Source organism: Benzoatithermus flavus (genome assembly GCF_037908215.1).
GTDB classification, from domain to species: domain Bacteria; phylum Pseudomonadota; class Alphaproteobacteria; order Geminicoccales; family Geminicoccaceae; genus Benzoatithermus; species Benzoatithermus flavus.
The window spans coordinates 1-56,453 of record NZ_JBBLZC010000028.1 but is presented as its reverse complement, the minus strand read 5'-3'; the positions used below and the strand labels follow the sequence as shown (position 1 = coordinate 56,453).

Sequence of the window (56,453 nt, the reverse complement as noted above, 5' to 3'; positions counted from 1 at the left end):
TCCTGTTCGCATCTGGGTGTCGTTCCGGCGTTGCCCCGGTCCGGGCTTGGGCTTATCTCCCTTTTCCCGACAGCTCCCGGAGACGGTCGATGGCCGATGCGAACCCCAAGCACCTCATCCTGCCCAGCGCCCGCGAGGACGCGGCACGGGTACGCGAGGTGCCGGCCACGCCGCAGACCCTCTCGCCGAGCTACCGCCTCGCCTTCACCGACACCGAGTTCCTCCTGCGCGAGGAGCTGCGCCCGGTCCGGCTGCAGCTCGAACTCCTGAAGCCCGAGCTCGAGCTTCTGGCCCGGCGCATCGATTCGACCATCGTCATCTTCGGCAGCGCCCGCATCGCCGAGCCCGAGAAGGCGCGGGCACGTCGCGAAGCCGCGGAGGCCGCCGCCGCCGCGGCGCCCGACGATCCGAAGCTCGCCTGGGCGGCCGAGCTGGCGCGGCGGCTCGAGAAGCGCTCGCGCTCCTACGAGGAGGCACGCCGCTTCGCCCAGCTCGTCTCGACCGCGCGCCGGCCCGACGGCAAGCAGCGTTACGTCATCGTCACGGGCGGCGGCCCCGGCATCATGGAGGCGGCGAACCGTGGCGCCCACGACGTGGGCGCCATCAGCATCGGCCACAACATCGTCCTGCCGCACGAGCAGGCGCCCAATCCCTACATCACGCCGGAGCTGTGCTTCCAGTTCCACTACTTCGCGCTCCGCAAGATGCACCTCACGACCCGCGCCCGGGCGCTGGTCGTGTTCCCCGGCGGGTTCGGGACGCTCGACGAGCTGTTCGAGATCCTGTGTCTGATCCAGACCGGCAAGTCGCGGCCGATGCCGGTGCTTCTGTTCGACGAGGCCTACTGGCGGCGGGTGATCGACTTCGAGTTCCTGGCCGAGGAGGGCATGATCGACCCGCACGACCTCAACATCTTCCGCTTCGTCGAGACCGCCGAGCAGGCCTGGGAGGTGATCCGGCGCCACTACGGCGACATCGAGCCCGAGGCCGCCCCGGTGGGCTGAGCCCGGCTCGAGGAACCGGCCCCGGCGGCATCCCGTTCGCCATGCGGGACCGGAGACCTTACCGGCTCCCAGCGGGTCCAGCACCGATGCCGATCTGCCTCTCTTGCCTCGATCGCCGCCGCACCCTCCTGCTGCTCGGCAGCGCCACCTTCGCCCCGCTCGCCGGCTGCCAGCAGCTCGGCGAGGCCGGGGCCTCGCTCGTCTCGCCCGAGCAGGAGCGCGCCATGGGCCAGCAGGCCTTCGCCCGGATACGCAAGGAAATGCCGCGCTCGACCAACGCCGCCTACCAGGCCACGCTGCGGCGTGTGGGCCAGCGCATCGTCGCCGTGAGCGGCTCCGCGATCCCGCCCGCGCAGTGGGACTTCGTCGTGTTCAGGAGCGACCAGGTCAACGCCTTCGCGCTCCCCGGCGGACATGTCGGCGCGTTCGAGGGCCTGATGCGGCTCGTGAGCGGCGACGCCGAGCTCGCGGCGGTGATCGGCCACGAGGTCGGCCACGTCGTCGCCCGGCACAGCGCGCAGCGGGTGGGAGCGAGCGAGGTGTCGCAGCTCGGCGTGGGCGTGCTCGCGGCCGTGCTCGGCGCCTACGGCTATGCCGACCCCAGGACCGCCCAGGCTCTCCTCGGCGCCGGCGCCGAGTACGGCATCATCCTGCCGTTCTCGCGCAGCCAGGAGCTCGAGGCCGACAGCATCGGGCTCCGCCTGATGGCGAAAGCCGGCTACGACCCCGAAGCGGCGATCAGCTTCTGGCAGAAGATGATGCACACCGGCGGCCCGAAGCCGCCGGCGATCCTCTCCACCCATCCCGCCGACCAGGAGCGCATCGCCCGCCTCGAGGCGCTCCTGCCCGAGGCCGAGCGGACCTACCGCGGCGTCGTCGGCTGAGCCGCTGAACCGTTCGTCGCAGGGTGGACAGGGGCGAGCGGTTTATGGCAGCCATGTCCCGATTCGAGCATGGCAGGAAGCGATACGTCGGACGGCCGGGAGGAGCGATGATTCATTCTGTGCTCGAGCGTGTCGCTTCGGCGCGTCGTGGCGAAGCCGGCCTGCCTTATCTCGTGATCGAGAACGCGCTGCCTGCCGATTACTACGAGGCCCTCGCCGCCTGCTACCCGAACGTGGCGAGCTTCGCCGATCCGGATGCGATGCCGTCCAACAAGGCGTTCCGCCTTCCGGCCGTGCGGGCGCAGAACGACCCGGCCGTCCCGCCGCTCTGGCGCACCTTCATCGCGCGTCACACCTCGGCCGCGTTCTTCCACGAGCTGGTCCGGCTGTGGGCGCCCGAGATCGAGTGGTTCTATCCCGACTTCGCCGACAATTTCGGCAGGCTGCCGCAGGACTTCTCCGTGGGTCTGCGGCAGCCGGGCAAGGAGATGAGCCCGGCCAACCGGGAGCACGACGCGGTGCTGGATTGCCAGCCCAGCATCAACACCCCGGTGCGCAAGGCGAGCTCCGTGCGCGGCGTCCATCTCGACAGCCGGTTCAAGCTGTTCGCGGGCCTGCTCTATTTCCGCCGGCCCGACGATGACGATAGCGGCGGCAATCTCGAGTTCTACCGTCTCAAGCCGGGCGGCTCGCTGGCGCCGCGGACCTGGAAGATCGCACCCGAGCATGTCGAGCGCGTCGACACCATCCCCTATCGCGCCAACACGCTCGTCCTGTTCCTGAACACGCCGCAGTCGATCCACGGCGTCTCGCCGCGTGGCGTCACCCGGGTCGAGCGCCGCTACGTCAACTTCCTGGCCGAATGCTACCGTGGCCGACGCGACGACTACCTGGTTCCGCGCGAGCCCTGGCATGGCGAGGTCGTGCGGCGCGCCGGCCAGCTCTGGCGGCGGATCAAGCTCGCGGCCTGAGCCGAAGGGGGGAGGAGACCGATCCATGGCATCCGAGCTCGTGCACGAGGCGGTCGAGAGCGCTGGCCGATGGCTCACGCGCGATCTCGTGCTCCATGCGCTGTTCTTTCTGCCGCAGGATCGCAGAAATCGGCTCGAGCGCTGGCTTCGGGGCCGGGCCGAGGTGGCGCGGCTGCGCCGTGCCGATGCCGTCGTCGTCTCCTATGGCAAGAGCGGCCGCACCTGGCTCAGGGCCATGCTCTCGCGCTGGTTCATCCGGCATCACGGGCTCCCCACCAGCCGGATGATGGGGTTCGACAACCTGCACCGGCTCGATCCGAGGGTGCCGAAGATCCTGTTCACCCACGACAACTATATCCGCTCCTACACCGGCAACCTCGACAGCAAGCGCGACTTCTACGGCAAGAAGGTGGTCCTGCTCGTGCGGCATCCGGCCGATGTCGCCGTCTCGCAGTACTTCCAGTGGAAGTTCCGGATGCGGCCGCGCAAGAAGGCGCTCAACGGGTATCCCGAGCACGGCGGCGAGCTGTCGGTCGCCGACTTCCTCTTGGACCCGGACGTCGGCGTACCGGGCGTCGTCCGCTTCTTCAACGGCTGGAGCGCCGAGCGGGCGAGCCTGCCCCAGCTCCTCGTCGTCCGCTACGAGGATCTCCGCCGCGACACGGTCAAGGAGCTCGCGCGCGTGCTCCGTTTTCTGGGCGAGGCGCCGAGCGAGGCGGAGCTTGCGGACTGTGTCGCCTTCGCGAGCATCGAGAACATGCGCAAGCTCGAGGAGCGGGCCGGCGGGTCCTGGCTCGCGGGCTCGCGCATGAGACCCGGCGACAAGGCGAACCCCGACAGCTTCAAGGTCCGGCGCGGCAAGGTCGGCGGCTGGCGCGATTATGTCGACGACGCGCAGGCGGTCGTGATCGAGGCGCTGATCGAGCGCGAGCTGCGACCCGGCTTCGGCTATACCGCCGCCGAGGCGAAGCCGGCACCTGTCGGCTGAGGGCGGCCAGCCACTTTCCTTCCTGTCTCGAGCCGTCGCTCCCGCCGCTTGCCCGCGCCCGCTCGGACGGGCAAGAGGGATCATCTCGCGGGCGATGTCGATGTGGCCCCGAGCGCGCTCGAGCAGTGCTGTATGCGCCGGGACGGACGATGGCCGAGCTCCTCCATGTTCTCGATCTCGTGGGCGTGGTCGTGTTCGCGGTCAGCGGCGGGCTCGAGGCGGCGAGAAAGGAGCTCGACCCCGTCGGCTTTCTGTTCCTGGCGGCGGTCACCGGCATCGGCGGCGGGACGCTGCGGGACCTGCTCCTCGACCGCGGGCCCGTGTTCTGGGTGACGCAGCCTCAATATCTCTGGCTCACGAGCGCTGCCGGCCTCGCCGTGTTCTTCGCGGCGTCCTACGTCGAGCGCCGGCGGGCGGTGCTGCTCTGGGCCGATGCGGTGGGGCTCGCCGTCTTCTCCGTGCTGGGCGCCCGGACGGCGCTCGATGCCGGTGCCGGTGCCGGCGTCGCGATCCTGATGGGGACGATGACCGCCACCTTCGGCGGGCTGATCCGTGACGTGGTGTGCGGGGAGACGCCGCTGATCCTGAAGAAGGAGATCTACGCCACGGCCGCGGCCGCCGGTGCCGCCGTGCTCGTGCTCCTGCAGGCGATCGGCCTGCCGGGGCCGGTGGCGGCCGGCACCGGGCTCGCCGTGGCGTTCGCGATCCGCGGTACGGCGCTCGTGTTCGGGCTGTCGCTGCCGAGCTACCGCCTGCGTCGGGAAGGCTGAAGCGCCGCTGCGGCCAGGGGTCGCGGCCGGTGGCTTCGGGATGCAGCTCGTCGCAGGCTCGCCCGCCGGCTCCGCGGCACGCGGCGGATCGAGCGTCAGCCATTCTATCGGGTATCCACCGACTTTCCGATGTGATCCGGGGCGCCGGCGCAGGCGGCATCTTGTGCCCCACCTTCCCTGTGCCATGGTGCCGCAAGGCAGCTCGAACCCGCTCCGACCCGCGCATTCGTTGAGAGTGGCACGCGCCGGATCGTAAACCATGGGTTGGAATGTCGCTTTCATGACCCCGAAATTCGCGCTATAGATCGCCTCTGCCCGGCAAGAAGAGCCATCGTTCAGTCGGGGCGATATAACGTGCGGACGAAAGGCCGTCCCGTCACGCCTCAAGGAAACAACGAGCGCACACCTCATGCGCTGCGTGCGAGCTGTCGTCGTCACGAATGGATCTCGTGGTCCGTTCACTTGGGCTGACTGCCTTTCCGGCTCGTCGGTTCTGGTCCGGCATTTGCCGGATCATCGGCTGGCGTCTCAGGGTGGCGGCGAGGACGACGGCCGACCCGATGCATCTGCCGATGCCGCTCTAGCATCGGTTGCGCCGGATCGTTCCACTCCGACGATATTGCTCACCTTAAAGGTGAGGAATCTCTTCGGCGGATGGCCGTCCACCCGGCGCGCCTTCGGTGCTCGCACCGCAAAAGCCAAGAAGCTCTAGGAAGGAAACGCCATGCCCATCAATCGGACCAGCATCTGGCGCGTCAGCGTCGCCGGCGACGGCAGCGAGGGCAGCGAAGGTGCCCGCGGCGGCATCTTCTCGCCGGATGGCAGCAAGGTCGCCTTCCTGAGCTCCTCCCCGGAGCTCGTTCCGGGCGGCGGCAACGGCAACGTCGCCGTGTTCATCAAGGACCTGAGGACAGGGACGCTCACCGAGATCAGCGTCGCCGCCGACGGACAGCAGCCCAACGGCCACGTCGCCGAGCCCGTGTTCTCGCCCGACGGCTCCAAGATCGCCTTCCTGAGCTGGGCCGACAATCTCGTCCCCGGCGATACGAACGGCACGCCCGATCTGTTCGTGAAGGATCTCGTGACCGGCGCCGTCACCCGGGTGAGCACGACCGCGAGCGGCGGGGAGAGCCACGACAGCGATTCGACGCCGTTCCACGACTACGTGTTCTCGCCGGACGGCACGAAGATCGCGTTCACGAGCTACGCTTCCGATCTCGTCTCGGGCGACACCAACGGCGTGCCCGAGATCTTCATCAAGAATCTCGCGACCGGAGCGGTCACGCGGGTCGGCGTCACCGCCCAGGGTGCCGAGGCCAACGGCAGCCTCTATCATCCGATCTTCTCGCCGGACGGCACCAGGATCGCGTTCGAGAGCACGGCCACGAACCTCGTGCCCGGCGATACGGGCGGACCCGGCCTCTTCGTCAGGGATCTCGCGAGCAATACGATCACCCGCATCGGCCCTGCCGGGATCCACGATGCGACGTTCTCGGCCGACTGGAGCAAGGTCGCGTTCGTCAGCAGCCGCTCGGACCTCGTTTCCGGCGACACGAACGGGGCCGACGACGTCTTCGTTCAGGACCTGCGCACCGGCGCCATCACCCGGATCAACACGACGGCCGACGGCAGGGAGACCGTGGGCTGGGTGGTGGGCGAGCCGGTGTTCTCGCCCGACGGCACCAAGGTCGCGTTCTACAGCGATGCGCCCGGCCTCGATCCCACCGACACGGACTACGTCTCCGACGTGTTCGTCAAGGATCTCGCCACCGGCGCCATCACACGGGTGAACCTGTCCGCGAGCGGCGTGCCGGCCGATGGCGACAGCTACGAGATCAGCTTCTCGCCGGACGGCAAGGCGCTCCTGTTCACGAGCATGGCGACCACCCTCGTGCCCGGCGACACCAACTTCCTCGGCGACGTCTACGTCGTCAGCCTCGCCGCCACCGACGGCGACGACGTGCTCGAGCCCCTCGCACGGGGCGAGACCATGAACGGGCTGGGAGGCAACGACACGCTGCACGCGAGCCTCGGCGTCGACACGCTCTACGGCGGAGCCGGCAACGACCGCTTCGTCGGCACGGTAGCCGAGCTCACCGGTGACACGATCAAGGACTTCGCAGCCGGCGACGCGATCGTGGTGCAGGGTGCTTCCTTCACCATGGCCGACGTGCGGCGCCCGACCGGCAGCCAGATCGCGATCGACACCAACCACGACGGCACGGCCGACCTCACGATCAACGTCGACGGGCTCGGCACACAGGCGCTCACCACCAAGGCCGTCACCGGCGGTACCGAGATCCGCCTCGTGTCCCCGCCCGTGCTTTCGATCGCCGCCGCGAGCGCCGCCAAGGCGGAAGGCAGCGCGGGTAGCACGGCCTTCACCTTCACCGTCACCCGCGACGGCGACCCGAGCAAGGCGGTGACGGTGGACTGGCACGTCGTCGGCACCGGCAGCGCTCCTGCCGATGCGGCCGACTTCGCGGGCAACGTGCTGCCACGTGGAACGCTGAGCTTCGCCGCCGGCGAGCTCACGAAGACGATCACGGTGAGCGTGCTCGGCGATGCCGTGCACGAGGACGACGAGGGCTTTTCGGTCGTCCTCGACAATCCCACGGGCGGCGCTTCCGTTGGCACGGCTTCGGCCACGGGCACGATCCGGAACGACGACTGGGACGGCCTCAACCCGGTGCTCGGCGATGCCGGCGACAACTTCCTGAACGGCAGCAGTGGCGGCGACTGGCTGCAGGGTTGGGGCGGGAACGACCGGCTCTACGGCTGGGCGGGCAACGACCGGCTCGAGGGCGGGGACGGCAACGACGTGCTCCTGGGCCACGGCGGCAACGATACGCTCGACGGTGGTGCCGGCGACGACCAGCTCGAGGGCGGGCTCGGCAGCGACCTGCTCACGGGCGGGGCGGGCGGCGACCGGTTCGCCGGCAGCGTCGCCGAGCTTGCGGGCGACACGATCAGGGACTTCGCGCTCGGCGACGTGCTCGAGGTGCGGGGCGTCACGTTCACCGCGACCGACATCGCCTACCAGGCCGACGGCACGCTCAGGATCGACACCAACCGCGACGGCACCCCCGACCTCACGCTGACGCTTCCGAACCTGCCGACGGCCGCCTTCGCCACCACGGCCACGAGCAGCGGCACGGAGGTGCGGCTCGCGGCGTCGCCGGCGGTGCTCGGCATCGCGCCCCAGAACGCCGACCAGGTCGAGGGCCAGTCGGGATCGACGCCGTTCACGTTCCAGGTGACACGGACGGGCGATCTGACCTCGGCCGTGACGGTGCGCTACGCCGTCACCGGCAGCGGCGCCTCGGCAGCCGACTTCGCGGGTGGCGTCTTTCCGACCGGCACGCTGAGCTTCGCTGCCGGCGAGACCACGAAGACGATCACCGTCAACGTCGCGGGTGACACGGTCCTCGAGGGGGACGAGGGCTTCAGGATCACGCTGTCGAGCCCGACCGGCGGAGCCGTGCTCGACACCACGAAAACCAGCGCTGCCGGCGTGATCCGCAACGACGACGTTCCGGCCACCCTGTCCATCGCGGGACTCTCGGCCGACCACGCCGAGGGGAGCAGCGGGACGAGCGCCTTCACCTTCACCGTGACGCGCAGCGGCGACGTGAGCAACGCCGTGTCGGCCGCCTGGGCGGTGACGGGCGACGGCGCCGACCCGGCGAGCGCTACGGACTTCGCGGGCGGCGTGCTGCCCTCGGGCACGGTCAGCTTCGCCGCGGGCGAGACCACGAAGACCATCACGATCAATGCCGTCGGCGACACGCTCTACGAGCCGAGCGAGAGCTTCCGTGTGACGCTGAGTGCGCCGACCGGCGGCGCCGTCCTCGGCACGGCTTCGGCCACGGGCACGATCCGGAACGACGACTGGGACGGCCTCAACCCGGTGCTCGGCGATGCCGGCGACAACTTCCTGAACGGCAGCAGTGGCGGCGACTGGCTGCAGGGTTGGGGCGGGAACGACCGGCTCTACGGCTGGGCGGGCAACGACCGGCTCGAGGGCGGGGACGGCAACGACGTGCTCCTGGGCCACGGCGGCAACGATACGCTCGACGGTGGTGCCGGCGACGACCAGCTCGAGGGCGGGCTCGGCAGCGACCTGCTCACGGGCGGGGCGGGCGGCGACCGGTTCGCCGGCAGCGTCGCCGAGCTTGCGGGCGACACGATCAGGGACTTCGCGCTCGGCGACGTGCTCGAGGTGCGGGGCGTCACGTTCACCGCGACCGACATCGCCTACCAGGCCGACGGCACGCTCAGGATCGACACCAACCGCGACGGCACCCCCGACCTCACCCTCGTCGCGGAGGGTCTGACCGCGCCGCGCTTTACGACCACCGCCATCGCCGGCGGCACCGAGATCCGCCTCGCGCCCACGCCGCCGCCCAGCCTCTCGATCGCGGCCACCGATGCGGTCAAGGCCGAGGGCGGCGCGGGCAGCACGGCCTTCACCTTCACCGTCACCCGCGACGGCGACCTCGCCAAGGCGGTGACGGTGAACTGGCACGTCGCCGGCGACGGCACGACGCCCGCCGACCAGGCCGACTTCGCGGGTGGGGTGCTGCCCTCGGGGACGATCAGCTTCGCCGCCGGCGAGACCACGAAGACGATCACGGTCGGCGTTCTGGGCGATACCGCTGTCGAGAGCGACGAAGGGTTCAAGGTGCTTCTCGACAACCCGACGGGGGGCGCCGTGATCGGCACCGCCTCGGCCGCGGGCACGATCCAGAACGATGATGTCGCCACGCGCACCCCGACCCCGACCGTCGGCAGCGCCGACGCCGATCTCCTGAACGGCACGAACGGCGACGACTGGCTGCAGGGGCTGGCCGGCGCCGACAAGCTCTATGGCTGGGGCGGCGACGACCGGCTCGAGGGCGGGGACGGCAACGACCGGCTGCAGGGCCACGCCGGCGCCGACACGCTCGTGGGCGGGGCAGGCGCCGACCGGTTCATCTATGCCGCTGCCGGGGACAGCACCGCGACCGCCATGGACCACATCGTCGACTTCAGCCAGGCCCAGGGCGACAAGATCGACCTCGCGGCGCTCGACGCCAACCCCGGCGTCACCGGCGACCAGGCCTTCGGCTTCATCGGCACCGCCGCCTTCACCGGCGTCGGTCAGGTGCGCTACGCCACGGTCGACGGCCATACCCAGGTCGAGGTCAATCTCGACAGCGACAGGACGCCCGAGCTCGTGTTCCAGATCGACCAGGTGATCGCTCTCAAGGCCGGCGACTTCATCCTGTGATCGGCCGGCGCCGTCCGCGCCCGCCACGGTGCGGGCGGCCCTGCTCTCTCACGCCGGGATCGTCGTGCGAGAGCGGGTCAGCCGGTGGAAGCGGGCGATCATCACCAGGGCGACGGTGGCGAGCGCCATGGCGAGCCCGATCCAGATCCCGAGTCCGCTCAGAGGTGTCAGGAAGCCGAGCACGGCGCAGACCGGGAAGCCCACGAGCCAGTAGCCGAAGCCGGCGAGCCACATCGGCACGGTCGTGTCCTTGAGCCCGCGCAAGCTCGCGATGCCGATGACCTGCAGCCCGTCCACGAGCTGGAACAGGGCGGCGACGCGTAAGAAAACGACGGCGTAGGCGAGGGCCGCGGCACCCTCGGCCGTGCCGGCGTCGAGGAACAGCCCGGCGAGGGTCGCGCGGAAGTGCCAGAAGACCAGCGCCATCGTGCCCATGAAGGCCACCCCCAGCCCGCAGGCGACCCAGCCCGAGAGGCGGGCGGCCCGCCCGTCACCGGCGCCGATGGCGAGGCCCACCCGGATCGTGGCGGCGTGGCTGATGCCGAGCGGCACCATGAACGAGATGCTCGCGAGCTGGAGCGAGACCTGATGGGCCGCGAGCTGGGCGGTGCCGATCAGGCCCATGAGCAGGGTGGAGAGCGCGAACAGGCCGGTCTCCATGAGGACCGCACCGCCGATCGGCAGGCCCACGCGCAGGATCTCGCGAAAGACGGGGAGATCCGGCCGCCAGAACCGGCCGAGCACGGCATAGCGGCGGAAAGGTCGGACGCCGAGGCAGTAGGCGAGGAGCAGGAGGAACATGAGGGCGAAGGTGATCGCGACGGCGATGCCGGCACCCGCCGTGCCGAGCGCTGGCAGGCCCAGCCGGCCGAAGATCAGCCCGTAGGACAGCGGCACGTTGAGGAGCCCCGCCACGAGCGCTGCCGCGAGCACCGCCCCGGTCCGGCCGAAGGCGCTCGTGAAGCTGCGCAGCACGATGAAGCCCACGGCGAACGGCAGGCCCCAGACCGCATGGCGCATGTAGGCCTCGGTCATCGGCAGCAGCGCCGGGTCCTGCCCCATCGCGGCGAGGAGCGGGCGGACGAACCACAAGGCTGCCATGAGCGGGACCGTGAGCGCCAGCGTCACCCACAAGCCCTGGCGCACGGTGCGCCGGATCAGGCGCGGCCGGCGCGCGCCCTTCGCCTGGGCGACGAGCGGAGCCGTGGCGCTGGCGACACCGACCCCGAACATCATGGCGGCATGAAAGAGGGCAGCGGCGAGCGTTGCGGCGGCGAGCGGTGCCGCACCCAGCCGGCCCAGGAGCAGCACCTCGGTGGTGTACACCAGGACCTGGACGAGCTGGGTCAGGACGAGCGGCAGGGCGAGGCCGAGCATCGCTCTGAGCTCGCGCGCGAGCTTGACGGCGACGGTGGAGGGGGGCGCCACCGCCAGGGAGATGGTGAACGACATGACGAAGCTGCAATGGCCCGATTTTGACCGCGCAACCTAGCGCGAGCCGAGCGCCGTGGTCAAAGGGAGGTATGGCATAGGAGGTGTGCCCGAGCGTGTGAGCGTCATCGCCCTTGCGCTATGCTCGTCGTGCCATGGCCAGCGAGGAGCCCTGTCGCATGCGCGCCGTCGTGTTCGAGTTCCGCCCCTATCCCGACCAGCGCGCCGCCTATTTCGCGCTCGTCGCCGAGCTCAGGCCCCGGCTCCTCGGGATGCCGGGCTTCCTCGAGAACGAGCGGTTCCAGTCGATCCGGGACCCCGGCCGCCTGCTCTCGTTCCAGCTCTGGGAGGACGAGGCCGCGATCGCCCGCTGGCGTGCTCACCCCCGGCATCGGGTGGCGCAGGCGCTGGGCCGGAGCGAGATTTTCCAGGCCTATCGTCTCAGGGTGGGCGAGGTGATCGAGACGGACGGTCCGCCCGGCGGGGCGGACGTGGTGAGGCTCGCCTTCGGCAGCGGGCTCATGGCACGAGCGGGCGTCGAAGCGTTCGCGAGCATCACCGACGCGCGCCGGATCCTCCTCGTCGGCAGCGGTGACAGCCCGTGGGATGCCCGAGCCGAGCGGCGGCTCGTGGTGCGGGTGATCCGCGACTACGGGCGCGGCACGCTCGCCTGAGATCGCTCAGCGCTCGTAGGTGCCGACCAGCTCGGCCACCCCGAGCACGTGCTTCTGCGCGGCCCGCCAGATCTCCTCGACGCACGCCTTGGGTGCCTGGGTCAGCTCCTCGACGTCGAGTGCTGCGAGATAGAAGTGGTAGTGGTGGCGGCCGTGGCCCTTGGGCGGGGCCGGGCCGTCGTAGCGGGAATGGCCGAAGTCGTTGACGCCCATGCCCAGGCTCTCGGTCTTGGCGCCGTGGCCGACCCCTTCGGGCAGCTCGGTGCGCGAGCCGGCGATGTTGTAGAGACCCCAGTGCCGGAACGTGCCCGAGGGTGCGTCCGGGTCCTCCATCTTCAGGACGAAGCTCCTGGTTCCCGGCGGTGCTCCCGACCAGCGCAGGGGCGGGGAGACGTTCTCGCCGTCCGCGGTGTACTTCGCCGGGATGGGATGGCCGTCTCGGAAGGCCGGGCTGTCGAGAAGGAACGGCATGGTGCGGTTCTCCCGATGCTCTCACACCTCGAGGAGCGCGTAAGGCTTGCCGGTGGGCTTCGCGATCTGGGCCGCGACGTTGAACACCGGGATGCCCTTGCGCGTGCGGCCCTCGTAGGTGCCATGGTGGGCATGACCGTGGAACACGGCCTTGATTCCGTCGAACCGGTCGATGGTCTCGGCGAGACGCGAGCAGCCGAGGAAGGGAAAGATCGCCTCGGGCTCGCCCTTCACGGTAGCCTCGACGGGCGCATAGTGCAGGACGACCACGGTCCGCTCGGTCTCGAGCGATTTCAGGGCATGCTCGAGGCGGAGCGCCTCGTCGAGCACCTCCTGCACGAAGCTCTTGATGGCGGCCTCGCCGAAGGCATCCAGCATCCTGCCGTCGAAGCCGCCGCAGAAGCCCTTGACCCCGGCGAAGCCCACCCCGTCCACCTCGTGGACCTCGTCCTCGAGGAACTTGACTCCGGCGTCGCACAGGACGCGCGAGACCTCCTCGGGCCTGCCGCAGTGGTGGTCGTGGTTGCCGAGGACGGCCAGGACCGGGACGGCGCAGGCGCGCAGGTCCTCTGCCAGCGCCTCGGCCTCCTGCGCCGTGCCGTGGCTGGTGAGATCCCCGCACAGGCACAGCACGTCGGCGGCGTGCGAGATCTCCGTCAGCATGTCGCGCCAGCGGCCACGCGCCGTGGGCGAGGCGTGGACGTCGCCGATCGCGGCGACGCGGAGCCTGCGGTGCGTGATCGCCGGGGCGGCATCGGGGGCGACTTCCGTCCTCTCGGCCATGGGCTCAGCTTTTCCCCTGTACGGTATTGGGCCCCGCCGGGCCGACCACGTCGGCGAAGCCCCACTCCATGACGTCGACGCGGTAGTCGTCGGGCGAGAACAGGCGGCCGCGGCACACCTTGGTCTGCGGGACGGGCAGGTCGGCGTGCTGCCGCGCGCGCAGGAGCAGCTCGTCGTGGAGCCAGCGCGGGATTTTGTCGCGCTCGGACGGGTAGATGAAGCGGAAGTTGAGCACGTGGATCAGGAGCACTTCCCAATATTGCTCCATGTGCGTGAGTAGCCGCTTCCAGTCGATGCGCTCGCTCTGGCGCAGGATCAGGTGGGCGATATCGGCCCCGTCGTAGCGGTGGCGGTTCTGGAGGAGCGCCTTCGACCAGATCAGCTCGGTCGGCGGAGTGAGCTGGACCGGCACACCGTAGAGCTCGACCGGATGGCTCTCCTGGAACCAGAGGTCGGTGACGGTGATGACGGCCGTGGCCGAGGCGAAGATCACGTCGAAGAAGCACCGGCCGCGCCTGACCTTGGCGAGCCAGCGCTCGTCCTCGATCTCGATCTCGAAGCCCTGGTCCTTGAAATGCAGCAGGATGCGGGGGAAGTCGCCCGCCTTGCAGAAGATGTCGAGGTCCTTGGTGGCGCGATTGATGCCGGTATAGCAGTTGACGGCGAAGGTCCCGGCCACGAGGCAGGGGATCTCGCTGTCGTGCAGGATGTGCAGCGATTCCGCGTAGAACGCATCGGCCTCCGGCGGAGCGAGGTCCGAAGCGGGCGGCGGCGAGCCGGTCAGAGGCGCGTAGGTGCCTCCCGAGCCCGCTTCCGGCGCCGGGCGCGCGGACGCTTCGCGATCGAATGCGCTCAAGGTTGCCGTCCTCGATCCTGGTCACCGTCACGGAACGGCAACCTCGCCCGCCAGTTCCAAGACGGGTGTTACTTGCCGGCGGTCGTCGGGTCCTGCGACGGCTCGAGCGGGGGCAGCGGCCCGGGTTGCGGCGTGCCCTCCTTGGCCGCCTCCTTTCTGGCCGCCTCGAGCTGATGCTCGACCTTCGGGGTCTCCCCGGGCTCGTCGATCGCCTCCTCGACCTGGCGCTTCGTGGCCTCGATCTCGACGTCGGCGACACCTTTCTCGGTGATGCCGAGCCGTTTTGCGGCCGCCTTGGAAAGATCGATGTCGCGGCCGCCGACGTGCGGGCCGCGATCGTTGATCTCGACTTTCACCTCCTTGCCCGTGTCGGGGTTCTTCACCGTGGCCTCGCTGCCCAAAGGCAGCTCGGGATGGGCCGCGGTCAGGTCCTTCTGGTCGAAGCGCTCGCCGCTCGCGGTTTTCTTGCCCTGGAACTCGTCGCCGTAGTAGGACGCCTTGCCCTCCTCGCGGAAGACGACGGGGTCCTTGGCATCCTGCGCCGATGCCGGCCCCGTTACCAGCACGGCAGCGCCCGCTGCGGCCAGTGCGAGGAACCGGCTCTTCCGTTTGCTCGCCATGGTTCCGTTCCTCTGCCCGGCCGGCGCCGGCCGGGCGATTGCGAATCAGAGAGCCGAACCGGGTGGCACCGGGTGTGGTTCCGGCCGTCGGCAGCTTGCGGCACCCGCACCGGTCGGACCGATGCACGCTGGTCGCACCGCGGGGCTTGCGCTAGCTTTCGGCCCATGAACGACGCTGCCGCTCCCGAAAAGCGCCTCGTCCTGATCGACGGGTCGGGGTACATCTTCCGCGCCTTCTTCGCGCTGCCGCCGATGACCCGGCCGGACGGCACGCCGGTGAACGCCGTGTTCGGCTTCACCAACATGCTGTTCAAGCTGATGCAGGAGCGGCCGCAGGACGACCTCGTGGTCGTGTTCGACCACGGGCGGACGAGCTTCAGGAACGATCTCTACGACCAGTACAAGGCGAACCGCGAGGAGCCGCCGGAAGAACTGCGCCCCCAGTTCAAGCTCGTGCGCGACGCGGCGCGAGCGCTCGGCCTGCCGGTGATCGAGCTCGAGGGCTACGAGGCCGACGATCTCATCGCGTCCTATGTCAAGAAGGCCAGGGAAGCGGGCGAGCCGGTGGTCATCGTCTCCTCCGACAAGGACCTGATGCAGCTCGTGGGCGATGGGGTCGAGATGTGGGACCCCATGAAGCAGAAGCCCATCGGCCGGGCGGAGGTGATCGAGAAGTTCGGCGTGGGGCCCGAACTCGTGCGCGATGCGCTGGCGTTGATCGGCGATGCTTCGGACAACGTGCCGGGCGTGCCGGGGATCGGACCCAAGAACGCCTGCCAGCTTCTCACCGAGTTCGGCTCGCTCGAGGGCCTGCTTGCCAATCTCGACAAGATCAAGCAGCCCAAGCGGCGCGAGACGCTGCGGGAGAACGCCGAGCGGGCGCGGCTGTCCTACCGGCTCGTCTGCCTGAACGACGAAGCACCTCTGCCGCAGGGGCTCGACGAGCTGCGACGGCGGCCGTTCGATCCGAAGCAGCTCCTGGCCTTCCTGCAGGAGAACGGGTTCAAGTCGCTCGCGGGCCGGATCGAGCAGCTGGCACCTGCCGCCGAAGCCGCCCGTGCCGAGCGCCGGGAGCAGGGCGAGAAGCGCTTCTCGACCCTGACCTCGCTTTCCGAGCTCGACGCGGTGTTGGCGCGCGCTCGCGATCTCGGCCGGCTCGCGCTCGACACCGAGACCACCTCGCTCGACGTCAGCCGTGCGCGGCTCGTCGGCGTGTGCCTCGCGGTCGAGCCCGGCGAGGGCTTCTACGTGCCTTTGGCCCACATCGACGAGTTCGGCCAGAAGCGGCCGGGGCAGCTCGATCTCTCCGAGGTCGTGCAGCGACTCGCACCCGTGCTGGCCGATCCCTCGGTCCTCAAGATCGGCCACAACATCAAGTACGACATGGGTGTCCTCGCCCATTACGGGCTCGAGATCGCGCCGATCGACGACACCATGCTCATGTCCTACGTGCTGCACGGTGCCAGCCACGGGCACGGCATGGACGAGCTCGCCAAGCGCTATCTCGATTACGACACGATCCCCTACGAGGCCGTCTGTGGCAAGGGCGCTGCCAGGATCGGTTTCGCCGAGGCCGCGATCGACCGTGCGACGGCTTATGCCGCCGAGGATGCGGAAGTGACCTTGCGCTTATGGCAGGCGTTCCGGCCGCGGCTTCTGGAAGAGCGGATGCTCGCCGTCTACGAGACTCTGGAGCGGCCGATCGTTCCGGTGATCGCCGACATGGAGCGCTGGGGCGTGCGGGTCGACGCCGAGCGCCTGCGAAGGCTCTCGGCCGACTTCACGCAGCGCATGGCCGAGCGCGAGGCCGAGGCCTACAGGCTCGCCGGAAGGAGCTTCAACCTGGGCTCGCCCAAGCAGCTCGGCGAGGTGCTGTTCGACGAGCTGGGCCTGGGTGGTGCGGGCAAGCGGACCAAGACCGGCGCGCACGCCACCGGGGCCGACGTGCTGGAAGAGCTGGCGGCACAGGGCCACGAGCTGCCGCGCGTGATCCTGGAGTGGCGTCAGCTCCAGAAGCTGACCCGCACCTACACGGACGCGCTGGTCGAGCAGATCGATCCCGATACGGGCCGGGTCCACACCTGCTTCAGCCTCGCCGCCACCTCGACCGGGAGGCTGTCGTCGACCGAGCCCAACCTCCAGAACATCCCGATCCGGACCGAGGAGGGGCGGAAGATCCGCGAGGCCTTCGTCCCGGCCGAGGGCTTCGTCTTGGTCTCGGCCGACTACTCGCAGATCGAGCTTCGCATCCTCGCCCACATGGCCGACATCAAGCCGCTCAAGGAGGCGTTCGCGAGCAACGTCGACATCCACGCCGTGACCGCGTCGCAGATGTTCGGCGTGCCGGTCGAGAAGGTGGGGGCCGATCTGCGCCGCTCGGCCAAGACCATCAACTACGGCATCGTTTACGGCATCGGCGCCTTCGGCCTCGCCCAGCGCTTGGGGATCCCCCAGGCCAAGGCCAAGGAGTACATCGAGAGCTACTTCCGGCAGTATCCCGGCATCAAGGACTACATGGACCGGACCAAGGCCGAGGCGCGCGAGAAGGGCTTCGTGCGCACGCTCGACGGCCGGCGCTGCTACATCCCGGAGATCAACGCCAAGATCCCCTCGCGCCGGGCCTATGCCGAGCGCGCCGCCATCAACGCGCCCGTGCAGGGGACGGCGGCCGACATCATGAAGCGCGCCATGGCGAGGGTCTGGCGCGCGCTTCGCCGCGAGCTGCCCGAGGTGCGGATGCTGCTCCAGGTCCACGACGAGCTCGTGTTCGAGGTGCCGATGGAGCAGGTCGCGGCTGCGGAAGCCGTGATCAAGCCCGTCATGGAGGGTGCGGCCAGCCTCTCCGTGCCGCTCGTGGTCGAGATCGGCAGCGGCATGAACTGGGACGAGGCACACTGACGGTCGAGGGTCAGACCGTGCTCGGCAGATCAGCTCGATGGTGGGTCCGGTGGCACGCCACGCCCCGCGTCAGGAGGCGATAACCTTTCCCTGCGCGTGTGCGCCGATACAGAAGTCGGACAAGGGGGACAAGGGGAGGTGCGGGCGTCGCCGCGGCGGTACTCGAAGGACGCCAGTACCCGGAAGCAGGCCCGCCTTCTCGCGCACCTCGGCCGGGATGGTGACCTGCCCCTTGCCCGTGATCCGCATGAACGCGCGCTCCATTCCTGATCGCTGACGTAAGAACGGAGCGCGCCGCGGTCAATCCAGGATCTGGAAGTGGGCGTCCTTGACCACGAGGTCCTTGCCGTTGATCGGCAGCTTGTCCTGCGGGCAGGCGGAGAACGCGATCACGAGGTCCATCTCGGCGCGGAACGACACGTGCATGCCGGGCCGCGGGTCCGGGTGCGGCTCGAAGGAGAGGCGGCCGTCTTCGCGCCAGGGAATGTTCATGAACAGGTTCAAGGGCGAGGGTGTCTCCGGCACGACCAGGCCCAAAGCGCGCATGGCTTCGGCGAGGTTGTCCGTGCAGTTGCGGTGATAGTGCTTCTCGCCCAAGAGCTGGTAGCGATAGCGGTCGCAGGCCGCGATCAGCGTGTCGTGGATGCCACCCGACGTGTCCTCGACGAGGGTGAGGATCGGGCGGCGCAGGTTGGTGAGGAGCGCATCGCCGACCTCGGGCCGCAGGCGCAAGGTGTGGGCGCGGCTGTGCTCCATCGACATGAACTCGGCTAGCTCCTCGGCGTCGAACGCCCAGGTGTCCACGACCTGCGTGCCGTGGGTGTTGATCACCTTGATCGTCTGGCCTTGGCGCACGCGCGCGGCGACACCCTGGCCTGCGGGGATGAGCTGAAGCTCCGACATGTGGGGGCGACCTCGCCTGCGTCGTTGATGCTCTCGGGGCCAGAGATAGCCGAGGTCGCGGGCCGGTGCAGCCGTTGCCGACGCCGCGGCGCATGGATGCCGGCCGCGGGGTCAGCGCCCGCGATGTCCTTCGCGATCAGGGTCTCGAACGCCCGAGCGAGCTCGTAGCAGAGGACGATCTGCCGGTCCTCCGGGCTCCAGAAGGCGTTCTCCTCGCCGCAGCTCTTGAAGACGATCCCGAGGTCGTGAGGGAGCGCTATGTTCTGTGCGAGGTCTTCGGCCGCGGCCTCGATGACGCCGCTGTCCTCGAGAAACCGGATCTCATCCTCGAAGGCCGGATCGCGCTCGTAGCTGACGATGATCCTGCCGGCTTTCCGCTTCTGCTTGCGGCCGCCTTCGCCTTTGAGGTGCGGCGCCAGAAGTTTGCCCCAGCTCGCCGCCGTCTGGGCGTAGGTGGCCTTGCAGCTCTCCACCCGCTCCTCGGGCAGGCCGGTCTGGGCTGCGTATTCGGCGAAGCCCTCCGGATCGCTGCCGGCCATCAGGCAGACCGCCGCGTAATGGCGCTGCTCGTCGAGGCCGTGCTCGTCCCAGTAGACGGGCTCGTCGTCGCCGCGTTGATCCGCTGCCATCGCCCAGCCATCGGCGGCGGCGATGATGAGCTCATCGCGGAAACGGTCCGGCTCGTCCGGAATCATCAGAACGGCAGCGAGGCCGTCGACCGCGTCCTCCTCGCGGCCGAGCACCGGCAGGTCGAGCTCGCTGACCAGCGCGTGACCGGCCTCGTGATAGAAGGTGAACAGCATGTTCCCGAGGACGAACAGCGCCGTCTCCTCCTGCTCGGGGGTGAGGCCGGGCAGGATCGGCGCGTTCTCGTCCGCATCGCCTCGCGCGAAGGCCGTCGTCGCGGCGCAGAAGCCGATGGCGACGGCGAGCAGCCGGCCGTGGAGCCGGGACGTTCGCATGCATCCTCCCGAGGCAATCTCGCGTGTAGGTTGCAGGCTGCAAAAGCACGCTTCAGGCGAACGAGGCAAGCCCCTGCGCGAAAAGGCGTCGGCCGAGACCGTGCAGCAGGACGGCGGCGCGGGCGATCTCGGCCGCCGAGCGCGCCAGGGCGAAGGCCGGAAGGGCGCCGGCCGTCGCAGCGGCCCCCAGCGCCGGTGCGAGGGTCAGGAGCAGCACGAGGTTGCCGCGCAGGACCAGGCGCTCCGCGCCCAAGGCGGTGAGCGCCGCCTGCATCAGGGTCGTCGCGTGCTGCAGGAGCAGCCAGGGCAGGAGCCAGAGCAGCGCGTTCGCCGCGCCTGCATGCTCCGTGCCGAGGAGCGGCGGGAGTAGGGCGGGGCCGAGCAGGCCGAGCCCGAGCGCCATCGGCGTCGCGACGAGGGCGAGGCGGCGCGCCTCGCCGCGGAGCGTGCGCACGAACCGCTCCGGGTCGTGCCCGCGGGCAGGCAGGCGGGCGAGCGCGAGCTGGCTGGCCGCGTTCGCGAACAGAAGGGCCGCGACCGCGATCTGGCTCGCGAGCCAGTAGTCGCCGGCGGCACTCGCACCGAGCGACCAGCCGGCCACGAGGAGATCGGCGCTGAGCTGGGCCTGATTCGTGAGCGTCACCAGCATCAAGGGGGCTCCGCGCACGAGGAGCCGCCGCGGGCTCGGCGGACGACCGGCAGCCGCGGCGGGCCACGGCCGACGGAGCGCCGGCCAGGAGAGGCAGGCGGCGAGCCACCAGGAAGCGAGATAGCAGCCGGCGACGACGAAAATTCCTCCATCGCCCGGCCAGCCCAGGAGCAGGAGGAGGAAGCCCAGGGGCCGTACCACGAGCGGGCATGCGGCCACGAACGGGCGATCGTCGACGAGGGCCAGCCAGTCGAGCTGAAGGGCGATCGGCAGGATGGCGAGTGTCGCGAGGAGCACGAGCGGTGCCGCTTCCGGCCGGAGCCAGAAAGCTCCTACCGCGACCGTGGCCAGGACGAGCCCTGCGAGCAGGAGCCGCAGGCCCAGATAGCGGCGCAAGAGGTCGGGAAGCGCCTCGGGGGCGGCTGCAGCCGCTGCCGTCGCCACGCTGCGCAGGCCGAATTCCGCGACGTGGAGCGCATGGCCCTGGATGGCCAGCGCCAGCGACCAGTGGCCGAGCTCCTCGCTGCCGAGACGGCGCGCCACCAGGAAGACGCCCGAAAAGCCCAGGAGCGAGGCGAGCCCGCGCGCAGCGCCCAGGAGCAGGAGCCGCTGCGTCGCCCTCATCGCGTGGCGAGGCGGCGGTAGAGCCCGATCACCTCGCTCATGAGCCGCCCCTCGTCGAGCCGGTCCAGGTGCGTGGTCGGCCGATAGCGTCCCTCCTCGATCAGACGGGCGGCGCGACGGGCACCTTCGGCCAGGGCTTCCGGCTCGGGCGCACATAGAAAGCCGGTCCGGTCGTGCTCGAGCCAGTCGGCGACGTCGCCCACGTCGGTGCTCACCACGGGCCGCATGGCGCGCAAGGCCTCCTTCACCACGGTGGGCGAGGCCTCGTAGCGGCTGGTGAGAAGGAGAATCCCGTGCTCGGCGAGGAGTGCCGGGACGTCGTCGTGCGGGACGGCGCCGATCCAGCGGATCCGGGCCGAGGCAGGGCTGCGGGCCACGAGCCGGATCAGCTCTTTGCTGCCTTCACCGCGGCCGGCGATGGTGAGCGTCCAGTCCTCGCCGGCGGCGGCGAGCACCTCCAGGGTCCGGACGGCGAGAGGCACGTTCTTCTGGTGGCTGATCCGGCCCAGGATCAGGAGCCGCCGGGCGAGCTCGGGTCCGGGCGGTTGGCAGGACGTGCGCTCGAACAGGGCCTCGTCGTAGGCCGCGGGCACGACCTGCGCTCGCGAGAACGGTCCGGCGGCAACGGTGTGCGCCAGCTCGCGCCGGTCGCGGCTGCTGACACAGATGATGGCATCGGCGAGATTCGCCACGCGCCGTTCGAGCACCAGCATCAGGCGGCGTATCGGCACGGCGAGGCGGCCGAGCCGGCCCTCGAGCACGCGCCCGCTCATGTTGTGGTAGCTGACGACGACCGAGCCGCGGGAAGGGCACAAGAGGAGCTTCGGCCAGGCGGCGTAGTTGCGGTGGAAGTGGAACACGTCGCCGTCGTCGAATGTCCGGCGCCGCTGCCAGAACCAGCGCCAGAGCGCCAGATAGAAGCGCAGGAAATTGGAGCCGCGCGCGATGTAGAGGACCTCCGGCGCGCTGGCCCCGTCCTGGAGCCGGCTCGCGACCAGCCGGAAGGGCAGCCCGGAGCCGAGCAGGGCGCGGTGGAGGCAGCGGAAGTGCTCGGCACCGCCGCCGAGATCCTGGGCGAGGGGGTCGTTGTTGTAGAACACGTAGATCATGGTGCTGCACCCGGCTGCAACGGGGCGAGGGCGAGCTGCTCCAGCCGGTCCAGAACCGCATCGGGCGGTCCCTCGTTCTCGAGGACGGCCAGGCCGAGCTCGCGGGCGAGGCGCTGGTAGAGGGCGCGGCGGCGCGCGAAGTTGCGATCCAGGAGCACGTCCGGACGGCTTTCCCGGATCTCGGCTACGGGCCGCACGAGGACGACGACGAGTGCCGGACCGGGCAGGAGGCTCACGAGCCGGCGCCCGAGCCGGCCGAAGATCACCTCGTCGAGCCCGGTGTCGACGGCGAGATCGACCAGCGTGTCGTAGAGGCAGCGGTCGGCGAGGACGAGCCTGCGATCGGACCGGCACCGGTAGCGCCACCAGAGGTCAAGGAGATTGTCCAGAACCTGCAGGCACAGGAACGGCCAGGCGAGCCAGGGCCGGCCGGCGAAGTCGTGGTAGCCGATCCGCACCCCGGCCTGCTCCTCCTTGCGGTTGTGGCCGGAGAGGCGGGCGAGTGCCAGAAACGGCTTCGAGAGATAGTTCCGGAACCGGCTCCAGACATGACGGTGCGGGATGCCGGCCGCGGCGAGGCGGGCGGACAGGCGCTGCAGGAGGAAGGTCTTGCCGCTGCCGTCCACGCCGGTGAGCGCTACCAGCCGGTAGCGGGCGAGCCCGGTCGCGGGCTCGAGCAGCGGGGCGGCGGCCCGGCGCCAGTCGGTCCAGACGGCGGGATCGCGCGGGCTCGCGTGCGGACGGGAAGTCGCCTCGAGCAAAGCCCCGGCCAGCTCGTCGGGTGTGCGCACCACCGTGCCGCCCAGCGCGCGCGCGATCTCGCCGACACCGGGCGTGTCCAGCACGATCGTGGGCCGTCCGGAGAGGCAGGCCTCGATCACGGCCAAGGGCACCTCCGAGACGGTGACCCGGAACGGCAGGAGGAAGACGTGGCAGCGGGCGAGCTCCTGCCGCAGCAGGTCCGCGGGCAGCATCTCGAGCCGGCGCCCGATCCGGTGGCGCTGCGGGCTGTCCGCGATCCGCTGCAGGAGATGCCGGAGCGCCGCGTGTCCGCCGTCGGGACGCAGCAGCAGCAAGAGCCGCGCATCGAGGCCGCGGGCGACCGCCGCCTCGAAGGCCACGAGCACGAGATCGGCGCCCCGGAGCGAAAGCGCCGGTCCGAAATAGCCGATCGTGACGGGATCATCGCGCTGCGGCGCCGGTGGGGGAATGGCGGCGGGATCGGCCTGCGGCAGGAGGAGCTTTCCCGGTGGCAGGCCCAGGGCCGTGAACCGCTCGCGAGCGCTCGGGCTGAGATAGACGATCTCCCTCGCCCCGGAGCGGGCGAAGCCTGCCCGCAAAGCCGCGCCGGGGAGGAGCGCGTTCAGGAGCGGCAGTGCCAGAAGATGGCGCTCGCGCCAGAGCATCGCGAGCGTGAGGCGCCCCAGGAACTCCCGCAGATGGAGCCGTGGGCTCGCCATGACGAGCGCGACGGGGGCACCCAGCTCGAGCCGGCGCAGACGGGTCAGCTGGAAGGCGCCGGTGACGAGAAACACCTGCTCCACCCCCGCCACTGCCGAGCGAAGCTCGGGGCTCGCAGCACCGCTCCTCGTGATCAGACGGCCCAAGCGCTCGACCCGGTAGGGGGCGGACGGCGGCGGGCCTGCCATGTCGGTGAGGAGGCGGACCTCGTGGCCGAGGCCGGCGAGCCCCGCCGCGATGCCGTCGGCGACGTGCCAGGGCTGACGCCGCCGCCGCTCGGCCGAGAAGCCGGGGCAGACCACCGCCAGGCACCGGGCCGGCGCCGGCCGGGGCCGCGGCAGCGTCATGCGGCGCGCTCCGCGCGGCGCACGCCGTAGACGGCCTCGAGCCGGTCCACCACCTGCTCCCAGCCATAGCGGGCGACCACGAGCGCGCGGGCGGCCCTGGCCCGCGCCGCGGCGGCCTCGGGCTCGGCCAGGGTCCCGGCGATGGCCTCGGCCAGAGCCTCGGGCTCGGCGGCGCTCAAGACGGCGGGCGCGCCCTGGCCCATCTCGGCGGCGAGGCCCGTGGGCGTGGTCACGACGGGCGTGCCGCAGGCCATGGCCTCGAGGAGGGTCAAAGGCCCGGATTCGTAGTCGGCCGGGCTGACGAGGCAGGCGGCCGCCTGCAGCTCCCGGCGTACCCCGGCCCGGTCGAGAAAGCCCGCGAAGCGCACCAAAGGTGCGATGCCGAGCGCCGCCGCCCGCCGGCGCAGCGCCTGCTCGAGCGGACCTTCGCCGACGAGCGCGAGCTCGAGGCCGAGCCGGCGCGGCAGGCGGGCGAAGGCTTCGAGCAGGCGGAACAGCCCCTTCCGGTAGCCGAGCCGGCCGACATAGAGGATGGTGGGTGTGCGGCCCTCGCTCGGGGCGAAGCCGAAGAAGCCCGTGTCGACCCCGTTCGGGATCACGATCGGCCGGCCGCGCAGGCGGTAGCCCGTGGCGAGCTCGTCCGCCACGGCCTGCGAGACCGCGACGATGCTCGCCGCGTGGTCGAGATACCACTGCTCGTAACGGCGGCTGAACAGTCGGGCATTGGCCTTGATCAGTGCCGGCCACAGGCCCGGCTCGGTGATGGCAGCCGTATCCTGCAGCATCGGGCTGTGGACCGTGACGACGAGCGGTCGGTCGGTCAGGAGCGGCGGCAGGAGCGGCAGGTGGACGTGGACGAGATCCGCACCGTCCGCACCCTCGCGCAGCCAGCGGGCGAGCTCGTGCTGTGCCAAGGCGTGATGGAACGGCCGCAGCGGGTAGTGCGGGAAGTGCCGCACCCGCAAGCCCGCCGCCACCGTCTCGGCCCAGGGCGCGAAGGCGTTGCCGCGGGCGAGCACCGTCACCTCGTGGCCACGCGCTCGAAGACGAGACGCCACCTCGAGAATGTGCCGGCCGATGCCTTCGCGCGGCGGGAAGCGGTTGTTGGTGAGAAAGGCGAGACGCATGACGGCCTTCTCCCCCCTGCTCACGCCACGGCCAGGCCGCGAGCGCCGTTCCGGGCCGGCTCGGAGGTCCAGTAATAGTCCTGGCCGCTCAGCCTTCTCGCCACCGCCTGCGGCAAGCGCGGTCCGGCCATGCCGATGCGGTAGCCGAGCCAAGAGACGGCGAGATGCGCCACGACCCGAGGCAGTTCCGCGACGGCGGCTTTGCGGAGCGCCATCGTAGCGAACTGGCGTCCGCGCACCTCGTCGCGCTCGCGAGCCAGCAGAAGATCGGCGTGGAGCCGCCGCGTGTAGCCGATGTCGAACTGGCGGCGGAACGCGTCCTCGAGGCTCTGGGCGTGCGAGTGTACGACCACGGCCTCGGCGACGTAGGCGATCTTGTGCCCTCGGGCGAGAAGCTCGGCTGCGGCGATCGTCTCCTCCGAGACGAGCGTGGCCTTGAAGCCGCCGATCGCGTCCAGGGCTGCGTTCGACCAGGCGGCGCAGGCGTTCGAGCAGAAATGGGTGTAGCCGCCGTGCTGCGGCCAGTCGGTGAGGCTGCGGACATGGCTCGTCGCCGGATAGTTGAAGATCCGGCCCAGCCGCTCGACGGGAGCGGCGTCTTCGCGCGGGATCTGCCGGCCGTAAGCCACGGCGGCGTGTCCATCCCGCACGGGTGCCGTCAGCCGCTCGAGGAAGTCGTCGCGTACGGGATAGGCGTCGGGGGTGAGCATCGCCACCACGGCCGTGCCGAGGCGACGCCGGGCGAGCTCGCGGGTGAGACCGTGGTTGAAGCTCGCGCGCGGCACCACGAAGGTCTCGGCACCCATGGCCTCGGCCAGCTCCACCGTCCCGTCGCCCGAGGACGAGTTCACCACGAGCACGCGCGGCCGGAGCGGCGAGCGCAGCAGCGGCGGCAGGCAGCGCTCGAGATGCCGTCTTGCCGCGTGGGTGACGACGACGACCCCGATGGAAGGGCCATCCGTGCTGCCCGGCTGCCTCGTCATGATCCCTGCTCCCTCGCTGCCGCGCATCTTCTTCGGCGTCGGCTTCAGGGCACCATGATTGAGCAACTTTCAGTTGATTTCAATCGGATTGATTCCCGCTTTCGAGCAGGGCACGGGCGTAGCCGTCCCAGGCTGCCTCCGGATCGAGATCGGACACGAGCTCCCGTAGCGGATCGAGCCCGAGGCGCACCAGCGGCTCGTCGGCCGCTTCCGGCGGTGCGGCGCAGCGGAAGCGGCAGGGCAGGCCGAGACGCGGCGAGAGGCTGTCCGCGAGCCTTGCCGCGAACCGGTCCAGAGGCTCCGCGAACTGGCTCGGCGTCAGCCGGTGGCACCCGTCCGAGCGCTCCGGAAGGTCGTGCGCGAAGCGGGCATAGGCCGCGGCCAGCAGCTGAACCTGGAGATGGTCGCGCACGAGCTGCGGCCGGCACAAGGTCGGGACCTCGCGCCCGAGCCAGGCCGTCACGAGCTGGCGGACGAGGCCCGGCTTCTCGCACGGACCGAACGGGCTCGCGATCACGAACTTGCCGAGCGTGAGGCCGGAGCGGTCGGCATGGTAGCGGAAGACGTGCCAGGTGAGCGTCTTCGCGAGCCCGTAAGCCCCTACGGCCGCAAGCGGCCCGTCGCTCCGGCCCTCGTCGGCCTCGAACACCGTTCCGGTGAGGAGCAGCGTGCGGCAGCCCGCATCGGCGAGCGCTTCCAGCACGCGCTCGATGGCGCGCGTGTGCGCGACCGTCGCGGCCAGCGGGTCGAGGGCGGGGTCGCGATGATCGCCCGCCTTGGCGCCGTGGTGGCAGAGGATGTCGAGCGGCCGGGAGGCCCGGATCAGCGCCAGGAAGCACTCGCTGCCGAACGGGCAGGCCTCGATCAGCCGGCAGGCGCCGGCGATCCGGGCGAGGCGGGAGCGCCGGTCGGCGTCGCCCGCGTCCAGCCGGCTGCGCAGCGGTGCGATCACCTCGCAGCCTCGCCCGGCGAGGGCTTTGGCGAACCAGGCGCCGGTGAAGGAGCTGGCGCCGGTGAGGAGAACCCGCATCATGCCGCCGGGGCGAAATCCGGCAGGGCGGCGTCGCGTGGCGAGATCACGCGCGGCGGGAACGGCCAGGGAAGGGCGAAGGCCGGATCGTCCCAGCGCACGCCGCGCTCACGGGCGGGATCGTAGGCGGCGCTCACGAGATAGAGGACGAGGGTTCGATCCGCGAGCGTGAGGAAGCCGTGCGCGCAGCCCTCGGGGACCACGACGATCCGCCGGTTCGCGGCCGAAAGCTCGACCGGGGCATGACGGCCGTAGGTGGGCGAGTCCGGCCTCAGGTCCAAGACGATGTCGTGGAGCGCACCGGCGAGGCAGGTCACGATCTTGACCTCGGCACCGGGCTTTTCCTGCCAGTGCAGCCCGCGCAGCGTGCCCCTTTGCTCGGAGAAGGAGAGGTTCGCCTGCGCCACCTCGGCCCCGATACCCAGCGCCTGCAGCGTCTCGCGGCAGAAGCAGCGGGCGAACGAGCCGCGCTCGTCCCGATGGGGCAGGGTCTCCAGCACGGCCATGCCGGGGAGCGGACGGTCGAGCAGGCGCAAAGGTGCCCGAGCCCCCGTCATTTCCAGGGTGCTGCCCCGCTTTCCCACAAAGCCAGCACCTCCTCGCGGTCGCGCAGCGTGTCGACGCACGACCAGTAGCCCTGATGCCGGAACACGCGAAGCTGCCCCTCCCGCGACAGCCGGGCGAGCGGCTCCGCCTCGAGCGTGCAGCTATCCGTGGGCGAGAGATAGTCGAGGAAGGGGCGGCGGAAGAAGAAGAAGCCGCCGCTCGCCGTCTGGCCCGTCTGCCGCGGCTTCTCGACGAAGCTCGCCGTCCCGTCCTCGTGCAGCGTGAGCTGGCCGAAAGGCGAGGGCGGATCGATGCCGAGCACGGTACCGATCCGGTCGTGGGCGAGATGGAAGCGCAGCTCCGCGCCGAGATCGGCATCGGTGAGGCCGTCGCCGTAGGTGACGCCGAAATGCCCGGCATCGCCGAGATAGCGGGCCGCGGCACGGGCGAGACGGCCGCCGGTCATGACGCCGGTGCCGGTAAAGGCCACCGTCACCTCCCAGTCCGGCAGGCGCTCGCGCTGGTGATAGCTGATGGTGTTCCGGGCGAGATCGACCGTGTAGTCGCTGTTGAGCGCGGCGTAGTTCGCGAAGTAGCTGCCGATGACCTCGCTGCGGTGGCCGGTGCAGAGCACGAAACGGCGAAAGCCGAAGCGGCCGTAGCAGGACATGATGTGGAGCAGCATCGGCTTCTCGCCGATGTCGAGCATGGGCTTGGGCCGCATCGCCGCGATCTCGCCGAGCCGCGAGCCCTGCCCGCCGCACAAGACGAAGATCGGCACGTCGGCCGGCTCAGGCGAAAGCATGGCGGGGCTCGATGTGCAGGAGGTAATGGTCGGCCGGCAGCGCCATCGCCTCGTAGGCGCGGATCTGGTCGATCAGCCAGCCGGTGCTCCGCCCCCTCAGGAGGGCGCGATAGCCGTCCACGGCCCAGGCCACGGCCTCCTCGGTCGAGAGCCGCGGCCGCCAGCCCAGCCGGTGGCGCGCCCGCTCGCTGCACAGGAGGAGGGTCGGCACCTCGGGGGCGAGATCGCTCGCTGCCCGGCGCCAGCCGCCGCCGCCGAACCGCTCGGCGGCCACGGCCGCGATCCTGGCCGCGGTCCAGCTCGGGTCCTGGTCCGGCCCGAAGTTCCAGGCGGTGGCGTGCGCGGCGGGATCGGCCGCTAGGCGCTCGGCGAGCAGGAGATAGCCCGAGAGCGCATCCAGCACGTGCTGCCAGGGCCGCACGCCGGCCGGGTGACGCAAGTAGGCCGTCTCGCCCGCCGCGAAGGAGCGCATCAGGTCCGGCAGGAGCCGGCCCGGCGAAAAATCGCCGCCACCGATGACGTTGCCCGCGCGCGCCGTGGCGAGGCCGATGCCGGCGCTCGGCGGATAGAAGCAGGCGCGGTAGGCCTCGGCCACGATCTCGGCGCAGGCTTTGCTGGCGCTGTAGGGATCGTGGCCGCCGAGCGGGTCGCCCTCGCGGCAGGGGCGCTCGGGCCGGGCGTAGCACTTGTCGCTCGTGACCACGACGACGGCACGCAAGGAGGGCAGGCACCGTGCCGCATCGAGCAGGTTGGCGACACCCATGACGTTGCTCTGGAACGTCGCCAAGGGATCCTGCAGGCTCCTGGTCACGAGCGGCTGGGCGGCCAGATGGAGCACGATCTCCGGATCGGCGTCGCGCAAGGCGGCGGCGAGGCGGCCGCGGGCGCGGACGTCGACGATCCGGCTGTCGATCCGGTGGGCGAGGCCCGTCGCCTCGAACAGCGAGGGCTCGGTCGCGGGCGGGAGTCCGATGCCGGTCACTTCCGCACCCAGCTCGTACAGCCAGTGGCAGAGCCAGGTGCCCTTGAAACCCGTATGGCCGGTGACGGTCACCCGTCGCCTCGACCAGAAGCGCTCGTGCGTCGTCATCGCCCACCCTCGCTCGTCGGTCCGCCTTTATCAACCATAAGGCGATTGTTGGTTGCATAATATCGTTCGAAGGGAAAAGCAAGCTTCGTTCTTGCCCGAGGCGGGCGCACGCATGGTTGCCGTGCGTTCGGGACCGGGTTAGCTGCTCGTGGGCTCGAGGAGGCTCCGCACCCGATGCGCGCACCGGTCGTCCATCATCCCGCCTATGTCACCCCGCTGCCGGCGCAGCATCGCTTTCCGATGCCGAAGTTCGGCCGGCTGCTCGTCTGCCTGCGCGAGACCGGCCTCGTGCGGCCGACGCAGGAGTTCGTGCCGGAGCCCGCGCCGCGCGCCTGGCTCGAGCTCGCCCACGAGCCCGGCTACGTCGCCGGCATCCTCGGGCAGCGCCTGGACGAGGCCGCCATCCGCCGTCTGGGCCTGCCGCTCTCTCCCGTCCTGGCGCTGCGCGGCCGCTGTGCCGTGGCCGGCACGATCCTCACGGCCCGCCTCGCCCTCGAGCACGGCATCGCCTGCAACACTGCGGGCGGCAGCCATCACGCCTTCGCCGGTTTCGGTGCCGGCTTCTGCGTCTTCAACGACGTAGCGGTAGCCGCCCGCCTGCTGCTCGCCGAGGGTCTGATCGGCAAGGCCCTCGTGATCGACCTCGACGTGCACCAGGGCGACGGCACGGCCGCGATCTTCGCGGACGACCCGCGCGTCGTGACCTTCTCGGTCCATTGCCGCGTCAACTTCCCGGCGAGAAAGCAGCAGAGCGACGTCGACGTGGCGCTGGACGCGGGCGTGGGCGACGAGGACTACCTCGCCGTGCTGGAGGCGATCCTGCCTGCCGTGCTCGACCGGGTACGGCCGGACCTCGTGTTCTACAACGCCGGGGTCGATCCCCATGCCCTCGACCGGCTGGGGCGCCTTTCGCTCAGCGATGCCGGGCTCGCCGAGCGCGAGCGCTACGTGCTTTCGGTGGTTCGTGCGCGCGGCCTGCCGCTCGCCTGCGTGGTGGGCGGCGGCTATGCCCATGATCTCGACGTGCTGGCTCGCCGCCACGCCATCCTGCACGAGGCGATCGCGGCCCTCCCGGACTGGTAGCCGGTCCGCTCAGACCCGGACGACCTTGCCCGGGTTGAGGATGTTCAGAGGATCGAGCGTGCGCTTGATCGCTGCCATCACCTCGATCGCTTCCCCCGCCTCCTCGGCGAGGCTGTCCATCTTGCCCATGCCGACCCCGTGCTCGCCGGTGCAGGTGCCGCCCATGGCGATGGCGCGCCGCACGAGCCGCTTGTTGAGGGCCGCGGCCTTCGCCATCTCCTCCGGGCTCGCGGGATCGACCAGCATCTGGAGGTGGAAGTTGCCGTCGCCGACATGGCCCACGATCGGGGCGAGCAGCCCGGCCTGCGCCACGTCCTCGCGCGTCGCATGGATGCATTCGGCGAGCGCCGAGATCGGCACGCACACGTCGGTCACCCAGCTCTTGGCACCGGGCCGAAGCGAGAGCCCTGCATAATAAGCGTCGTGGCGCGCCTGCCACAGCCGGTTCCGGTCCTCGGGCCGGGTCGCCCACTGGAAGCCCTCCGCACCGCAGTCCTCGGCGATCGCCATCGCCTGCTCGGCCTGCTCCTTCACCCCGGCCTCGCTGCCGTGGAACTCGTAGAACAGGGTGGGGGCCGCGGGATAGCCTTCGAGCTTGGAGTACTGGATACAGCCCTGCATCTGCAGCTCGTCGAGAAGCTCGATCCGCGCGACCGGGATGCCGGCCTGGATGGTCTGGATCACGGCCCGGACCGCATCGTCGACGCTTCCGAAGCTGCAGACCGCCGCGGAGATCGCTTCCGGGATGCCGTAGAGCTTGAGGGTGATCTCGGTGATGACGCCGAGCGTCCCTTCCGAGCCCACGAACAGGCGGGTGAGGTCGTAGCCCGCGGCCGACTTCCGCGCCCGCCCGCCGGTGCGGATGATCCGGCCATCGGCCAGCACCACGGTCAGGCCCAGGACGTTCTCCCGCATCGTGCCGTAGCGCACGGCGTTGGTGCCCGACGCGCGGGTCGCGGCCATGCCGCCGATGGTGGCGTCCGCCCCGGGGTCGATCGGGAAGAACAGGCCGGTATCGCGCAGGTGCGCGTTGAGCTGCTTGCGTGTGACGCCGGCCTCGACCGTGACGTCGAGATCCTCGGCATGGACCGCGAGCACCCGGCTCATGTGGCCGAGATCGAGCGAGATGCCGCCGCGTACGGCCGCCACGTGGCCCTCGAGCGAGGTGCCCACCCCGAACGGCACCACCGGGATCGCGTGCTCGGCGCAGATCCGGACGATCCGGCTCACCTCCTCGGTCGATTCGGCGAACGCCACCGCATCGGGCAGATGCGGCGCATGGTAGGCCTCGCCGCGCCCGTGCTGCTCGCGCAGCGCTTCGGCGGTCGTGAACCGGTCGCCCAGGAGCTGGCACAAGGCGGCGAAGGCGCGGGTCTGGTCGGGTTGGTTCCGGGTGGCGGTCTCGGCCATGGCGGATCATCCGGGAAGCGGACTCGAGAAGGCGTTGTAGGACGGCTCGTCCGGCATGGCCAGAGAATGCTCCCCGTGACCACGGCGGAAGATCGGCTCGTCCATCTCGTGGCGCACGGCGTGATCGGGCCTGCCGGCCGGCTCGCAGCGCGGATCCTCGGCCGCGTCGGCGTGTCGCAACGGCTCGTGAACGCGGCAGGCGGGCCGGATGCGGTAGTCCTGCCCGAATGTCGTCTCTGTCGGGAGCAAGCCCATGAACGCTGCCTTGGATCGGGTCGAGACCTTGGTGCTCCTCATGCTGGAGAATCGGTCGTTCGATCACATGCTGGGCTATCTCGGCCTGAGCGGTCCCGGCCGGCTGCCGGTGGACGGCCTCTCGGTCGATCCGGCTTGGCTGCAGCAGCACGCCAATATGTGGCGCGGGACGGCCTATCCACCGTTCCAGCTCGGCGCCCAGAGAATCCCGGACCCGCCGCACGAGCGCGACGACATGGCGCTCCAGATCGGCACGCCACCGGCACCGGATCGGCCGCCGCCGCTGGACGGCTTCGTCGCGAGCTTCATGCGCCAGAAGAACCCGCCCGGCGATCCGTCGCTCGTCATGGGCTACTACACGGCCGCGGCCGTGCCGGTGTTCGATTTTCTCGCCAGGAGCTTCACCGTCTGCGACCACTGGTTCTCCGCCATCCCGACCGGGACGCAGCCCAACCGCCTGATGGCGATGAGCGGCGCGACCTCGCTCGCGGACAACACGCCCTACCTCCTGCCCGATCAGGAGCTGGTCTACGACTGGCTCACCGCCCGCGGGGTCTCCTGGTGCTCCTACCAGAGCGGCCCGTATCTGCCTTTCTTCAGCCTGATGCCGCGCTGGCAGGAGGTGATCCTGGCCTCGCTGGCGCTCGACGAGCTGGGCGGGCACGGGCGCTTCCGGCGCCTGAAGCGCTTTCGCGACGACTGGACCTCGCGCTCGGCCATGCCGCAGGTGATCTTCATCGAGCCCGAGTACACGGACGGCCCCCGCACCGCGCCCAACGACGATCATCCGCCCACACCCGTGGCCCCCGGCCAGCAGCTCGTGGCCGCGGTCCACGACACGCTGATCGCCAACCCGGAACGCTGGTCGCGGACCGTGCTGATCGTGACCTACGACGAGCATGGCGGGTTCTACGACCACGTGCCGCCGCTGCCGATTCCGACCGAGGTGCCGCGGCTCGGCCCCGCCGCCCGCTTCGGGAGCACGGGCCTGCGCGTGCCCGGCCTGATCGTCTCGCCCTTGGTCGAGCCCGGCAGCGTCTATTCCGGCCCGCTCGACCACACCTCGATCCTGCAGCTCCTGGCCGAGCGCTTCGACCCCGGCCGGACCTACTCGGCCGCCGTCAGCAGCCGGCAGCCGCTGCTCTCCCCCTTGTCCGCGGTCCTGACGCGGACCGAGCCGCGCCGGGAGTTCCAGCCGGCCCCACCCGTCGTCGCAGCCCCAGCACTCGTGGCGGAGGCCGGCATGCCGGCCGAGGCGTCCGCTGTCGACGTGAACGCGCGAGCGCTCTACCATGCCGGCGCCATGATGGTCCGCAGCCAGCCGCAGCTCGTGGCCGAGCTGATGCCGCAGCTCGCTGCCTACCTCGAGGGGCCTCCCGCGCCGGCGTGACCTGCCGGCAGATCGCTACGTCACATGCCGACGGGCGCGAGCAGGTGGCGCATCATGGCGCGGAGCTGCGCCGGCCGCACCGGCTTGTTGAGGAGCGGCAGCCCCAGGGCCCGGATCTCGCGCTGGGCCTCCGGCATCCGGTCGGCGGTGATGATCAGGCCCGGTAGCTGGTCGCCGTAGGTCGCGCGCAGGCGGCGCACGGCGTTCGTGCCGAGCTCGCCCTCGTCGAGATGGAAGTCGGCGATGACGAGATCGGGCCGGCGGGCGCAGGCGCACAAGGCGGAGATGGCGCTCTCGGCCGAGGCTTCGGCGATCACCTCGAACCCCCAGCCCTGCAGCAGCGCCTGCATGCCTTCCTGGATGGCGCGCTCGTTCTCGATGACGAGGACCAGCGCGTTGCGCAGGGCGGCAGGCGAGCCGTCCACCGCCGGCCGGGGCGCCGCGAGCGGACGGCCCGCACGGCCGGCCGGAACGTAGACCAGGAAGCGGGAGCCTCGCCCCGGCGCCGAGCGCACCTCCACGCGGTGGCCGAGGAGCCGGGCGATCCGCTCGACGATGGCGAGCCCGAGGCCGAAGCCGCGGTCGCGGGTGTCGGGAGCGTTGCCGAGCCGCCTGAACTCCTCGAAAATCTCCCGCTGCTTGTCGGGCGGGATGCCCACGCCCGTGTCGCCGACCTCGACGACGAAGCCGCCGCCGGAGCGGCGCACGCCGACGATCACGCGGCCGGCGAGCGTGTAGCGGATGGCGTTGCTCAAAAGGTTGCGCAGGATCCGCGAGAGGAGGTGCGGGTCGGTACGCACCACCGCACTCGACGGCACGAACCTGAGGGTCAGGCCCTTCTTCTCCGCGAGCGGCGCGAACTCGGCGACGAGCGGCTTCAGGACGGCCGCAAGCGGCACGTCGCCGATCTCGGCCGTGGTCACACCGGCGTCGAGCTTCGAGATGTCGAGCAGCGAGCCCAGGAGGCGCTCGATCGATTCGAACGCGATCTCGATGTTCTCGATGAGCTGCCGGCTCTTCGGCGTCTGGTCGGTCTCGCCCAGGGCCGAGAGAAAGAGGCGTGCCGCGTTCAGGGGCTGCAGAAGGTCGTGGCTGACCGCAGCGAGGAAGCGGGTCTTGCTCTGGTTCGCCTGCTCGGCCTCGGCCTTGGTCTCGGCGAGCGCCCGGTTCGAGGCCTGCAGATCGCGCAAGGCCTGCTCGAGCGCCGCCGTGCGCTCGCGCACCTTGCCCTCGAGCAGGATCGCGGTCTCGAACAGCGCGAAGTCGTTGCCTTGCATGTCCATGCTGCGCTCGACGCGGCGCATCAGCACCTCGTTGATCTTGCGCAGCTTGGCGTTCTCCTTGAGGAGCTGCTCGTGAGAGTCGCCGGTGCTCAAGCGTCCGGCTCCTCGGCACGCCCGATCGCGACACCGGTGAAGGTCTGGTTCACGTGCATCGAGCGGAACTGCTCGCCGAAGGTCGAGAACCCGATCACCCGGTTCGCCTGCAGGAGGCGTGCCACCTTGTGCTTGGTCTGATTGCGCTCGCACTCGAGCTTCCGGAGCACGCAGTCGAAGCCGATGACCGCGGCGGGCTCGCCGATCTCGCTCCGGATCTCGGCGAACAGGTCCTCGAGCCGGCTGTAGAGGTCGCGCCCCTCGGCCAGCGTGAGGACGAGACCCTCGTCGATGGCGCAGTAGAAGGTGAGGCTGCCGTCCGGGTTGGCCTTCTGGATCGAGCGGACATATTCGGCGCCGCCCAAGCGGACGACGAGCGGATGGGTCGCGAACACCATGGGTGTCAGAGCGTCCACCTCATAGCCGATGACGCGCGCATACTCGGCCACCGCAGGCTCGGCGTTGATCTCGGTCACCACCCGGCGCGCGGGATCGGCCCCGGTCACCACCATGCGCTTCCCGGAGCTCACGAAATGCTGGTTGCGGAACGGGCGCACCGGCACGTCGCTGCCGACCAGCAGGAGCACGCCGCTGTCGGTGTGGAAGGCGCCATCCACGAACACGCTGGTATGCTCGAAGGTGAGGCCGTCACCGGCCGAGGCGCCGAAGACCGGGATGTCGCTCAACACGCCGCCGAGGCACGACATGACGAGCTCCTCGCGCTGCGACAGGCCGTCGAGGAGCACCATGGCGAACTCGTGCCGGGGTGGATGGCCGAGGCGGGCGCGCAGCGTGGCGCGCAGAGCTTCCGCGACGTCGCCGCAGCGGGTCAGCTCGAAGTCCTTGAGAGGGCCGAGGCGCACGGCCGCCGCCTCGAAGGTCGGCCTTGCGAAGCTGATGCCGGTGACGGCGTTGTCGAGATAGCCATCGGGCGTGATCTCGCCGGCGCTGGTGCAGCCCACGACCAGAGCCGGGCCGAACAGCTCGTTCAGCGTCCGCGCGAAGCCCGACGTCTCGTATTCCGGTGCACAGAAGAACAGGACGAGGCTGGCGTCGTCCTGAACGAGCTGAGCATGGAGCTCGCGCGCGGCCTGAACCGGGTTCGTGGCCGTCGACACGCCCTGTCGGATCGGCGGGAACGGCTCGCTGCGGGATGGGGTTGCTGCCATACGTCTCGCTACGGCTTGCCTCGGGTCCGGAATGTCCGTCCACGACGGCCAGGATCGGTCAGCGGCCAGTGCCGGGGCAAGTCCTACCTTAGGGTCGATGGACAGTCGCGAGCCGGGTCGATCGTCGCAGCCGGGGATCGTCGACAAAAAGGGGGAGGCCGCGGCCTCCCCCTCGCCGTTTCGAGCCGCCTCGAAGCTGCCGCTCAGAGGCTCTTGCGGTTCTCGATCAGCTCGTCGACCACGGCAGGATCGGCCAGCGTCGAGGTGTCGCCCAGATTGTCGAACTCGTTGGCCGCGATCTTGCGCAGGATCCGGCGCATGATCTTGCCCGAGCGGGTCTTGGGCAGGCCCGGCGCCCACTGGATCACGTCGGGGCTCGCGATCGGGCCGATCTCCTTCCTGACCCAGGCGACGAGCTCTTTCCTGAGATCCTCGCTGGGCTCGATGTCGGCCTGCAGCGTCACGTAGCAGAAGATGCCCTGGCCTTTGATGTCGTGCGGGTAGCCGACCACGGCCGCCTCGGCCACGGCCGGGTGTGCCACGAGAGCGCTCTCGACCTCGGCCGTGCCCAGACGGTGGCCGGAGACGTTGATCACGTCGTCGACACGGCCGGTGATCCAGTAGTAGCCGTCCTCGTCGCGCCGCGCGCCGTCACCGGTGAAGTAATAGCCCTTGAAGGTGCTGAAGTAGGTCTGGACGAAGCGCTCGTGGTCGCCGTAGACGGTCCGCATCTGGCCGGGCCAGCTGTCGACCATGACGAGGTTGCCCTCGGCAGGCCCCTCGAGAATCTTCCCGTCGTTGTCGACCAGCGCCGGCTGCACGCCGAAGAAGGGCAGCGTCGCCGAGCCGGGCTTCAGATCGATGGCCCCAGGGAGCGCGCTGATCAGGATGCCGCCGGTCTCGGTCTGCCACCACGTGTCCACGATCGGGCAGCGGCTGTCGCCGACCACGCGGTGGTACCACTTCCAGACCTCGGGGTTGATCGGCTCGCCGACCGAGCCCAGAAGCCGCAGCGACTTGCGCGAGCTCTTCTTCACGGGCTCGTCGCCCTTCTGCATGAGCGAGCGGATCGCCGTCGGCGCCGTGTAGAAGATCGTCACCTTGTGCTTGTCGATCACGTCCCAGAAGCGCGTGATGCTGGGATAGGTCGGAATGCCCTCGAACATCAGCGTCGTGGCGCCGTTCGCGAGCGGCCCGTAAAGGATGTAGCTGTGTCCGGTGACCCAGCCCACGTCGGCCGTGCACCAGTAGATGTCGCCGTCCTTGTAGTCGAAGACGTACTCGTGGGTCAGCGCCGCGTAGACGAGATAGCCGCCCGAGGTGTGCAGCACTCCCTTGGGCTTGCCGGTCGAGCCCGAGGTGTAGAGGATGAACAAGGGATCCTCGGCGTTCATGCGCTCCGGCGGGCAGTCGGCCGAGGCCTCCTTCATCAGCGGCCCGGCGTCGATGTCGCGGCCCTTTTTCATCGGCACGTCCAGGCCGGTGTGCCGGAACATCAGGATCTTGACGTCGGCCGGGCACTTCTCGAGCGCCTTGTCGGCGTTCTCCTTGAGCGGTACCGCCCGGCCGCCGCGCACGCCGCCGTCGCAGGTGATGACGAGCTTCGACTGCGCGTCGTTGATCCGGTCGGCGAGGCTGTCGGGCGAGAAGCCGCCGAACACCACCGAGTGGATGGCGCCGATCCGGGCGCAGGCCAGCATGGCATAGGCCGCCTCGGGGATCATCGGCAGGTAGATCGTGACCCGATCACCCTTCTTGACGCCCTGCGCCTTCAGCACGTTCGCGAGCTTGCACACCTTCTCGTGCAGCTCGCGGTAGGTGATCTTCCGGTCGATGTTCGGGTCGTCGGCCTCCCAGATGATCGCGACCTGATCACCGCGCTTCTCGAGATGGCGGTCGACGCAGTTGTAGCAGACGTTGAGCTCGCCGTCCTCGTACCAGCGGATACGAACGTCACCCTCGAACGAGGTGTTCTTGATCCGCGTGGGCTTCCTCATCCAGTCCAGGCGCTCCGCCATCTCGGCCCAGAACCCGTCCGGGTCCTTCACCGAGCGCTCGTACATCGCGCGGTACTTCGCCTTGTCGCAGCGGCTCGTCTCCGCCCACTGCTCGCTGACTGGAAAAACGTCCGACATTAGCCCCCTCCGTCGCGAGTGCACCGAAGCGAAGGTTGATCCTACCCTCGCCGTCCTGCAAGCTTAACTCCCATGTCTGCGGCCGGCCCCACAATGCGGTGGGGACCTTTTGCCGCAACGGCACGAGAGCGCCGCCCGGACGGATGCAGCACGGATCGCCGGCCTTCGTCTCGTCCTGCGATCGCGAACAGCTTGCCCACAGCCTTGTCCACAAGGGTATGGATTATCCCCGGAATTCTCAACAGGTTGTGGGTAAGTCGCCGGATGGGTGGCCGGGATCACCGTCGTGGTGCGACATGTCGTACGGCACCACGGTGAATCGTTCTTCTTGCGGCTGGATCGTGTGCCGCAGTCCAACGCTGCCGCGGCGATGAAGATGTCGTCTCATTTACCTTGGAGAAAGGATTCGATCATCGGCACGATTCGTGCGACGATCACATCCACGCCGCGCCCGTTGGGATGGATGCCGTCCGGCTGCATCAGATCTCGTTGCAGCACGACACCGTCCAGGAAGAACGGGTAAAGCGGAACATGATGGCGGCGGGCGAGCTCGAGATAAACCGCCTCGAACGCCTTGCCGTAGTCGCTGCCGAGATTGGGCGGGGCGAGCATCCCGGCCAGCATGACCTGCACACCATGCTCCTTTGCTGTGCGGACGATGCGATCGAGATTGGCCTCGAGCGCGGCTGGCGGCAGTGCCCGGAGCGCGTCGTTGCCGCCGAGCTCGACCAGGAGATGGGTCGGCCGGTCGGCGAGCACCCAGTCGATCCGTGCCGCACCCCCGGCCGAGGTGTCGCCCGAGACACCGGCATCGAGCACCGCGCAAGTGATGCCGCGCGCCCGGAGCGCCTGCTCGAGGCGGGCCGGGAACGCCTCTTCCCGCACGAGACCGAAGCCGGCCGTCAGCGAATCGCCCAGGATCGCGAGCTTGCAGGCCAAGGCAGGTCCGTTCGCGAGCCAGCCCAGCAGAACCGCCACGAGCGGCAGGGCGGCCTTGCGGCCACGGCGGCGGCGGTCCATTTCCACCCGCGCGGATCCCTTGCTCCGCCGAGCGCAAGAGGAGGCGGGCCGTCGCCCATGATCGAGCTGCGTGACGTTCATCTCACCCTTCCCAGCGCCGCGGGCCCGGTCGCGATCCTGCGCGGCGTGGATCTTTCGGTCGAGCCCGGTGCAAGCGTGAGCGTGGTGGGACCGTCCGGCTCCGGCAAGTCCAGCCTGATGGCGATCGTGGGCGGGATCGAGCGGCCCACCTCCGGCACGGTGCGGATCGACGGCACCGACCTCGCCGGCCTCGACGAGGACGGCCTCGCCTCGTTCCGGCTGGAGCGGGTCGGCATCCTGTTCCAGTCCTTCCACCTGATCCCGACCATGACGGCGCTCGAGAACGTGGCGCTACCGCTCGAGCTCGCCGGCAGGCAGGGCGCCTTCGCGGTGGCCCGGTCACTTCTCGGCGAGGTGGGCCTGAGCGAGCGCGCGGCCCATTATCCGGGCCAGCTCTCCGGCGGCGAGCAGCAGCGCGTGGCGCTCGCACGGGCGCTGGTCAACCGCCCCCGCCTTCTGCTCGCCGACGAGCCCACCGGCAATCTCGACGGCGATACCGGGCGTGCCGTGATCGACCTCGTCTTCGCGGCCGCCGCCGCCCGCGGCACGACCCTGCTCCTGATCACGCACGACCCGGCGCTTGCCGCCCGCTGCGGGCGGCGCATGGTGATGGAGCGGGGCCGCCTGCACGAGGCCGCGGCTGTCGCCCGGCCGCTCGAGCTGACGGCACGATGAGCAGGCTTTCCGCCTGGAGCCTGGCACTGCGCCTCGCCGCCCGCGACCTGCGCGGCACAGGTTCCAGCTTCATCGTTCTGCTCGCGGCGCTGACGCTGGGGGTTGCGATCATCGCCGCCGTCGGCATCCTGAATCGGGGCGTAGGCACGGCGCTGAGCCGCGACGCGCGCGTGCTCTTGGGCGGCGACGTCGAGCTCGAGCAGGCGAACGCGCCCATCGCCGAAGCGGATCTCGCCCGGATCGTGCCGCCCGGCGCTGAGCTCGGCCGCGTGGTCGAGACCAGCACGCTCGCAACGAGCGCTTCCGAGCGCAGCCTCGCCGTCAGCCTCAAGGCCGTGGACGGGCTCTACCCGCTCGTGGGTGCCGTCCGGCTCGATCCGCCGCTGCCGCTGGCCGAGGCGCTCCGCGATCGTGGCGCCGTGGTCGAGCCGGCGCTTCTGGCCCGTCTCGGCATGGCGGTGGGCGATCGCGTGCGCGTCGGGGAGGTCATGGTCCGGATCGCGGCCACGCTCGTGCGCGAACCGGACCGGGTCGGCGGACTGTTCAGCCTCGGTCCCAGGATGATCGTCGCCGACGCCACGCTCGAGGCGGCCCGGATTCTCCAGCCCGGAGCGCTCGCGCGCTACGAGTACCGCCTCGCCCTGCCCGAGGGCATCGACGCCCCCGGCTTCGTCGCGGAGCTGGCGCAGCGCTTTCCCGATGCGGGCTGGCGCGCGCGCAGCCCGCGCGACGTCCAGCCCCAGGTCACCCGGTTCACCGACCGGCTCGCCACCTTCCTGACACTCGCCGGCCTCACCGCCCTGCTCACGGGCGGGCTCGGCATAGCGCTCACGATCGAGACCCATCTCGCCAGGCGGACGGCCACGATCGCCACCCTCAAGTGTCTCGGCGCCAGCGGGGCGCAGGTGTTCCGGATCTATCTCGGCCAGGTGCTGCTCCTCGCTGCGGCCGGCACCGCGCTGGGTTTGGTGCTCGGCCTGCTCCTGCCGCTCCTGACCCGGCTCCTGCCCGAAGGTACCCTGCCGGTCGCGCCCGATCCCGGCCTCTATCCGATGCCGCTCCTGCTCGCGGCCGCAGCGGGCCTCGTCACCACCTTCGTCTTCGCCCTCTGGCCGCTCGCGATCGCACGCGAGATCTCGCCGGCGGGCCTGTTCCGGGCGCTCGTCGCCCCGCCCCGCCGCTGGCCGCGGCGATCCTGCCTCGCCCTTCTCGCCGTCGCCGTCCTGATCCTGGCCGGGATCGCGATCATAAGCGTGCCGCAGCCCGGCATCGGCGCCTGGTTCGTGCTCACGGTGGCGGCAGCAGCGCTGCTTCTCTGGGGTCTCACCCGGCTGATCCTGCTCGGCGCGCGCCGCTTCGGCCATAAAGGCGGCTTCGCGCTGCGTCTGGCGCTCGCCAATCTGCACCGGCCGGGCTCGTCCTCGCCGCGCGTGATCGTGGGGCTGGGGGCAGGGGTGACGCTCCTCGTCGCGGTCGCGGCGCTCGCGGCCAATCTCCGCCGCGAGATCGCGGACAGCCTGCCGACCCGCGCACCGGCCCTCTATCTCATCGACATCCAGGCCCCGCAGCGGGACACGCTCGCCGCCATCCTGGCGGAGGTGCCGGGAGCGAGGCTCGAGCAGCTTCTGCCGAGCCTGCGCGCCCGCGTCGTCCGCATCAAGGGCCGGCCCGTGGAGCAGGTGCCGATCGGCTCGGAGGTCGCCTGGACCGTGCGTCGCGACCGCGGACTCACCTATGCCGCCACCATGCCCGAGGGCAGCGAGCTCGTGGCCGGCGCCTGGTGGCCTGCGGACTATGCGGGACCGCCCCTGGTCTCGATCGACGAGGAGATCGCGCGCGGCTACGGTGTGGGCATCGGCGACAGCCTCGGCTTCAACGTACTGGGCCGCCTGATCGAGGCCCGCATCGCCAATATCCGCCGGGAGGTCGACTGGAGCGGCGGCCGGCTCGATTTCCTGTTCATCCTCGATCCGGCCACGTTGCAAGGAGCGCCGCACAGCTTCGTGGCCTCCGCCGGTCTCCCGGCCACCGAGGAGCCGGGGCTTCTCGATCTCCTGGCACGGCGCCTGCCCAACGTGACGCCGATTTCCTTACGCGAGATCGTGGCGCGCGCGACCGAGCTTCTGGCCCGTATCGAGCTCGCGGTCATGGCGGTGGCCGGAGTCACGCTCTCGGGCGGCGTCCTGGCGCTCGCGGGCGGGATCCTCGCGGCCCGGCAGCGCCAGCGCTACGAGACCGTGGTGCTCAAGGTGCTGGGCGCGCGCCGCGCCGTGCTGCTGCGGGCCTTTCTGGTCGAGTATCTCGTGATCGGCGCCGCGGCGGCGGCCGTTGGCGGGCTCCTGGGCTCGCTCGCCGCCTGGGTCGTGGTCGACCGGGTGATGCACCTGCCGTTCTCGCCCGCACCCTTCCCGCTCGCCGGCGTCCTGCTGCTGACCGTGGCCGCCGTGCTCGCCGTGGGTGCGGTGAGCCTGTGGCGTCTGATCGGCCTTCCGGCCGCTCCGGTGCTGCGCGAGGCCTGAGCCTGCGTCCGAAGGATCACGTCCGCGCGAAAGCTCGCATCCTGCGCGCCGAATTTTGCTAAGGACGGCCGCGGCCGCACCTTATGGAATCCCTCGATGCTCGCGACCACCGGCTCGATCGGCTTTCTCACGGCGTTCATCGCCGGCGTCGTCTCGTTCCTCTCGCCCTGCGTCCTGCCGCTGGTGCCGGGCTATCTCTCCTATGTCGCCGGCACCTCGCTCGAGGTCCTGCGCGATCGCCGCACCGCACGGCTGCAGTCCCTCGCCTACGCCTTCTGCTTCGTGCTCGGGTTCTCGGTCGTGTTCATCGCCTTCGGTGCCAGCGCCACGGCACTCGGCCGGCTGCTCCTGAGCTGGCGCTACGAGCTCGGCATCGTGGCCGGCATCGTCGTCCTTCTGTTCGGCCTCCACCTCGCCGGGCTGCTGCCGATCCATCTCCTCGAGCGCGAGGCGCGCTTCCATGCCGAGGTCAAGGGCGGGCGGGTCGTGGGTGCCTTCCTTCTGGGCCTCGCCTTCGCCTTCGGCTGGACGCCCTGCATCGGGCCCGTGCTCGGCGTGATCCTGACGATGAGCGCGTCCGCGGCCGATCTCGGCACCGGCACGGCACTGCTCGCCGTCTATTCCCTGGGGCTCGGCCTGCCGTTCCTCGTCGCGGCGCTTTTCACCGACGTGCTCCTCGAGCGGCTCCGGCAGCTCTCGCGGGCGGGGCGGCAGATCCAGCGCGCGGCCGGGCTGCTGCTCGCCGTGGTCGGCGTGCTGATGATCACGGGCCGGCTCGAGGCGATCGCCTACTGGCTACTGGAGACGTTCCCGGCGTTGGCACGGATCGGCTGATTCAGCTACTTTCGAGCTGCTCACGGTTTCTTCGCGAATCTTCACCATTCCTTGATCTGTTCTGCCGTAACATCGGCGCTAGCGCCGGATCGGGGCACCGTTTCCGCTTGAAGGCTCCCTCGGCACCCCCATATCATGCGCGTCGTATCGAGCGATGCATCAGACGCGAAGGGCGTTGACGATGGCTTACCGTACGGATCCTCGCTTCGCGCAGGCCCGCGTTGCCGTTGGGGCGATCGACGAGGGTCTGCGCAGCTTCATGCTGGGCGTCTACAACTATATGGGCCTGGGCCTCGCCATCACGGGTCTCGTGGCGTTCGTCGTGGCCTCGACTCCGGCGATCTACATGCCGATCTTCACGACCCCGCTGAAGTGGGTGGCCATGCTCGCCCCGCTCGGGTTCGTGATGTTCCTGGGCGCTCGCATCCATGCGCTCAGCGTGAGCGCCGCCCAGATCACCTTCTGGCTGTTCGCGGCCGTGATGGGCGTCTCGCTCGCGAGCGTCTTCCTCGTCTTCACCGGCGAGAGCATCGCGCGCGTGTTCTTCATCACCGCCGCCACCTACGGCGCGGTCAGCCTCTACGGCTACACCACGAAGCGTGATCTGTCCGGCTTCGGCTCGTTCCTGTTCATGGGCCTGATCGGCATCATCATCGCGAGCCTGGTCAACATCTTCCTGATGAGCTCGGCCCTGCAGTTCGCGGTCAGCGTGATCGGCGTGATCGTCTTCACCGGCCTCACCGCCTGGGACACGCAGCGGCTGAAGGAGGAGTATCTCGGCAGCTTCCAGTATGCTGGGGGCGACCTCGCGGCCAAGGGTGCGATCATGGGGGCGCTGAGCCTCTACCTGAACTTCATCAATCTGTTCATGATGCTGCTGCAGCTCTTCGGGACGCAGCGCGACTGAGCCGATCGCTTCCCGTTTGCCTTACCGGCAACGCAGCGGCCCGCCCCGCCTGGGGTGGGCCGTTTCCGTCTGACGCCCGGACCCGCTGCCGCCGCGATGAAGAAGCCATTCCGCCTCGCCTGCCTCGTCTTCCTCCTGCCGGCCGCGGCCGCGTGCGCGCCCCGGCCGTTGGCAGCGGGACCCGGCCTGATCCGGGCCGAGCCTCTGGGCTCGGCGCAAGCGCCTCTGCCCGAGCGGCTCGGCCGGCTCGAGCTCGACGGTGCCTGGGTGCTGAGCGGGTCCGAGGCCAGCTTCGGCGGCATCTCGGCCGCGCGCTGGGACGGGGACCGGCTCTTGCTCCTCAGCGACCGCAGCCGTCTGTTCGTCCTGGGCTGGCCGGCTCACGCACGAGCCCGGCCCTTCACCGCTCCGGTGCTGGAGGAGCGAGCCCTCGCCGACCGGCACGGCCGGCCGCTCGACGCCGAGGCCCTGGTGCTGCTGCCGGGCGACACCCGCCTCGTCGCCGACGAGGGGCAGGAGCGGCTCTGGCGCTTCGCACCGGGGCGGGAGAAGCCGGAAGGAGCAGGGCGGCCGCTCCCTGAGCTTGCTCTTTCGGATGCATCCGGGAACGAGGGCGTCGAGGCGTTGGCCCGGCTGCCCGGCGGCGATCTGCTCGCGATCCGGGAGGCGACGAGCGACGACGGCCTGCATCCGGCCGTGCGCCTCGAGGAGCGGACTGCGCAGCGCCTGCGCTACCGCGCCGCCGAAGGCTTCCGGCCCACCGACGCCGATGCGGCGGGCAGCCATCTCTTCGTGCTCGAGCGGCGCGTTTCTCTTCTGAGCGGCTGGCAGGCGCGGATCGTGGCGGTGCCACTCGCGACCCTGCCGCATGACCCGGCCGGGATCGTCACGGGGCAGGAGCTCGCGGTTCTGTCCGGCCCGCAGCTCGGCGAGAACTACGAAGCGCTCGCCGTCAGGAAGGAGGGGGACGCTTACCGCCTGCTCGTGGCGGCGGACGACAACTTCAACCCGCTTCAGCGCACCTTGCTCCTCGAGCTGCGCTGGCGTCCCGACCGGGGCGAGACGGAGCCTCCGGACCCATCCGTCCGTTGATCGCAACGGACCGGCCCTTGCCGGGCGGCCGGCAGGCCCGATCTAGAAAGGAGAGGTTCGGCGGATCCGCCGGCCTCACGGAGACGTGTCATGCGTCAACTGCTCATCGCGGGTCTCGCGGCCGTCCTCCTGCTCGGCTGTGGAGCGCCGTTCGCCACGGCGGGAGCGGATCAGCAGCCGGTCCTGGTCCGACCCAGCGTTCAGCCGCCGCTCGGTAGCCTCGGACCGAGCCCGCTGCCGCAGACGACCACGCCGATGCCGCGGTCCGTCCCGCTGCCTTCGCGTCCCGCCATCGCTTGCGACCAGTTCGGCCGCTGCTGGCAGCAGAGTCCGAACTTCGGCTTTTCACCTGGCAGCGGGGTGAGACCGCCCGGCTGGGCCGACGATCTGCCGCGGCGGGCGCGCGATCCGGACCGCTTCATCCGTCCGCGCTCGGGCGTGGTCTGCGATGCCGCGAGCAGCATCTGCTACAAGCAGGGACGGATCGACAAGAGCGAGACCAGGGCCATGTTCGGCGACCGCGCCGCGGACCGGGCCGACGATCTCCGCGACGAGCGCGGTACCGGCCGGCTATTCGTGCCCGAGCGTGGCGTCACCTGCGACACGGCACGCCGCACCTGCTACGACGGCAACGTGCCCGATTTCAGCCTGACGCGACGCTATTTCGGACAGCGCGCGGCCGACGCGCTGCGGTGAGCCCGGGCGAAGCGGCCCGCTCGGGCCGCCCGACCGGCGGGGATCAGGCGGTCTTCTTGGCCTGGCTCTCGGCGATGCGGCGGCGGAGCAGCACGAGCTCGCGCGGCAGCTCGGCCTCCTTCGCCTCGAGGAGGTAGCCGTCGAGCCCGCCACGCTTCTCGATGGTGCGCAGCGTGCTGGCCGCGATCTTGAGCCGCACCGTCTCGCCCAGCGTCTCGCTGAACAGGCGCCGGCTCTGAATGTTCGGCAGGAAGCGCCGCCGCGTCTTGTTGTTGGCGTGGCTCACGTTGTTGCCGGTGAGCACACCTTTGCGCGTCAGTGTGCAGCGTCGCGCCATCGGAGGATCCTCGGAATCTGGCCAAAGCAAAGGGACGCGGGCAACCGCCCGCGTGAGCGAAGCCGCTTGTTACGGCGGCGGCTTGCGCGCGTCAAGCCGGCAGCGCCGTGTTCCCAGGGCGATCCGAAGGGGGGCAGCGCGACCGGCGAGAGCCGCGCAAGGCCACGGCCCGCGGGCGGTGACGGCATCTCATCGCCTGCGACCTTCGGCTTGTGCGCGAGCGCTCGCCGAGATAATGTTTCGGATCGACCTGGGCCGGACATTTCCGAGAATCGCGCGGCTTCGCTCATGAAAATTGCGCGAACGATTCGGGAAGCCCAGTAATTGCAAGGATCAAGCTGTCGAGCGCCGGCTGGCGTTCAGCCGGTCCGTACGCTTTCTGCCAGCTTCGTGGCAATGGCCATCGGGCGAGGAGTGCGGCGCAGCGTGGCCCCATGCACCGGATGGCTCCAGGTCGCCGTCGAACGTTTCAACGTTGCATCACCAGGCAAGCATGCGTACACGAGTAGGCTTGCCATGGCAAAGCAAACGAGGGAAGGCAACATGGCGGCGAGAGCAGAGACCAGCATCGATCGCGATCAACGAGGGGTGAACCTGGATTCGATCCTTGCCGCGCAGCGGCGCTATCTCGAAGGCTGGGCCGGCGCCAGCCGAATCATGGCGGATGCCATGCGGACCGTGGTTCGGCGTCAGGTCGAGTTCGCCGAGAGCGAGATGCGGGCATTCTGGTCGGAGCGCGATGCGGCGCTGCGCGAGGGCCCGTCCCGTTCGGGGGAGCCGATCGAGCGCCTGTGCTCGTTCTACGAGCGTGCGTTCGCGAGCTTCCAGGAGATGAGCGATATCGTGCTGAAGGCTCAGTCCGAGGCCATGCAGGTCTTCAGCGACTGCGCCGTCGCGAGCCTCGAGGACATGAAGAAGGCGGCCTGAGGTCGGCCACGGCGTCCGGCTGGCCGGCGACTGCGCCGGCCCCGGCGCCTCATCGCCGATCGGCTGCGCTCAGTGCAGTCGCCACAAGCCTACGGCGTTCCGGTAGCGAGGCGGGCCGATCAGCCTGCGGCGCGCCACCGTGACGCTGTGCAGCTTGCCGTCGATGTTCCTGGTCCAGAAATCGAGGAACTTGCGCAGCTCGGGATAGTGCGGCTCGAGATCGTAATGCTGCCAGATGAAGGTCTGCAGGAGCCCCGGATGATCGGGCATATGGTAGACGATCTCGGCGGTGGCCAGGCGATAGCCTTTGAGCTGCAGCTCCAGGGGAACGCGGTCGCTTCGGTGCATGCAGAACACTCCGCACTCTCTCGCTGGGAGAATTCTGCCCCACCCCCGATCGGCGTCAAGAGCGCCGCGGCATATTCCTTTGTGTTATCAAGAGGTTAGCAGCAAAGAGCGAGGAGTGCTGACAAAAGTGGACCTGCCCCCTTGAACGCTCCGAGCGCAGCGCCTAACTAGCGGGCCGAGGTTGGCACTCGTCGAGGGAGAGTGCTAACGACCGTGTCAAACGAGACTCGGAGGCTCTGCGCCATGAAGTTCAAGCCGCTGCACGATCGCGTCGTCGTCAAGCGCATCGAGGAAGAGAACAAGACCAAGGGCGGGATCATCATCCCCGACACCGCCAAGGAGAAGCCCATGCAGGGTGAGGTCCTGGCCGTCGGTCCCGGTGCCCGCAACGACCGTGGCGAGCTCGTCCCGATGGGGGTGAAGGTGGGCGACCGTGTGCTGTTCGGCAAGTGGTCCGGCACCGAGGTCAAGATCGACGGCGAGGAGCTGTTGATCATGAAGGAGTCGGACATCATGGGCGTGCTCGAGGAGAGCGGCGCCGCCGCCAAGGCCGCCTGATCCATACTGCCCTGTAAGCTTTTCCCTGGAGACAGCGAGAGATGGCTGCCAAGGAAGTCAAGTTTTCGACCGACGCCCGCACCAAGATGCTCAAGGGCGTCCAGATCCTCGCCGATGCGGTGAAGGTGACGCTCGGTCCCAAGGGCCGCAACGTCGTCATCGAGAAGAGCTTCGGGGCGCCCCGGATCACCAAGGACGGTGTGACGGTCGCCAAGGAGATCGAGCTCGCCGACAAGTTCGAGAACATGGGCGCGCAGATGGTGCGCGAGGTGGCGTCGAAGACCAACGACGTCGCCGGTGACGGCACCACGACGGCCACCGTGCTCGCCGCCGCGATCGTGCGCGAGGGTGCCAAGGCCGTCGCCGCCGGCATGAACCCGATGGACCTCAAGCGCGGCATCGACCTCGCCGTCGAGGCCGTCGTCAACGACCTCAAGAACCGGGCGAAGAAGGTCACGACCTCCGAGGAGATCGCCCAGGTCGGCACGATCTCGGCCAACGGTGACAAGGAGATCGGCCGGATGCTGGCTGAGGCCATGCAGAAGGTCGGCAACGAGGGCGTGATCACGGTCGAGGAGGCGAAGAGCCTCGAGACCGAGCTCGACGTGGTCGAGGGCATGCAGTTCGACCGCGGCTACATCTCGCCCTACTTCATCACCGACTCCGAGAAGATGCGCTGCGTCCTCGAGGAGCCCTACATCCTCATCCACGAGAAGAAGCTCTCGAACCTGCAGAGCCTCCTGCCGGTGCTGGAAGCGGTCGTCCAGAGCGGCAAGCCGCTTCTGATCGTGGCCGAGGACGTCGAGGGCGAGGCCCTTGCCACCCTCGTGGTCAACAAGCTCCGTGGCGGGCTGAAGGTCGCGGCGGTGAAGGCGCCGGGCTTCGGTGACCGCAGGAAGGCCATGCTCGAGGACATCGCGATCCTGACCGCCGGTCAGGTCATCAGCGAGGACCTCGGCATCAAGCTCGAGAACGTCACCCTCGACATGCTCGGCCGCGCCAAGCGCGTCGTGATCAACAAGGAGGACACGACGATCGTCGACGGCGCCGGCTCGAAGGAGGAGATCCAGGGCCGCTGCAACCAGATCCGGGCGCAGATCGAGGAGACCACCTCGGACTACGACCGTGAGAAGCTGCAGGAGCGCCTGGCGAAGCTCGCGGGCGGTGTCGCCGTCATCCGCGTGGGTGGCGCCACCGAGGTCGAGGTGAAGGAGCGCAAGGACCGCGTCGACGACGCGATGAACGCGACCCGTGCCGCGGTCGAGGAGGGCATCGTTCCGGGCGGCGGCGTGGCGCTCTTGCACGCGATCAAGGCGCTCGACAGCGTGAAGCCCGAGAACGACGACCAGCGCGTCGGTGTCGAGATCGTCCGCAAGGCGATCCAGGCCCCGGCCCGGCAGATCGCCGAGAACGCCGGTGTCGACGGTGCGGTCGTGGTCGGCAAGCTGCTCGAGGCCACCGACAGCAACTGGGGCTTCGACGCGCAGGCCAACGAGTACGCCGATCTCGTCGCCCGCGGCATCATCGACCCGGCGAAGGTGGTCCGCACCGCGCTGCAGGATGCGGCTTCGGTCGCCGGCCTCCTGATCACCACCGAGGCGATGGTCGCCGAGAAGCCCAAGAAGGAGACCCCGACTCCGGCGGCTCCGGGCGGCGGCATGGGTGACATGGACTTCTGATCCGTCCCGGATCGGAGATCGCAGGGAAGGGCCGCGGACGACCGCGGCCCTTTCTCTTTGCAGCCCGGTCCGTGGCAAGACGGACCTGCCACTGGCAGCGGGGATCGGTCGATGGCGGGGTTGGCCCCGAAGCCGATGACGGTTCGCGAGCTCCTCGCCTGGGACGACGGGACCGGCGCGCGCTCCGAGTTGGTCGATGGCCGGCCCGTCGCCATGAACCCGCCGGCCGAGCCGCACGTCGGATCACGGCCAACATCTTTCGTGCGCTCGACCGCAGGCTGCCGGCCACCTGCCGGGCCTACTTCGGTGGAGGTGTCTGGCTGTCCGAAGAGGACGACACGTGGCGCGAGCCGGACGTGTTCGTCTCCCGCCTGACCGGCGAAGGCTTCAGTCGCGGCCCCGCTTGGTGGTCGAGCTGCTCTCGCCTTCAGACCGAACGGGAAGATCGCACGACCAAGCTCGACTTCTATCGCCGCTTTCCCAGCCTCGAGGCCGTGCTGCTCGTGTGGCAGGACACGTGGCGCATCGAGCTGCACGATGCGCGCTGGCAAGGCTTGGCTCGTGCGCGACGTGATCGGCAGCGGCATGATCACCTTGCGCGAGCTCGGGGTCGAGCTCTCGCTCGAGGAGATCTATGCCTGAGGGCGTAGTGCTGTCGCCTCGGCGGCCAGCTTCTCGATCCGCTTCCAGTCGCAGGCCTCGACCGCGTCCTTGGGCGCCACCCAGGAGCCGCCGACACAGACGACATTCTTCAGCGCCAGGTAGGCCGGCGCCCTGGCGAGGTCGATGCCGCCCGTGGGGCAGAAGCCGATCTGCGGCAACGGTTCGGCCAGGCTCTTCAGGAGCGCCATGCCGCCTGCGGCCTCGGCCGGGAACAGCTTCTGGCGCAGATAGCCGCGCTCGGCCAGGACCATGGCCTCGGATGCGCTGGCCGCCCCCGGCAGGAACGGCATTCCCACCGCCTCGGCGGCAGCGAGCAGCGCCGGCGTGGCGCCGGGGCTCACGGCGAAGCGGCAGCCGTGATCGGCCGCCTGCTGCATCTGCTGCCGGTTCAGGACCGTGCCGGCGCCCAGCGTCACCTCGGGCAGGGTCCGGGCGATCGCCTCGATCGCAGCGAACGCCGCCTCGGTGCGCAGCGTGATCTCGAGCACGGTGAGCCCGCCCTTGGCGAGGGCCTCGGCCAAGGGCACCGCCTGCGCCGGGTTGTGGACGACCAAGACCGGGATCACGACCGCGGCATCGATCACCTCGGCGACCCGACGGGAAAGCGGGCTCGGTGTGTAGCTCGTCATCGTTCCTCTCCTCAGGCCGCGAGATCACCCAGAAGCGAAGCACCGTTCTCGGCCTCGCCGATGCCGCGGCGCAGATGGGCGAACAGCTCGCGGCCGATGCCGTGATCGTTCCCGCTCAGATCCGCCACGGCAGGCGTGCGGGCGGCCCATGCGGCGCTGTCGACCAGAACCTCGAGCGTGCCGGCCTCGGCATCGAGCCGGATCATGTCGCCGTCCTCGACCTTCGCGAGCGGCCCGCCGGCCGCGGCCTCGGGCGTCACGTGGATCGCTGCCGGCACCTTGCCGGAAGCCCCCGACATCCGTCCGTCGGTGACCAGGGCCACCTTGAAGCCGCGGTCCTGGAGCACGCCCAAGGACGGCGTCAGCTTGTGCAGCTCCGGCATGCCGTTGGCCTTCGGCCCCTGGAAGCGGACCACGGCGACGTGGTCGCGATCGAGCCTGCCGGCCTTGAAGGCGGCGAGCAGCTCTTCCTGGCTCTCGAACACGACCGCCGGCGCCTCGACGAAGCGGTGCTGCGGCTTCACGGCCGAGATCTTGATGACCCCGCGGCCGAGATTGCCGTCGAGCAGCTTGAGGCCGCCTTCGGCGGCGAAGGGTTCGGCTACGGGCCGCACGATCAGGGGATCGCCGCTCCCGGCAGGGCCCGGCTTCCAGACGAGGCGCTCGCCCTCGAGCCGAGGCCGCTCGCGGTAGCGGTGGAGCCCGCCTTCGCCCGCGACGGTCAGCACGTCGTCGTGGACGAGGCCCGCATCCAGGAGCTGGCCGATGATGAACGCCATGCCGCCCGCGGCCTCGAACTGGTTCACGTCGGCGAGGCCGTTCGGGTAGACGCGGGCGAGGAGCGGGGTGACGTCCGAAATCGCGGCGAAGTCGTCCCAGGTGAGGCGAATGCCGGCTGCGCGCGCCATGGCGACGAGATGGAGCGTGTGGTTGGTGGAGCCGCCGGTCGCCATCAGCCCGACGATGCCGTTCACGAACGCCCGCTCGTCGAGCACGCGGCCGATGGGCGTGTAGGCGTTGCCCTGCGCCGTGATCTGCAGCGCCCGCTCGGCGGCGGCACGGGTGAGCGCGTCCCGCAGCGGCGTGCCGGGGTTCACGAACGCCGCTCCCGGCAGGTGCAGGCCCATGATCTCCATCAGCATCTGGTTGGAGTTGGCCGTGCCGTAGAAGGTGCAGGTGCCGGGCGCGTGGTAGGACTTCATCTCGGCCTCGAGCAGCGCGTCCTTGCCGAGCTTGCCCTCGGCGTAGAGCTGACGCACACGGCTCTTCTCGGCGTTGGGCAGGCCCGAGGGCATCGGCCCCGCCGGGACGAGGACGGTTGGCAGGTGGCCGAAGGCAAGAGCGCCGATCACGAGCCCGGGCACGATCTTGTCGCAGATGCCAAGCAGCAGAGCGGCATCGAACGTGTCGTGGCTGAGCGCCACCGCGGTCGCCATCGCGATCACGTCGCGGCTCATCAGGGACAGCTCCATGCCGACCTGGCCTTGCGTGACCCCGTCGCACATGGCCGGCACCCCGCCCGCGACCTGCGCCGTGCCGCCCGCGGCGCGCGCGGCGGCGCGCAGGATCTTCGGGTAATCCTCGTAGGGCTGGTGCGCCGAGAGCATGTCGTTGTAGGCGGTGACGATGCCGATATTGGGCGCGTCGCCGCGGCTGAGCCGTGCCTTGTCCTCGTCGCCGCAGGCGGCGAATGCATGGGCGAGGTTGCCGCAGGCGAGCGCCGCCCGCCTCGGCCCGCGGGTCGCCATGGCCTCGAGCCGGCCGAGATAGGCGCTGCGGCTGTCCTCGCTGCGGCGGCGGATGCGGGAGGTAACGTCGGCGATGACGGGGTGCAGGGGCATTCCTTGCTCTCCCTCTGCTGACTGGTCGGTCAGTACTGGCTGTCCTCGAACCAGGTGCGGCCGTCGCGCTCGATGAGGGCGATGGCCGCAGTCGGGCCCCAGCTTCCGGCGATGTAGGGCTTGGGCGGCTCGTCGCTCTGCCGCCACGCCTCCAGGATCGGCTCGATCCAGCGCCAGGCGGCCTCGACCTCGTCGCGGCGCATGAAGAGCGTGGCGTTGCCGCGCACGACGTCCATGAGCAGCCGCTCGTAGGCGTCGGGATAGCGGACCTTGAACGCGTCGGCGAAGCGGATGTCGAGCGGGGCGAGGCGCAGGCGCATGCCGCCGGGGCCGGGGTCTTTCGCCATGAGGGCAAGCTGGATGCCGTCGTCGGGCTGGAGGCGGATGATCAGCCGATTTGGCTCGATCGGGCCGGCGGTGCGCGGGAAGATCGAGTGCGGCACCTTGTGGAACTGGATGACGATCTCGGATACCCGTGTGGGCAGCCGCTTGCCGGTGCGAAGATAGAAAGGGGTGCCGGCCCAGCGCCAGTTCTCGACCTCGGCCTTGAGCGCCACGAAGGTCTCGGTGCGGCTGGGGTGGCCGAGCTCCTCGAGGTAGCCCGGCACGGTGCGGCCGGCCACGGCACCCGCCCGGTACTGGCCGCGCACGATCTTTTGCACGGCTTCGCCGTCGCGGATCACCCGGAGCGAGCGCAGGACCTTGAGCTTCTCGTCGCGCACGGAATCGGCGTCCATGCTGGTCGGCGGCTCCATGGCGACGAGGCACAGGAGCTGCAGGAGATGGTTCTGCACCATGTCGCGCAGAGCACCCGAGCGGTCGTAGTAGGCCGCCCTGTCCTCGACACCCACGGTCTCCGCCACGGTGATCTGGACGTGGTCGATGTGGGCGCGATCCCAGACCGCCTCGAACAGCGAATTGGCGAAGCGCAGCGCCAGAAGGTTCTGGACCGACTCCTTGCCGAGATAGTGATCGATCCGGTAGATCTGCGATTCCTCGAAGACCGCGCCGACCTCGTCGTTGATGCGGATCGCCGAGGCGAGATCCCTGCCGATCGGCTTCTCGAGCACGACGCGGGATTTCTCGGTCACGATGCCGGCAGCACCGGCGCCGCGGCAGATCGGGCCGAACAGATCGGGCGAGGTCGCGAGATAGAACAAGCGCGCCCGGTCCTCGCCGCCGGCCAGCGCCGCCTTGAGGGCGCTCCAGTCGGCATCGCGCGACACGTCGAGCGGGACATAGGTGATGCGCTCGGCGAGCCGGGCGAAAACGTCTTCCTGGAAGCTGTCGGCAGGGACGTGCTCGCGGCAGGCGGCCTCGATCTGGGCGATGTACTCGGCCGTCGAGAACCGGGTGCGGGCCACGGCGATGATCCGGCTGCCGGATGGCATCTGCTGGTCGCGCTCGCGCCAGTAGAGGGCCGGAAGCAGCTTTCTGTGGCTGAGATCGCCGGTGGCGCCGAAGACGACGAGGTCGAAGACGGGAACGGGAATGATCTGGGCGGTCATGGTCGGGATCTATCCGCCTGATGGAGAGGGGGGGAGAGCAGGGTCGCCCTGAGCCGCGAGCAGCGCCTCGACCGAAGCCCGGGTCGGCAGGGCCGGGATGGCGCCGCGCTCGGTGGTGGTGAGCGCGCCCACGATGTTGGCGAACCGGCACAGCCGGTCCAGCCGGGCGGGGTCCGCCAGCGCATCGGGCTCGCGCAGCAGGCCTGCCAGAAGCCCCGCCATGAAGCCGTCGCCGGCCCCGGTGGTGTCGACGGCGGTGACACCCACGCTCGGTACGTCGCCCTGGGCCGTCGGCGTGAGCCAGGTCGAGCCGGCAGCCCCCCTGGTCACGGCCACGAGACGGAGCCGCTCGTGCCAGAGCGTGCTGCGGACTGCCGCTGGCTCGCGGCTGCCGGTGAGGAACTCCAGCTCGTCGTCGCTGAGCTTGACGACGTGCGCCTTTCTCAGGCCCTCGCGGATACCGGCGGCTGCCGTGGCGGCATCGGACCAGAGCGGCAGGCGCAGGTTCACGTCATAGGAGACCATGCGGCCGGCGGCAAGCGCCCGGTCGGCAGCGAACAGGCATGCCGCGCGCGGGTTCTCGCTGGCAAGGCTGATCGAGTCGAAATGCAGGACGGAGGCGGCCTCGACCGCTGCCGTGTCGACGTCCGCCGGACCGAACAGCATGTCGGCGCTGGGATGGCGGTAGAACAGGAACTCGCGCTCGCCGTCGGCGCGCAAGGAAACGAAAGCCAGCGCCGTGCGCGCCTGCGCGGTGAAGCGGAGCGGGCTCGTGTCGACGCCCTCGGCGCGCAGCGTGTCGGCGAGCAGATGGCCGAACGGATCGTCGCCCACCATGCCCATAAAGGCGCTCCTCACCCCCAGCCGGGCGAGGCCGACGGCGACGTTGGCGGCGGCACCGCCCGGTGCTTTCCGAAAGGCCGCCGCGTCGATCAGGCCCGTGCCGGTGACGGTCGGCACGAAGTCGATCAAGAGATCACCGACACAGAGCACCTCGGCCATGACTGCGGTTCCTTCTTGAGGGGGGGCGGCCCGGAGCCGCGGCTCCGGGCCGGGTAGACGGCGCCGCCTGCGGGGGGCACGGCGACGCCGAACAAAGGCCGGTCAGCGGGGGGACGACCAGCCCTTGTATTGGGCGACGTTCTCGCGGGTGATAAGCTGCGGCTCGAGCAGGATCATGGGCTCGGCCGGCTTCTTGCCGTTCAGAATGTCGTAGCCGATCTCGAGCGCCTTCTGCGCCATGAAGTAGGGGTCCTGGCTGGCCGAGGCCTGGATCAGGGTGTTGTTCTTGAGCGCGGCCTCGATGTCGGGGGCACCGTCCACCGAGGTGATGATGAACTCGCTACGGCCGAGCTGCTTGGCGGCGAGATCCGCACCGATCGCCGTCGGGTCGTTGATCGCGAACACGCCGTCGATGTGCTGGAAGCGGGTCAGAAGGCCCTGCATCACGCCGAGCCCGCCTTCGCGGCTGCCCTTGGCATCCTGGTCCGAGGACAGGATCTTCATCTGCGTCTTGCCGATGACCTCCTTGCAGCCGTTGACCCGGTCGACCACCGAGGAGACCTGCGGGCCGTTGATGATGACGACGTCGCCCTTGCCGCCGAGCTTGTCGACCAGGTACTGGCAGGCGATCTGACCGGCCTTGACGTTGTTGGTCTGCACCGTCGCATCCGCGCCCGCGGCCGCGACGTCGACCGCGACCACGACGATGCCGGCGGCCTGGGCGCGCTTGACCGCCGGGGCGATCGCCTTGGGGTCGGCGGCGTTGAGCAGGATGACGTCCACACCCGAGGCGATGAAGTTGTCGATCTGGGTGAACTGCTTGTTCAGGTCGTAATCGGCCGAGACCGCGATGATCTTGGCGTTCGGGTTGATCTCCTTCGCCTTGGCCTCGACACCCTTGGTCATGGCGACGAAGAACGGATTGCCGAGCGAGCCCAGCGTGACGCCGATCGACTTCAGCTCCTTGGCCGAGGCGGTGCCCATGGCGAGCGCCAAGGCCGCGCCCGCGAGCAGCAGGTTTTTCCACATCCGAGTTGTCTCCCTGGCCCCTCCCCGGGCTC

General features: G+C 70.0%; 49 protein-coding genes. 19 read left to right on the top strand and 30 right to left on the bottom strand.

Annotated features, from left to right (window positions below; genetic code table 11):
• Positions 1–89: 89 nt before the first annotated feature.
• The 6 genes from U1T56_RS20485 (at position 90) to U1T56_RS20460 (ending at position 9,889) form a co-directional block, all read left to right on the top strand.
• On the top strand, positions 90–1,004 hold the full coding sequence (locus tag U1T56_RS20485; RefSeq protein WP_418161363.1) for an LOG family protein: 915 nt from the start codon (positions 90–92) through the stop codon (positions 1,002–1,004).
• Between the two features lie 86 nt (positions 1,005–1,090).
• Positions 1,091–1,888 carry a M48 family metallopeptidase gene (locus U1T56_RS20480; RefSeq protein ID WP_418161362.1) on the top strand — a complete coding sequence of 266 codons (798 nt, stop codon included), beginning with the start codon at positions 1,091–1,093 and terminating at the stop codon, positions 1,886–1,888.
• Positions 1,889–1,995: 107 nt separating this feature from the next.
• Positions 1,996–2,859, top strand: coding sequence for a 2OG-Fe(II) oxygenase (locus U1T56_RS20475; RefSeq protein WP_418161361.1), 864 nt, complete (start codon positions 1,996–1,998; stop codon positions 2,857–2,859).
• Between the two features lie 25 nt (positions 2,860–2,884).
• On the top strand, positions 2,885–3,847 hold the full coding sequence (locus U1T56_RS20470; RefSeq protein WP_418161360.1) for a sulfotransferase domain-containing protein: 963 nt from the start codon (positions 2,885–2,887) through the stop codon (positions 3,845–3,847).
• A gap of 149 nt (positions 3,848–3,996) precedes the next feature.
• Positions 3,997–4,617, top strand: a complete 621-nt coding sequence (locus U1T56_RS20465) for a trimeric intracellular cation channel family protein (protein ID WP_418161359.1) — start codon at positions 3,997–3,999, stop codon at positions 4,615–4,617.
• Positions 4,618–5,341: 724 nt separating this feature from the next.
• Positions 5,342–9,889, top strand: a complete 4,548-nt coding sequence (locus tag U1T56_RS20460) for a Calx-beta domain-containing protein (protein WP_418161358.1) — start codon at positions 5,342–5,344, stop codon at positions 9,887–9,889.
• 48 nt (positions 9,890–9,937) lie between these two features.
• Here the strand turns inward: U1T56_RS20460 and U1T56_RS20455 are convergent, their stop codons facing one another.
• Positions 9,938–11,341, bottom strand: a complete 1,404-nt coding sequence (locus tag U1T56_RS20455; RefSeq protein WP_418161357.1) for an MATE family efflux transporter — start codon at positions 11,339–11,341, stop codon at positions 9,938–9,940.
• Positions 11,342–11,499: 158 nt separating this feature from the next.
• On the opposite strand from U1T56_RS20455, the gene U1T56_RS20450 reads away from it, so the two are divergent.
• On the top strand, positions 11,500–11,994 hold the full coding sequence (locus tag U1T56_RS20450) for an antibiotic biosynthesis monooxygenase family protein (RefSeq protein ID WP_418161356.1): 495 nt from the start codon (positions 11,500–11,502) through the stop codon (positions 11,992–11,994).
• Between the two features lie 6 nt (positions 11,995–12,000).
• On the opposite strand, the gene U1T56_RS20445 is transcribed toward U1T56_RS20450, so the two are convergent.
• From U1T56_RS20445 to U1T56_RS20430, 4 genes are all read right to left on the bottom strand, one after another.
• Positions 12,001–12,465, bottom strand: coding sequence for a YbhB/YbcL family Raf kinase inhibitor-like protein (locus tag U1T56_RS20445; RefSeq protein ID WP_418161355.1), 465 nt, complete (start codon positions 12,463–12,465; stop codon positions 12,001–12,003).
• A gap of 21 nt (positions 12,466–12,486) precedes the next feature.
• Positions 12,487–13,248: a metallophosphoesterase family protein gene (locus U1T56_RS20440; RefSeq protein ID WP_418161354.1), complete on the bottom strand. Its 762-nt coding sequence runs from the start codon at positions 13,246–13,248 to the stop codon at positions 12,487–12,489.
• A 4-nt stretch (positions 13,249–13,252) separates the two neighbouring features.
• Complete coding sequence (locus U1T56_RS20435; protein WP_418161368.1) at positions 13,253–14,032, bottom strand: nucleotidyltransferase family protein; 780 nt, start codon at positions 14,030–14,032, stop codon at positions 13,253–13,255.
• A gap of 140 nt (positions 14,033–14,172) precedes the next feature.
• The gene (locus U1T56_RS20430; protein ID WP_418161353.1) at positions 14,173–14,724 is read right to left on the bottom strand and encodes a septal ring lytic transglycosylase RlpA family protein; all 552 of its coding nucleotides are present in this window, start codon (positions 14,722–14,724) and stop codon (positions 14,173–14,175) included.
• A 165-nt stretch (positions 14,725–14,889) separates the two neighbouring features.
• Between U1T56_RS20430 and polA the strand changes: the two genes are divergently transcribed.
• Positions 14,890–17,622, top strand: a complete 2,733-nt coding sequence (gene polA, locus U1T56_RS20425) for a DNA polymerase I (RefSeq protein ID WP_418161352.1) — start codon at positions 14,890–14,892, stop codon at positions 17,620–17,622.
• A gap of 69 nt (positions 17,623–17,691) precedes the next feature.
• On the opposite strand, the gene U1T56_RS20420 is transcribed toward polA, so the two are convergent.
• The 12 genes from U1T56_RS20420 to rfbG all read right to left on the bottom strand — a co-directional run bounded on the left by U1T56_RS20420 (position 17,692) and on the right by rfbG (position 29,258).
• On the bottom strand, positions 17,692–17,871 hold the full coding sequence (locus U1T56_RS20420) for an AbrB/MazE/SpoVT family DNA-binding domain-containing protein (protein ID WP_418161351.1): 180 nt from the start codon (positions 17,869–17,871) through the stop codon (positions 17,692–17,694).
• Positions 17,872–17,922: 51 nt separating this feature from the next.
• On the bottom strand, positions 17,923–18,525 hold the full coding sequence (locus tag U1T56_RS20415; RefSeq protein ID WP_418161350.1) for a DUF1989 domain-containing protein: 603 nt from the start codon (positions 18,523–18,525) through the stop codon (positions 17,923–17,925).
• Entirely contained in the window at positions 18,450–19,487 is a 1,038-nt protein-coding gene (locus tag U1T56_RS20410) for a DUF4344 domain-containing metallopeptidase (protein WP_418161349.1), read from the bottom strand. The genes U1T56_RS20415 and U1T56_RS20410 overlap by 76 nt, the downstream gene beginning before the upstream one ends.
• A 52-nt stretch (positions 19,488–19,539) precedes the next feature.
• The gene (locus U1T56_RS20405) at positions 19,540–20,760 is read right to left on the bottom strand and encodes an oligosaccharide flippase family protein (RefSeq protein ID WP_418161348.1); all 1,221 of its coding nucleotides are present in this window, start codon (positions 20,758–20,760) and stop codon (positions 19,540–19,542) included.
• Positions 20,757–21,869, bottom strand: a complete 1,113-nt coding sequence (locus tag U1T56_RS20400) for a glycosyltransferase family 4 protein (protein ID WP_418161347.1) — start codon at positions 21,867–21,869, stop codon at positions 20,757–20,759. The genes U1T56_RS20405 and U1T56_RS20400 overlap by 4 nt, the downstream gene beginning before the upstream one ends.
• Positions 21,866–23,677 (bottom strand): glycosyltransferase, encoded by a 1,812-nt coding sequence (locus tag U1T56_RS20395; protein WP_418161346.1) that lies wholly within the window; start codon positions 23,675–23,677, stop codon positions 21,866–21,868. Before U1T56_RS20395 ends, U1T56_RS20400 begins: the two co-directional genes overlap by 4 nt.
• Complete coding sequence (locus tag U1T56_RS20390) at positions 23,674–24,804, bottom strand: glycosyltransferase family 4 protein (RefSeq protein ID WP_418161345.1); 1,131 nt, start codon at positions 24,802–24,804, stop codon at positions 23,674–23,676. The genes U1T56_RS20395 and U1T56_RS20390 overlap by 4 nt, the downstream gene beginning before the upstream one ends.
• Positions 24,805–24,824: 20 nt before the next feature.
• Positions 24,825–25,787, bottom strand: coding sequence for a glycosyltransferase family 2 protein (locus U1T56_RS20385; RefSeq protein WP_418161344.1), 963 nt, complete (start codon positions 25,785–25,787; stop codon positions 24,825–24,827).
• A gap of 79 nt (positions 25,788–25,866) precedes the next feature.
• The gene (locus U1T56_RS20380) at positions 25,867–26,820 is read right to left on the bottom strand and encodes an NAD-dependent epimerase/dehydratase family protein (RefSeq protein WP_418161343.1); all 954 of its coding nucleotides are present in this window, start codon (positions 26,818–26,820) and stop codon (positions 25,867–25,869) included.
• Positions 26,817–27,374 carry a dTDP-4-dehydrorhamnose 3,5-epimerase family protein gene (locus U1T56_RS20375; RefSeq protein WP_418161342.1) on the bottom strand — a complete coding sequence of 186 codons (558 nt, stop codon included), beginning with the start codon at positions 27,372–27,374 and terminating at the stop codon, positions 26,817–26,819. Before U1T56_RS20375 ends, U1T56_RS20380 begins: the two co-directional genes overlap by 4 nt.
• A complete protein-coding gene (locus tag U1T56_RS20370; protein ID WP_418161341.1) occupies positions 27,371–28,168 on the bottom strand; it encodes a sugar phosphate nucleotidyltransferase in 798 nt (265 codons plus the stop codon). Before U1T56_RS20370 ends, U1T56_RS20375 begins: the two co-directional genes overlap by 4 nt.
• The gene (gene rfbG, locus U1T56_RS20365; protein WP_418161340.1) at positions 28,155–29,258 is read right to left on the bottom strand and encodes a CDP-glucose 4,6-dehydratase; all 1,104 of its coding nucleotides are present in this window, start codon (positions 29,256–29,258) and stop codon (positions 28,155–28,157) included. Before rfbG ends, U1T56_RS20370 begins: the two co-directional genes overlap by 14 nt.
• Before the next feature lie 174 nt (positions 29,259–29,432).
• On the opposite strand from rfbG, the gene U1T56_RS20360 reads away from it, so the two are divergent.
• Positions 29,433–30,341: a histone deacetylase family protein gene (locus tag U1T56_RS20360; RefSeq protein ID WP_418161339.1), complete on the top strand. Its 909-nt coding sequence runs from the start codon at positions 29,433–29,435 to the stop codon at positions 30,339–30,341.
• A gap of 9 nt (positions 30,342–30,350) precedes the next feature.
• Here the strand turns inward: U1T56_RS20360 and U1T56_RS20355 are convergent, their stop codons facing one another.
• On the bottom strand, positions 30,351–31,751 hold the full coding sequence (locus U1T56_RS20355) for an FAD-binding oxidoreductase (RefSeq protein ID WP_418161338.1): 1,401 nt from the start codon (positions 31,749–31,751) through the stop codon (positions 30,351–30,353).
• A 6-nt stretch (positions 31,752–31,757) separates the two neighbouring features.
• Positions 31,758–31,931 (bottom strand): hypothetical protein, encoded by a 174-nt coding sequence (locus U1T56_RS20350; RefSeq protein ID WP_418161337.1) that lies wholly within the window; start codon positions 31,929–31,931, stop codon positions 31,758–31,760.
• Positions 31,932–32,004: 73 nt separating this feature from the next.
• Here U1T56_RS20350 and U1T56_RS20345 point away from each other — a divergent pair, with 73 nt between their 5' ends.
• Positions 32,005–33,396 carry a phospholipase C gene (locus U1T56_RS20345; RefSeq protein ID WP_418161336.1) on the top strand — a complete coding sequence of 464 codons (1,392 nt, stop codon included), beginning with the start codon at positions 32,005–32,007 and terminating at the stop codon, positions 33,394–33,396.
• Between the two features lie 20 nt (positions 33,397–33,416).
• Here the strand turns inward: U1T56_RS20345 and U1T56_RS20340 are convergent, their stop codons facing one another.
• From U1T56_RS20340 to U1T56_RS20325, 4 genes are all read right to left on the bottom strand, one after another.
• On the bottom strand, positions 33,417–34,772 hold the full coding sequence (locus U1T56_RS20340; RefSeq protein WP_418161335.1) for a NahK/ErcS family hybrid sensor histidine kinase/response regulator: 1,356 nt from the start codon (positions 34,770–34,772) through the stop codon (positions 33,417–33,419).
• Positions 34,769–35,890, bottom strand: a complete 1,122-nt coding sequence (gene nosP / locus U1T56_RS20335; protein WP_418161334.1) for a nitric oxide-sensing protein NosP — start codon at positions 35,888–35,890, stop codon at positions 34,769–34,771. The genes U1T56_RS20340 and nosP overlap by 4 nt, the downstream gene beginning before the upstream one ends.
• Positions 35,891–36,144: 254 nt before the next feature.
• Entirely contained in the window at positions 36,145–38,076 is a 1,932-nt protein-coding gene (gene acs / locus U1T56_RS20330) for an acetate--CoA ligase (protein ID WP_418161333.1), read from the bottom strand.
• 384 nt (positions 38,077–38,460) lie between these two features.
• Complete coding sequence (locus U1T56_RS20325; RefSeq protein ID WP_418161367.1) at positions 38,461–39,096, bottom strand: arylesterase; 636 nt, start codon at positions 39,094–39,096, stop codon at positions 38,461–38,463.
• A 57-nt stretch (positions 39,097–39,153) separates the two neighbouring features.
• Here U1T56_RS20325 and U1T56_RS20320 point away from each other — a divergent pair, with 57 nt between their 5' ends.
• From U1T56_RS20320 to U1T56_RS20295, 6 genes are all read left to right on the top strand, one after another.
• Positions 39,154–39,852, top strand: a complete 699-nt coding sequence (locus tag U1T56_RS20320; protein WP_418161332.1) for an ABC transporter ATP-binding protein — start codon at positions 39,154–39,156, stop codon at positions 39,850–39,852.
• Complete coding sequence (locus U1T56_RS20315) at positions 39,849–42,371, top strand: ABC transporter permease (RefSeq protein WP_418161331.1); 2,523 nt, start codon at positions 39,849–39,851, stop codon at positions 42,369–42,371. Before U1T56_RS20320 ends, U1T56_RS20315 begins: the two co-directional genes overlap by 4 nt.
• 96 nt (positions 42,372–42,467) lie before the next feature.
• Positions 42,468–43,205: a cytochrome c biogenesis CcdA family protein gene (locus U1T56_RS20310; protein WP_418161330.1), complete on the top strand. Its 738-nt coding sequence runs from the start codon at positions 42,468–42,470 to the stop codon at positions 43,203–43,205.
• A gap of 181 nt (positions 43,206–43,386) precedes the next feature.
• Complete coding sequence (locus tag U1T56_RS20305) at positions 43,387–44,112, top strand: Bax inhibitor-1/YccA family protein (RefSeq protein ID WP_418161329.1); 726 nt, start codon at positions 43,387–43,389, stop codon at positions 44,110–44,112.
• Positions 44,113–44,208: 96 nt separating this feature from the next.
• Positions 44,209–45,204, top strand: coding sequence for an esterase-like activity of phytase family protein (locus U1T56_RS20300; RefSeq protein WP_418161328.1), 996 nt, complete (start codon positions 44,209–44,211; stop codon positions 45,202–45,204).
• Positions 45,205–45,294: 90 nt separating this feature from the next.
• A complete protein-coding gene (locus U1T56_RS20295) occupies positions 45,295–45,900 on the top strand; it encodes a YcgJ family protein (RefSeq protein ID WP_418161327.1) in 606 nt (201 codons plus the stop codon).
• Between the two features lie 43 nt (positions 45,901–45,943).
• Here the strand turns inward: U1T56_RS20295 and rpmB are convergent, their stop codons facing one another.
• Positions 45,944–46,237, bottom strand: coding sequence for a 50S ribosomal protein L28 (gene rpmB, locus U1T56_RS20290; RefSeq protein WP_418161326.1), 294 nt, complete (start codon positions 46,235–46,237; stop codon positions 45,944–45,946).
• A gap of 543 nt (positions 46,238–46,780) precedes the next feature.
• On the opposite strand from rpmB, the gene U1T56_RS20285 reads away from it, so the two are divergent.
• On the top strand, positions 46,781–47,164 hold the full coding sequence (locus U1T56_RS20285; protein WP_418161325.1) for a hypothetical protein: 384 nt from the start codon (positions 46,781–46,783) through the stop codon (positions 47,162–47,164).
• A 69-nt stretch (positions 47,165–47,233) separates the two neighbouring features.
• Here the strand turns inward: U1T56_RS20285 and U1T56_RS20280 are convergent, their stop codons facing one another.
• Positions 47,234–47,512: an usg protein gene (locus U1T56_RS20280; protein ID WP_418161324.1), complete on the bottom strand. Its 279-nt coding sequence runs from the start codon at positions 47,510–47,512 to the stop codon at positions 47,234–47,236.
• Positions 47,513–47,755: 243 nt separating this feature from the next.
• On the opposite strand from U1T56_RS20280, the gene groES reads away from it, so the two are divergent.
• Both groES and groL read left to right on the top strand, forming a co-directional pair.
• Complete coding sequence (groES, locus tag U1T56_RS20275) at positions 47,756–48,070, top strand: co-chaperone GroES (RefSeq protein WP_418161323.1); 315 nt, start codon at positions 47,756–47,758, stop codon at positions 48,068–48,070.
• A gap of 41 nt (positions 48,071–48,111) precedes the next feature.
• Positions 48,112–49,749: a chaperonin GroEL gene (gene groL, locus U1T56_RS20270; protein WP_418161322.1), complete on the top strand. Its 1,638-nt coding sequence runs from the start codon at positions 48,112–48,114 to the stop codon at positions 49,747–49,749.
• Positions 49,750–50,381: 632 nt separating this feature from the next.
• Here groL and eda read toward each other — a convergent pair.
• The 5 genes from eda to U1T56_RS20245 all read right to left on the bottom strand — a co-directional run bounded on the left by eda (position 50,382) and on the right by U1T56_RS20245 (position 56,421).
• A complete protein-coding gene (gene eda / locus U1T56_RS20265; RefSeq protein WP_418161321.1) occupies positions 50,382–51,041 on the bottom strand; it encodes a bifunctional 4-hydroxy-2-oxoglutarate aldolase/2-dehydro-3-deoxy-phosphogluconate aldolase in 660 nt (219 codons plus the stop codon).
• Between the two features lie 11 nt (positions 51,042–51,052).
• Positions 51,053–52,882: a phosphogluconate dehydratase gene (gene edd / locus U1T56_RS20260; protein WP_418161320.1), complete on the bottom strand. Its 1,830-nt coding sequence runs from the start codon at positions 52,880–52,882 to the stop codon at positions 51,053–51,055.
• 29 nt (positions 52,883–52,911) lie between these two features.
• Complete coding sequence (zwf, locus tag U1T56_RS20255) at positions 52,912–54,390, bottom strand: glucose-6-phosphate dehydrogenase (RefSeq protein ID WP_418161319.1); 1,479 nt, start codon at positions 54,388–54,390, stop codon at positions 52,912–52,914.
• Between the two features lie 9 nt (positions 54,391–54,399).
• Positions 54,400–55,392, bottom strand: coding sequence for a PfkB family carbohydrate kinase (locus tag U1T56_RS20250; protein WP_418161318.1), 993 nt, complete (start codon positions 55,390–55,392; stop codon positions 54,400–54,402).
• Between the two features lie 102 nt (positions 55,393–55,494).
• Positions 55,495–56,421 carry an ABC transporter substrate-binding protein gene (locus U1T56_RS20245; RefSeq protein ID WP_418161317.1) on the bottom strand — a complete coding sequence of 309 codons (927 nt, stop codon included), beginning with the start codon at positions 56,419–56,421 and terminating at the stop codon, positions 55,495–55,497.
• Positions 56,422–56,453 lie beyond the last annotated feature (32 nt).

Coding starts and splice junctions, on each gene's coding strand:
- U1T56_RS20485 (WP_418161363.1), top strand. CDS start 90: ATGGCCGATGCGAACCCCAAGCACCTCATCCTGCCCAGCGCCCGCGAG.
- U1T56_RS20480 (WP_418161362.1), top strand. CDS start 1,091: ATGCCGATCTGCCTCTCTTGCCTCGATCGCCGCCGCACCCTCCTGCTG.
- U1T56_RS20475 (WP_418161361.1), top strand. CDS start 1,996: ATGATTCATTCTGTGCTCGAGCGTGTCGCTTCGGCGCGTCGTGGCGAA.
- U1T56_RS20470 (WP_418161360.1), top strand. CDS start 2,885: ATGGCATCCGAGCTCGTGCACGAGGCGGTCGAGAGCGCTGGCCGATGG.
- U1T56_RS20465 (WP_418161359.1), top strand. CDS start 3,997: ATGGCCGAGCTCCTCCATGTTCTCGATCTCGTGGGCGTGGTCGTGTTC.
- U1T56_RS20460 (WP_418161358.1), top strand. CDS start 5,342: ATGCCCATCAATCGGACCAGCATCTGGCGCGTCAGCGTCGCCGGCGAC.
- U1T56_RS20455 (WP_418161357.1), bottom strand. CDS start 11,341: ATGTCGTTCACCATCTCCCTGGCGGTGGCGCCCCCCTCCACCGTCGCC.
- U1T56_RS20450 (WP_418161356.1), top strand. CDS start 11,500: ATGCGCGCCGTCGTGTTCGAGTTCCGCCCCTATCCCGACCAGCGCGCC.
- U1T56_RS20445 (WP_418161355.1), bottom strand. CDS start 12,465: ATGCCGTTCCTTCTCGACAGCCCGGCCTTCCGAGACGGCCATCCCATC.
- U1T56_RS20440 (WP_418161354.1), bottom strand. CDS start 13,248: ATGGCCGAGAGGACGGAAGTCGCCCCCGATGCCGCCCCGGCGATCACG.
- U1T56_RS20430 (WP_418161353.1), bottom strand. CDS start 14,724: ATGGCGAGCAAACGGAAGAGCCGGTTCCTCGCACTGGCCGCAGCGGGC.
- polA (WP_418161352.1), top strand. CDS start 14,890: ATGAACGACGCTGCCGCTCCCGAAAAGCGCCTCGTCCTGATCGACGGG.
- U1T56_RS20420 (WP_418161351.1), bottom strand. CDS start 17,871: ATGCGGATCACGGGCAAGGGGCAGGTCACCATCCCGGCCGAGGTGCGC.
- U1T56_RS20415 (WP_418161350.1), bottom strand. CDS start 18,525: ATGTCGGAGCTTCAGCTCATCCCCGCAGGCCAGGGTGTCGCCGCGCGC.
- U1T56_RS20410 (WP_418161349.1), bottom strand. CDS start 19,487: ATGCGAACGTCCCGGCTCCACGGCCGGCTGCTCGCCGTCGCCATCGGC.
- U1T56_RS20405 (WP_418161348.1), bottom strand. CDS start 20,760: ATGAGGGCGACGCAGCGGCTCCTGCTCCTGGGCGCTGCGCGCGGGCTC.
- U1T56_RS20400 (WP_418161347.1), bottom strand. CDS start 21,869: ATGATCTACGTGTTCTACAACAACGACCCCCTCGCCCAGGATCTCGGC.
- U1T56_RS20395 (WP_418161346.1), bottom strand. CDS start 23,677: ATGACGCTGCCGCGGCCCCGGCCGGCGCCGGCCCGGTGCCTGGCGGTG.
- U1T56_RS20390 (WP_418161345.1), bottom strand. CDS start 24,804: ATGCGTCTCGCCTTTCTCACCAACAACCGCTTCCCGCCGCGCGAAGGC.
- U1T56_RS20385 (WP_418161344.1), bottom strand. CDS start 25,787: ATGACGAGGCAGCCGGGCAGCACGGATGGCCCTTCCATCGGGGTCGTC.
- U1T56_RS20380 (WP_418161343.1), bottom strand. CDS start 26,820: ATGATGCGGGTTCTCCTCACCGGCGCCAGCTCCTTCACCGGCGCCTGG.
- U1T56_RS20375 (WP_418161342.1), bottom strand. CDS start 27,374: ATGACGGGGGCTCGGGCACCTTTGCGCCTGCTCGACCGTCCGCTCCCC.
- U1T56_RS20370 (WP_418161341.1), bottom strand. CDS start 28,168: ATGCTTTCGCCTGAGCCGGCCGACGTGCCGATCTTCGTCTTGTGCGGC.
- rfbG (WP_418161340.1), bottom strand. CDS start 29,258: ATGACGACGCACGAGCGCTTCTGGTCGAGGCGACGGGTGACCGTCACC.
- U1T56_RS20360 (WP_418161339.1), top strand. CDS start 29,433: ATGCGCGCACCGGTCGTCCATCATCCCGCCTATGTCACCCCGCTGCCG.
- U1T56_RS20355 (WP_418161338.1), bottom strand. CDS start 31,751: ATGGCCGAGACCGCCACCCGGAACCAACCCGACCAGACCCGCGCCTTC.
- U1T56_RS20345 (WP_418161336.1), top strand. CDS start 32,005: ATGAACGCTGCCTTGGATCGGGTCGAGACCTTGGTGCTCCTCATGCTG.
- acs (WP_418161333.1), bottom strand. CDS start 38,076: ATGTCGGACGTTTTTCCAGTCAGCGAGCAGTGGGCGGAGACGAGCCGC.
- U1T56_RS20325 (WP_418161367.1), bottom strand. CDS start 39,096: ATGGACCGCCGCCGCCGTGGCCGCAAGGCCGCCCTGCCGCTCGTGGCG.
- U1T56_RS20320 (WP_418161332.1), top strand. CDS start 39,154: ATGATCGAGCTGCGTGACGTTCATCTCACCCTTCCCAGCGCCGCGGGC.
- U1T56_RS20315 (WP_418161331.1), top strand. CDS start 39,849: ATGAGCAGGCTTTCCGCCTGGAGCCTGGCACTGCGCCTCGCCGCCCGC.
- U1T56_RS20310 (WP_418161330.1), top strand. CDS start 42,468: ATGCTCGCGACCACCGGCTCGATCGGCTTTCTCACGGCGTTCATCGCC.
- U1T56_RS20305 (WP_418161329.1), top strand. CDS start 43,387: ATGGCTTACCGTACGGATCCTCGCTTCGCGCAGGCCCGCGTTGCCGTT.
- U1T56_RS20300 (WP_418161328.1), top strand. CDS start 44,209: ATGAAGAAGCCATTCCGCCTCGCCTGCCTCGTCTTCCTCCTGCCGGCC.
- U1T56_RS20295 (WP_418161327.1), top strand. CDS start 45,295: ATGCGTCAACTGCTCATCGCGGGTCTCGCGGCCGTCCTCCTGCTCGGC.
- rpmB (WP_418161326.1), bottom strand. CDS start 46,237: ATGGCGCGACGCTGCACACTGACGCGCAAAGGTGTGCTCACCGGCAAC.
- U1T56_RS20285 (WP_418161325.1), top strand. CDS start 46,781: ATGGCGGCGAGAGCAGAGACCAGCATCGATCGCGATCAACGAGGGGTG.
- U1T56_RS20280 (WP_418161324.1), bottom strand. CDS start 47,512: ATGCACCGAAGCGACCGCGTTCCCCTGGAGCTGCAGCTCAAAGGCTAT.
- groES (WP_418161323.1), top strand. CDS start 47,756: ATGAAGTTCAAGCCGCTGCACGATCGCGTCGTCGTCAAGCGCATCGAG.
- groL (WP_418161322.1), top strand. CDS start 48,112: ATGGCTGCCAAGGAAGTCAAGTTTTCGACCGACGCCCGCACCAAGATG.
- eda (WP_418161321.1), bottom strand. CDS start 51,041: ATGACGAGCTACACACCGAGCCCGCTTTCCCGTCGGGTCGCCGAGGTG.
- edd (WP_418161320.1), bottom strand. CDS start 52,882: ATGCCCCTGCACCCCGTCATCGCCGACGTTACCTCCCGCATCCGCCGC.
- zwf (WP_418161319.1), bottom strand. CDS start 54,390: ATGACCGCCCAGATCATTCCCGTTCCCGTCTTCGACCTCGTCGTCTTC.
- U1T56_RS20250 (WP_418161318.1), bottom strand. CDS start 55,392: ATGGCCGAGGTGCTCTGTGTCGGTGATCTCTTGATCGACTTCGTGCCG.
- U1T56_RS20245 (WP_418161317.1), bottom strand. CDS start 56,421: ATGTGGAAAAACCTGCTGCTCGCGGGCGCGGCCTTGGCGCTCGCCATG.